Consider the following 56,302-nt stretch of genomic DNA (forward strand, 5'->3'; position numbering starts at 1 on the left):
CGCTTGAGGGCGCGGATCTGCAGTTCCATGCTCGCGCCGCCGTAAACGGCCAGCGCATGCAAGCCCAGCGGCTTGCCATAACGGTGCACCGCTTCGGCCACCTGCATGGCCAGTTCGCGGGTGGGGACCAGAATGAGGACCGACGGGGCCCCGTTGGCAGCCTTGTGGCCGGCGCCAATGCGGGTAAGTAACGGGAGCGCAAAGGCGGCCGTCTTGCCGGTGCCTGTGGCCGCCTGCGCGAGCACATCGCGGCCGACCAGCAGGGGCGGAATTGCTGCCCGCTGCACGGGCGTAGGTTCTTCGTAGCCAAGCGCCGAAAGCGCCTCGGCAATGCGCGAGTCAACACCCAGTGCGGCGAAGCCATTGTTGCCAGCTTCTGTACTATCCTGCAAATCGTGCTCGGTGCCCGCGCGGATCAGCGCGGCAGACGAGCGCGCGTCCGTTTTGGTCATGGTTTTCTCCTGTAGCCCTTTAATATATCACAGTCGGTCCCAGATGGCGAACTTATCCACATGACCTCCTCAAACCTCCCCTTCGAGGTGCGCCACAGCCCCATTCAGGGGGCCGGCGGCTTCGCCACCCGTCCCATCCCGGCCGGGGTGCGCCTCATTGAATACGCCGGGGAGCGCCTCACCCCCTCCCAGGCCGAGGCCCGCTATCCCGATATTCCCGGGGAGCGGCACCATACCTATCTGTTCGCGATCGACGACGAAGTGGTCATTGATGCTGCCGTAAACGGCAACGAGGCGCGGTTTCTCAACCACTCCTGCGCCCCCAACTGCGACGCCGTCATTGAAGACGGCCGCATCTGGATCGAGTCCATACAAGACATCGAGGTAGGCGAAGAGCTGGTCTACGATTACGCCTACATACTGGAGGAACGGCACACCCCGGCGGCCAAGAAGCGCTTTCCCTGCTTTTGCGGCGCCATTACCTGCCGCGGCACCATTCTGGCCAAAAAGCGCTGACCGGGCGGGGCGGCGACGCCGTGTAGCGTGTGGTACGTTGCATCCGTCGTGTTACGGACCCCTACGGAGATGGATCGCCCATGCGTATGAAACTCGCCGCCGCCGTGCTGGCGGCCGGCACGGTTATGGCCTGCGCCCGCGCCAATCAGGAAGCGGCCGTGGCCACCGCCACCCCCATTGCCGCCTCCCCCGCGGCCCCCGGCGCCCCCGCCGCCCCGGCCCAGCGCCGGCAGCCGGTGAGCCCCATGAAGATGGACACCGTGCGCCAGCAGGCCATTGCCACGCTCATGGCCACGCTCAAAGGCCGCGAAAACGAGCCGGCGGGCGTGGTCTTCAAGAACGTGAAGCTCCACAAGGATATGCCGGTGAAGGAGTTCCTCACCATGATGGACGAGCAGTACGGGCGCGGCCTCGGCTTTACCTGCGTCAACTGCCACATGGACAACGGCGACTACGCGAGCGACGAACGCAAGAACAAGGTCATCGCCCGGCAGATGGAGCGCATGCAGCGCGATATCGACAGCAAGTACATCGCCAAGGTCAAGGAACTCGACGACCCGCGCCCCAAGACCACCTGCGTGATGTGCCACCGCGGCACGCCGCACATGCCCAACACCATGGACGTGCCCACGGCACCGGTGCCGCAGCGCAAACGCGGCTAAGCGGCCCCCAACGGCGCCCGCATGACGGCATCCCGTTGCACATCGGCGCCCAGCGTGAACGTCTGGGCGCCGACGCGTTCAAATCCCTGTTTTTCGTAAAAACGGATGGCCTTCGGATTGCGCTCCCACACGCCCAGCCACAACGCATCCCCGCCCCACTCCAGCGCGACCTCCCGCACCGCCGCCATGAGCGGCGCCGCCACGCCGCGGCCGTGCCACGCGCCGTCCACGTAAAACCGCTCCAACTCCACCGGGTGCCCAGCGGTCACCTGCTCGTTGCCGCTGCCACGGAACACGCTGGCGTACGCCACCAGCACGCCCTCGTGCTCCACCAGCAGACATACCCGGGCCGGGTCAGCCAACTCGCCCCGCTGCTTGCTCTCCGAAAACGCGTAGTCGAGATACAGCGCCATATCGGCCGGATCATTGTCCGCCGCGAACGTGTCGTGAAAGACACGCCGTGCGAACACGCTCAGCGTGGCGGCATCAACAGCAGACGCGATACGAATCGCTGGGAGTGTCGTGGACATCCGCTGAATCTACCTCACGAGTGGAAGAGCGCGGTCGACAGGCGCGGTGCGCAATCACATATTGCGGCATGTTCGGCATTTCCCGCCTGTCATTTCATGTCCTTGAGTTGTTGCAGCGCGACACACTGTCCAAATCGGGCCGCCTCCGGTGACCAAGGCCTGGGTGGCCGTCTCGCTGGTAGCCGACTTGCTGCACTACTTGGCTCAGCGTGGGTGTGATATCGACGCCTTGTTACGCGAGGCCGGCATCGTCCGCGCCGATCTTGCCGATCCGGAGGGACGGATACCCAGCGAACGAAAGGCCCGACTCAATGCGGCGGCCATCCGAGCCACGGGTGATCCCGACCTCGGCTTGCATATGGCGGAGAGTGTGCGCGCCGGTTCGCTCGGCCTCCTGTCCTTCGTCCTGATGACCAGCGAAGACGTCGCGGAGTTGCTCACGCTTGGCGCTCGGTATTTCGGGCTGCTCATGGCCGGCGGCCGGTACGCCGTGCATCGGGAGGCCAACGCGTTCGTGCTGTCGTTTGAACAGGAACCGGGGATTTTGTGCCCGCAATTCGACGAGCCCCGATATATCGTGGAAAGCGCCCTACTCAGTGCCGTCCGGCAGGTCGATTTCATGACGGCACGTGTGGTGCCTCCGCGATTGGTCACGTTCCGTCATCCGGAGCCGGCGACCGGATCAGCGGAGCACCGTCGGTGCTTCGGAGCGCCGATCGTCTTCAATGCGCCCGCCAACGCGGTGCATTACTCGGCATCGAGCGGTTCGATTCCGGTCCGCGGGGCCCACGCTCAACTGAATGCGACATTTCGCCAGCAGGCCGACGCACTGCATGCATTGCTGCAGCAATCAGGCGGGGTTGCCGAACGGGCGCGTCGAGTCGTGGCAGTACACTTTCGCGGCGCAATCCCTCGCGTACAAATCGTGGCCGCTGAATTGGGTATGAGTGCCCGATCGCTCCAGCGTGCGCTTGCCGCCGAGCAGGTCACGTTCTCGTCACTGGTGGACGACGTACGCCGGGAACTTGCCGTCGGCCTGCTTCGGCAGCGCGGAACCCGTGTCACGGAGGTGGCCTTTCTCCTTGGCTTTCAGGAGTCCTCGTCATTTACGCGCGCTGTTCGACGGTGGACGGGACGACCGCCCAGTGCCCTGCGTGAATCAGGAGCGACATCACAGTAGTGCACGCCGCGAGCTTGTTGGCCTGTGCACTTGCGATATCACCACGGCCGTGCCACGACACAGGTGTGGGCGTGCCCGTGCCGTCCGTCAAACTTCATGGCCACGACTTCAAAGCCGGCGTCGTGCAGCATCTCGACGATGGCCTCATCGCTGTAGATCCGAAATCCGTGGGAAGACACCGGTAGACGCTCCATGTGGGACTGGGGACGGTACGCGAGGACCAGCGAACCGGTTGACCTTAAAACGCGCCGGATTTCCGTCAACACGCCTACCGGCGACTCCCAGAAATACAGCGTATTGACGGTCAGCACCTTATCGAAGGTCGCATCACTCCACGGGAGGGTCGACGCGTCACCGGCCACAAGGGCCAGCCGGCCCGCACGCAGCTCCGGGACATGCGAAGCCCGGGCGGCAGCCAACATTGTCTCGGAGCGCTCCATACCGGTCACGCGGCCGGCACTCACGCGCTGCAGCAGCATCGGCAGCGTTTTGCCGCCACCAAATCCGATCTCGAGCACATGCTCGTGCGACTCGAGGGCCAGCAACGCAATACTCTGCTCATTCATATCCGCGTTGACCGAATTCATCACGGTGCCCATGACCCGCCCCCAGAGGCCCCGGGGTTCAGCCAGCTGGGCCGCGGCATGCCGAGCCATCGCATCCCGCCAGTGGCCAATCATGCCAGTCTCTCGGCGTGCGAAGTCGTGGGAGTGTGCGATACGCGTAGGCGCATGAGCGCGATGCCCCACACAATCAACCACAGCGGCAACAGGGCATTGTTCGCATCAGCCATCAGCGATACCGCCGGCGTCACATTGCGCCACATCGCCACCAGCCCCACCACACCAGCCAGCACTCCAAACCCACTTACCCACCGTGGAAGCTGCCGGTCCAGCCACGCGACCCCACTGAACAACACGAACGCCAGGTTTAACATCAGCTCCCCGAAAAACTCGCCCACATACCGCCCGAGCATGGTGTTGAGCCCATCGAATAGCGCCGTCAGTACCACTTGCTGATCGGATGACGCCGTAGCCCACGTACGCGCCAACTCCCACTGAATACTGGGCCACCGCACCAGTCCCGCCGTCATGAACAGCGCCGACAACAGCGCCGCCGCCGAAGCCAGTCGCACCACGCTGCGGTGCCTCGGCATGGCGTGTACCGCCGAGAGCCCAGCTGCTGCCGGCACCAGCAGCAGTGGAATGGCCGCATATAGCGCCCAGATGGCGCGCCCTTCGCTGCCCAGCGCCAACAGGCGCGGCAGCACTTCGGCGGCCGATCGGTCGAGAATGTCCGGGTAGTCAAACCGGCCGGCCAACAGGGCAAAGACCACGATGAATCCCACCGCTGCACTGAACAGCGACAGGCCGGCCATTCGGCCGCCCGACTGTTCGGGCGATAACCGACCGTTTCCCGTATCCGAGGTTCCATGGCTCATGCGACCGCCCCTCCCACGGACACCGGCGTGGTGACGCTTTCATAGACGCGCAACGCGGAAAACACGCCAAGCAGCTCGCCGAGTCCAACCAGCAGGGTGAGCAACACGCCCTGCACACCACTGGGCATCCCCACAAACCGGAAGTCCGCGTCCTGGAGACAGCGAGCCAGAAACAGAAGGTTCCGTGGCTGCCCACTGGAACGGGCGAGACCGGTATTCGCCAATCCGTACCAGGTTCGCAGGAACCGTTCAAACTGTCCGGGAGACCGGATCAGGGTGACAAAGCGGACCCACGTATTGGAGGAATTGGTAAAGGCGTGCGCCTGCCCCGGGGTCACTTCCACTGCATCACCGGCCAGCAAGGTGAGTGATCGCCCCTCCACCGTCATTTGCAGCGCGCCTTCCAGCACCTCAAACCGTTCGACCAGATGCGTGTGCCGATGCAGCGGCGGGCCCTCCGTGTGCGGCGGCAAGTCAAACTGCACCTCCAGCAGCGATCCGTCCGCGTCACGCTCCCGCCGCAACACCACCATGCGCTCGCCGGTCACGCGGTTCTCGAGTGCGGTGCATTCGGATTGCGGGCTCACCGTTTCCCCCCGAGCCGCACATCCAGGCCTACGGTAGGATTGACGCGTAGTTCGCCATCGAACGTGTTCAGCATGCCCACTCCCAGACGACCGGCCACCGGCCCGCCCAAACGGCCACGGACCCCGGCATCCGTGAAAATTCCACTCTTGAAGCGCTTATCGAGGCTCACCGCCACGCTGGGCGACACGTACAACGCCGTGCGTTCGGCCGAGGTGTAGAACGTGGTACCAAACCGCAAAAAGTTGGTGTTCTTCCCCTTCGTTTCGTTATCGGCCTTGAGAATGGTGGGGTAGAAGCCAGCGTGCACACCAATCTTGCCAAAGCGCAGCTCGATACCCGAGGACGGGTTCCGGAACACCGTGAGGTACACCTGTGGGCCATTGCCTTGCTGGGCTTCGGCGGAATGCGGAGCCAACAACACGAGTACGAGGGCAGCGGGAATCAGGGAGCGCAACATGGGGAGTCCTGTGTGGGTGAACCGCAGCGCCCGATGCAGCTGCGGGTTACTCACAAGGCTATGGTTCGGCGGGGTGGCGTACCCTGACCGGTCGCGCCAAGGCGTTGACCTATTGCGCCAGCTTTTTCGCCGGCGTTGCGCGTTGAGCGAAGCCGCCGCTCTTGACCGGGCATTCGACCCTCGCCCGACAGCATGCCCGAGAGACGTCGCAGGAACAAAATGAACAACTCATCATGTCAATCGATCACTTCTGCTGCCCCACAGCGTGGCACAGACTCTATCTTTTAGTGTTCCCGTGCTGTAACGGACGTCACCGCAGGTAACGCATGGCTGAGATCCTTGAGACGCTGCAACTGCGTCTGGAAGGGAAATATCGGGTAGAGCGAGAATTGGGACGCGGCGGCATGGCCACCGTGTACTACGCGCACGACCTCGTGCACGACCGCGAAGTGGCCATCAAGGTGCTGAATCCCGAGCTGTCGGCCACCATTGGGGCGGAACGGTTCAACCGGGAAATTACCCTCGCTTCGCGGCTCAACCACCCGCATATCCTCGGCTTTTACGAGTCCGGTCAGGCCGACAACCTGCTGTACTACGTGATGCCCTTTGTGCGCGGCGAAGCGCTGCGCGACAAAATTGATCGCGAAGGACAGCTCGGTGTTGCCGATGCCGTGCGCATCATCAAGGAAGTCGCCAGCGCCCTCGGCCACGCGCACGAGCAGAACGTGGTGCACCGCGACGTGAAGCCGGAAAACATCCTGCTCCTCGAAAACGGGCACGCGCTGGTGGCCGACTTCGGTATTGCGCGGGCCGCCACCGAAGGCGACGCACAAAAGCTCACGCAGACGGGCATGGCCATTGGCACGCCTGTGTACATGAGCCCCGAGCAGTCCACCGGCGAAAAGGTGGGGCCCGCCGCCGATATCTACAGCCTGGGCTGCGTGCTGTACGAAATGCTGAGTGGCGAACCGCCGTTCACCGGCAAGAACGCCATGGCCATCATGGCGCGACACGCCATGGAAACGGTGCCGGCCATTCGCATCGTGCGCTCGTCGGTGTCGGAAGAAATTGAAGAAGCGATCTTCGCCGCGCTGGAGAAGTCACCGGTGGATCGCCCCAAGACGTGCGACGAGTTCATCGAAATTCTCGGCACGCCCATGGGTGAAACCACCATGCGCCGCGCCTCGCGCATGACCACCACGCGGCGCATTCCCACTCCCATTCCGCTGCCGCCAACACCCTGGTACAAGAAGACCGGCGTGATGGTGGGGGCTGTCGCAGTGCTTGCCCTGGGCGGCGCTGCGGCGTGGAAGTTCAGCGCCGGATCGGCACCCACACAGCTGGGCGCCGAGGCGCGCAGCATTGCCGTGCTCTACTTCGACAACGATACCAAGGACGCATCGCTCGGCTTCCTCGCCGACGGTATCACCGAAGCCGTGATTTCGTCGTTGAGCGGCATTGAGAAGCTCGACGTCGTGTCGCGCAGTGGCTCCGAACAGTTCCGCGGCAGCACCGCACCGACCGACAGCATTGCCACCACACTTGATGTTGGCGTACTGGTCAAGGGCAATCTCGAAAAGGACGGCGACAAGATTCGCGTGAACGTACGCCTGATTGATCGCAGCAACGCGGAGCTGGGACGCGGCAAGGTGGGGCCGTTTGTCGCCACCTCACTCTCGCTGCGCGACAGTGTGGCGGCGCAGGTGGCGGAACTCATTCGCGACCGCCTGGGCACCGAGATCAAGTTGCGGGAACAGCGCGATGCTACGCGCAACGAAGCCGCCTGGCTGGCGGTGCAGCGCGCCGAAGCCGGACGCAAACGGTTTGAGGCGGCGTTCGGGTCGGGTGATGTGGCCAAGGCCGCCGAGGAACAGCGCGCCATTGATTCACTGCTCATTGACGCGGCGCGCTTGGACCCGCGCTGGGCCACGCCGCTCAATCTGCGCGCCACTGTGGCGTACTACGTGGCGCGACGGAACACCGACTTTGATGTCAAACGGCAGGCCGTGGATTCCGGGCTGGTGTGGGCCAATGAATCGCTCACTCGCTCGGTGGACAACCCCGACGGCCTCGAGATGCGTGGCAATCTCACGTACTTCCGCGCCATCAGTGGGCTCGAAACCGACGGCAGCAAGATCACGGCCGGCATTGACGCGGCGCGCCAGGATCTCGAAAAGGCCACGCAGGTGAACCCGTCACAGGCGGGCGCGTGGAGCACGCTGTCGCACCTGTATACGCGCATCCCCGGCGCCTCCACCGAAGTCATCAACGCCGCCGACAAGGCACTGTCGGCCGATGCATTTCTGGCCAACGCCGCGGTGGTGTACGACCGCGTCTTCACCACCGCGTACGATCAGGAAGCGTTTGACCTCAAGGCTGCGCCGTACTGCGAAAAGATGGCTAAGCGCTTCAAGGGCACCCTGAACGCGTATCGCTGTCAGCTCATGATGATGACCATCCCCAAGCCCAAAAATCCCGACGTCGCGCGGGCCTGGGCGCTGGCCGACAGTGCGGTGACCGCCGCCCCGCAGGTGCAGCAGCCGGTGCAGCGGCTGGTGATGAACATGTACGTGGCCGCTGTGCTGGTGAAAGCCGGCCTCAAGGACAGCGCCAAGGCCGTCGCCGACCGGTCGCGCGGTGATGGGCAGACCGACCCCAAGCGCGAAACGATGCTGCGCGGCGGTTACGTGTACGCGTTGCTGGGCGATACCACTGCCGCCGCCGCCGCCCTCAAGGAGTATCTCGCGGCCAACGAAGACCGCCGCGACTCCTTCCGCGCCGACGCCGGCTGGTGGTTCAGGCCGGTGCAGAACAGCCCGAAATTCCGAGCCATTATTGGCGGGTCATAACCCGCCCACTCGGCGCCCCGCCCACCCGGCGGCCGCGGAAGGCTGACGCCGTCACAGCGCTGTTACTCAAATGAGAAAGCGTTCACTAGGACTGTCACAATGTGAGTGACAGCTTGGAGATTCAGCGTGCCGTATCACGCATTGGCCGACTGCCCGGTTGGCACGTGATCGACGACGAATTTCTGGAGGCAATCCCATGCGCCGTTTTGCATTGTTGTTGTGTGTGTCCGCGCTGGCGCTCGCCAGCGCCTGCTCCGACCGGAGTACGTCGCCAACCGCCGACGCCACCGCTCGTCGCTCCCTGACGCCGGTCCCGGTGTGCCTCACCGCCACCGAAATCGACGCCCTCATTGATGCCGCCTTCGTGGATGGCTCCCCCGACGAGCAGTCCGCGCTCGGCAAGTGGGACAACATCAAGAAGCAGCGCGCCGCCGGTGATCGCGAGGAGGTCATTCAGGAGAAGACCATCGACCTGGTGGACTTCATGCTGACCAAGAAGCAGCAGGGCAAGCTGCTGGCCGAGGCCAATCCGACCACGCTGGCCGCGTTTGCCGACCTGATCAACGCGCTCTTCTGCTACGCCAACCTCGGGCAGTACTACTTCCCGGGCGGCGATGCCTGGTTCATCTACCCCACCGACGACGCGCAAACGGTTGAACGGGAAGATGGGCAGGCGGCCATGCGGCTGCCGGCCAACGCCGTGTTCACCCCCACGCTGGTGACCATCACCCCCACCAGCACGGTGCTCAACACCAAGCTGGACAAGTACCCGCAGAACTTCGAATTCTCGAAGTATCCGGCCAATGAGCCGTTCGCGAAGTTCGTCATCACCGAAGTGTGTGCCGAGACCCCCTCTCCGGAGATTTTCGAAGAGCTGGTGCTGGGGCACAACAAGGCCGACGGCAGCTTCGAACTGCTCCCGGAAGTGCCGTCGCTGCTCACCCGCTGCGCCACTACGCAGGCCAGTGTCCCGGCCAGCATCACCGATCGGCTGCTCAATCTCGTGTTGCCGCGCAAGCTGCACGCGGCGGTCATGTTTGGCGGCGGTGGCGTAGCCGGTTCGGTGCTGGAGCTCAGCCCCATTGGCCCGGTGGATCCACGCGTCAACGTGAGCGCCAACGCCAGCAGCACCACGGCGCCCATTGGCTCGCTGGTGTCGCCGTCGCCCATGGTGACCCTTACCACGCCCAACGGCGTGCCGCTCGATGGCATTCGCGTGGACTTCACCACGCTCGCTGACAGCTATGCCCTGGGCGCCACGGTCTCGCCGAGCAATCGCCTGACCATGGACGCCACCATCAGCAACGATTCGGCGGGTACGGCCAGCGCGACCTGGCGGCTGGGTACGGCGTTGGGCACGTACGGCCTGAGCGCCACGCCGCAGATTGGAGGCACGGTGGCGGTGCCGGGCGTGGAATTCATCCCGGCGCTGCGCACCTTCGAAGCCACGTCCACCCCGCCCGCACAGCTGGTGGTAACACAGGGACCGGCCACCGGCGCGTCGTTTGTCGCGGGCGTTCTGCACACCCCGGCTACGATCGTGGAAGCGCGTGACGCCAGCGGCCGGTTGGTCGAAGGCTTCACCGGCACGATTACCATGACGGCGGCCAGTGGCGCGGCGGCGCAGGCCGTGGGCGGTACGACCGCGAAGACGGCCACCAGTGGCGTGGCCACCTTCGACGATCTGTCCATCACGAAGACCGGCACCTTCACCATGGCGCCCGCCGGCTCGTTCGACGCAACGTCGCTGGCAGCCAGCGGCGCCTATGCGGTTACCATCACGCCGGCCGCGGCCACGACCATTACTGCCGTGAATACGGTCCCGGCCACCAGTGCCGTAAACACCGTGCTCACGCCCGTGGTGGAAGTGCGCGACCAGTACGGCAACCTGCGTCCGGGCACCCCGGTGTACTTCACTCCCACCCCCGACGAGAACAACGTCACCCCGTCGGCGGCCACCACGCTGTCGCCGTCGGGGCAGGCGTCCACGCAGTGGACGGTGCTCTTCGGCACCAACACGCTGTTCGCCGCGCTCGATCCCAGCGCACAGGAAGGACGCTTTGTGGAGTTCACCACCAATGTGGCCACCTCCACGTCGGTGAGCCTCTCCTGCTCCGAGAAGGGCAACCGTGAGCCCATCAACAACTTCGCCGTGCGCCTCACCAAAGCGCCGGCGCAGGGAAACACGGTGCGCCCCATCAAGGCCGTGCAGTTCTACTTCTCGGTGAACGGCAACGCCAAGGCGCCCACCAACTACCCGGTAACGGTGGCGGCCACCTATACCACAGCAGCGGGTGTTGTGGCCACGGTGACCACGCAGGAAGTGCTGGCGTTGCGGGGCAGTGCCTCCGAAGATCTGGCCGGCCGCTTCACCTTCCTCACGCCGTTCACCCCCCGGTCGAATACGCCGGTCATCTTCAAGTTCACCGGCCCCGCGATCAGCAACGAGATCCGGTTCAACGTGGGACCGTGTCAGCCGGGCGACCGGAACTGCCGCTCCAGGTGCGAGGCCAAGACCATCAGCAGCACCGGCTTCAATCTGTTCGCCAACCCCATCGTGCGGGAAAGCATGAAGTTCGACCTGTTCAGCAACTGATGACCAGGGCCACGGTGACGGCGGAGCTACTCCGCCGTCACCGTGATGCCGCGCACGGCATTGTTGCCGTAGCCCAGGCTGTTCCACACAATGCGCTCCGGCTGCACGGCACCACTCGCATCAGACGCACGAGTGCGCAGCACAACAGTGCCCGCCGGGAGCATTAACGGCAGCTCGAAGGGCGTCCATGCGTACGGTGACGCCGGCGCCCCCAGTGTGGCCTCGTGCCAGGCATCGCCTACGGCGATCTCCACCCGCGTAATCGCGCCAGCGCCCGACCACGCCCAACCGCGCAGCGTAGTGTTACACGCCGTCACCGCGTCCGGCGCCGGTGAAACAATCATGGACTTCACCAGCGCGCGCGATACGGGTGTGTGCACACCATCCACATCGTACACGTAGCGCTGCGTCTGGAAGTAGCCGGTGAACGGGGTGGTCCGCAGCTCCAGGGCCGTGAGCCACTTCACGTTGGCCATGCCGTACCAGTTGGGCACAATGAGCCGCAACGGGGCGCCATGGTCGGGGGTGAGCAGCGCACCGTCCATGTGCGTGGCCACCAGCGTATCGGGGTGCAGTGCCACCGCCAGCGGCAGCGCGCGCGCAAAGCGCACGTCTCCTTCGGCATCATCACGAGGCCCCGCGTCGGCGCCAATGGCCACCACCTCCAGCGCGTCGGCGTGCACGCCGACACCCGCCAGCAAAGTGGCCAGCGCTACGCCCGTCCAGCGCGTGGTGCTGACGGCGCCGAATTTCCACGGCTCACCGGTGGGAACCGGGTCCATGCCCAGCCGCCAGTTGCCGGCGCACTCCATGGTCACCAGCACCGTATGCTGGGGCATGGCCGCCAGATCGCTCAGCGAAAACACCACCGGTGACTGCACGGCGCCCAGCACCGACAGCTGCCACCCTGCGTGCGACAGCGGCGTCTCAAAATTGCTGCGCACATACACGCTCGCCGCCGGCGTCACCGCGTGCTGCAGCTGCGGCACCGGGGTTTCCGCGCAGAGCGGATGCGCGCGCACCACATCGAGCGGAGCAGTGAGCGGCACGAACGCGGAGACTGGAGCGGGCATGTGGGTCACAACGGAGGGGAAAAAAGCCAGTCAGCGCGACTCGGGCCGCACAAAGGCACTGGAGATCACGTCGAAGGGAGCCGATCCACGCGCTTTGGCAAAGCCCAGGGAATCGAGGCGCTGCATAAACGCGCGCTCAAACAGCTGGTCGGCCCCCGGACTGACCGATTCACTGCTCGGGAGTGCCGCGATCTGTACGTGCATACGCACACCGGGGACCTGAGCGCTGACCGCCCGCGTGAGATTCTCCAGTGCCATGAGCGTGGACGGCTGGTGCAGATAGAACAGCAGCCCGGTTGAGCGACCGCTGATCGCCTTGCGACTGGACGGCGAGATCACCCGCAGTTCACTGTGCGTCCACAAGTTCATCACCACCCAGAGGCGTACGGTGACATCGCGGAGCCCGCGGGCCGCCAGAGCGTGTCCCAGTTGCTGATAGTCCGAAAACGTGAGCCCCTGGAGCACGTTCTCCACCACCCCGCCATCGGCGTGCAGGTGCCCGTCCACCACCACCGGTGGGAAGATCCCTGGAATGGCCGTGGCCGCGCGGAGCAGGGAACGGGCCCGCACCAGCCCCACCGCGGTGGTATCCAATTCATCGCCCAGCGACCAGAGCCGGCCAATGCCGAGATCGAAGTCGGTGGTGGCAAACAAAATTTGTCGATCCTCCTTGAACGCCGACCGCAGTTCCGAGCGAAACTGCCCGTCGATTACCATGGCCAGCGTGCGATCGTAACGCGCGGTGTTGACCAGTCCACCGGTACGGCGCAGCCAGAACCACCAGTCAAACGTGGGCGCAAAGGTGGTAGCGCGTGCGTACAGTGCCGAGATGCTGTCGAGGGCCGCCGGCGTGCCCAGCAACGCATACGGCGCCTGCAATGCCCCCGTACTGATCCCGGTGACCAGATCGAAGCGTGGCATGGGCGAATCGGTCCGCGTACGCCACCCACGCAGAAAGCCGGCGCCGAAGGCCCCGTTCTGTCCGCCGCCCGAGAGCATCAGCACATCCAGCGTGCGATCTCCCCGCTGTTCGGCGCGCCGCACGAGTCGCGCAATGATCGTGTCCCGCGTGATACGGTCGTGCCGTGCAATGGCGGCGGCATCTTCCTGCAATGTTGCCAGCGATGCCGGTGGACGCGAAACAGCGGCACACCCGGCCGCAAACAGCCCCAGCGTCCCAACCAGCCATGCCATCCCGAGACGTTTTGTCATCCGCATGGGCGGAATATATCAACGAGGCGGCAATCCCCGAACTCGCCTCGACCGAGGTGACTCAACTGGCGCGCTTCACCTTGCGCTGCTTGGCGCGTCGTCCCACCGCCACGGCATCGTCCGCCCACAGGCGCAACGCGTCCTGTTCTTCAATCACTTCGGCGGGGACCTCGTAATACTGCATGACTTCGCCGCCTTCGCCGAACGGCCGGAAGGGTCCCATCCCCTTGGCTTCGTAATGGTGGCGCGTCCGCTCATCCACCTTGAAGTACAGCACGTCATTGCCAATGAGCGCAAAGAACGTGGTGCCGCAATAGATGCCCACCCCGCCAAACATGTCGCGCGCACGAATGTCCGGGAGCGCCCGGGTGAGGTGCTCCAGCACGAACGCGCGGTAGGTGGCCGTAACCGTCATGGATGCATTGTCGGTACCAGCCCCGGCCGCGTCAATACAGGAATTCCCGGCCAGCTGCCTGGTGGGCCCGCAGCGATCCACCAGACACGTGGGGAGCTCATCCGCCCAGGGCCGTGCGCTGCAGGGTGCCGGTCAGCGTCGTTCCGGCCAGGTTGAGAAACAGCTCCCCGTCCGTGACAGACAGCTCGAAGCTCAGACGACGGTCCAGCTGCTCCACGATCGCGTCCGTCAGCTCCCGCTCAAACACGTAGCATTCAATCTGATCCACCTTGTGGATGCGTTCGCCGGCAATCTGCCGCAGCCACACCGTGGGATCCTTGTGCGTGTACACCACCACCCTGGGGGCCGCCTTGCTGGCCTTGTGCAACCGGGCCGCGTCGGGCAAGCCGATTTCTATCCACGTCGTAATGGTACCGGTCAGATCACGCACACTGACCGTGGGATCATCCGGGTCCGAAACGCCTTTCGAGAACCCGATGCCTTCGCGGTATTCCAGGCAATAGGCCAGGAGCCGGGTCACGAAGTACTCCGGCGATTCCGACGGGTGCATGGCCATGCGGAACTCCAACTGCTCGTACACACCACGATCCACGTGCGCGAGCGACACGTTCATGGTGTACATCGTGGAGGTCAGCGCCATGTGCGCTCCGTCACCACGTTCGCGCGCGTGGTCCAAAGGTTGCTCCGTGTGAGGGTACACCCTTTTGTGGAGTCACCTGTGGACATTGTGACATGGCTCATCGTTGGACTCGTCGCCGGTGTGCTCGCCTCACTCGTCGTGGGAGGCGTGGGATTGGTGGGAAACATCGTCGTCGGCATCGTGGGCGCCTTCGTGGGCGGATGGATCTTCCGCCAGCTGGGCGTCAGTGCGCCCCTCCCGGGATTGGGCGGGGTGATCTTCACGGCCTTTATCGGCGCCATGGTGACGCTCCTGTTGCTGCATTTCGTCAGCGGCAGACGAAAAACCGTGGCCTGAGCACGCTCAAGCCACGGTTCGCTGGCGACGCACCCCGCACTTAGCGGCAGTGCGTCAGCCAGCCGTGCCGATCTTCGAGCTGTCCCTTGGCAATGCCAAGGTATTCCGTCTGCAACTGCTTGGTGATGGGGCCCACGCGCCCGGCGCCAATCGTGATGCGGTCGATGCTACGCACCGGTGTCAACTCGGCCGCCGTGCCCGTAAAGAACACTTCGTCGGCCATGTAGAGCATCTCGCGCGGAATGTGCAGTTCGCGCACCGGAATGCCGGCGTCGGCCGCCAGCTGCATAATGGTGTGGCGCGTAATGCCGCCGAGAATGCTGCCATCGAGCGGCGTCGTGATGATGGTGCCCTTGGACACCATGAACACGTTCTGCCCGGAGCCCTCGCTCACCACGCCGCTGGGGCTCAGCGCAATGCCTTCGGCGTAGCCGTTGGCGATCGCTTCCATCTTGATGAGCTGACCGCTGAGGTAGTTGCCGGCGATCTTGGCCATGGCCGGAATGGTATTGGGCTGCACGCGCTGCCAGCTGGAAATGCACGCGTCCACACCGGCGTCGAGCGCTTCGTCGCCCAGATACGCCCCCCAGGGCCAGCAGGGGAGATACGTCTCCACCGGCGCGCCAATGGGCACCATGCCCGCCGTGCCGTAGCCGCGCACGACCATGGGGCGTAAATAGCACGACTCGACCCCGTTGCGGGCCACCACTTCGCGCGACGCCTCGAAGAGCTCGTCCAGCGTGTAGGGCACATCCATGCGATAAATCTTGCACGAATGCAGCAGCCGCTCGAGATGCTCGCGCAGTCGGAAGATGGCCGGTCCCTTGGGGGTGCTGTAGGCACGGATGCCTTCAAAGGCCGACGATCCGAACTGCACGGAATGGCTGAGCACGTGGATCGTGGCGTCGGCCCACGGAATGAAATGGCCATCGCGCCAGATCCACTGCGTCTCGGTAATGCGGCTCATGTGCGGAAGTGCTGAAGGAGCGGAGAACGATCGGCAAGCGATCAGAGCAGGGACTTCACGGCGCCGCCGTCCACCAGCACGGCCTGCCCCGTCATGAATCCTGCCCGCGTAGAACACAGGAAAGCTATCACGGCGGCCAGCTCCTCGGGGCGTCCCACCCGCCCCAGCGGCGACTCCGCCGCCCAGCCGGCAAAGATCGACTCGGGGGAGGCCCCGGTACGCACGGAATTGGCGGCCGCCAGGTTATCCAGCCGTTCCGTGGCCGTGAATCCCGGCAGGACCGAGTTGACGGTCACCCCATCACGCCCCACTTCATCGGCCAGCGTGCGCAGATACCCAGTGACCGCCGCCCGCAGGGCATTGCTGAGCACCAGCCCGCCTTGCGGGCGCTTCACGGCCAACGAGGTGATGGCAATTACCCGCCCCCACTTTTTCGCCTGCATGGCCGGCACAAACGCGCGCGTGAGCTCCACCACACTACGTAGCAGCAGATCGGTGGCCGCCTGCCAGGAACTCCATTCGTGGCCCATGGGGGTGCCGGTTGGCGGCCCCCCGGTGTTGCACACGAGGATGTCCAACCCCTTCGGATACGCCGCCTGCACATGCTGCACCACGTGAGCGATCCCCTCGGAGGTGGCCAGATCGGCCTCCAGCGCCGTGACGGTCACGCCATGCGCTTCCAGCTTGGTCTTGGCGCTGCGAATGGCCTCGTCGCTGCGCGCGCAGATCACCAGCTCGACTCCCTCCATCGCCAGCTCCTCGGCGGCGGCGAACGCGATGCCACGGCTCGCACCACACACCAACGCCACCTTGCCCTTCAGACCAAGATCCATCAGCCCTGCCCTCCGTTGCGCATCGGCGTGCCGGAGCGCAGGTAGTCGTCAGACTTGTCAATCCAGTCCTGACGCGGCGGGTTGAAGATGTCCACGTCGAGCGTGTCTTCCAGCGCTTCGGCCCGGTGACGCACCATGCTGGGAATCACCAGCACCTCTCCGGCCCGCACATCGACATAGGTGTCACCCGGATTGTCGGCGTGCTCACCAATCCAGAAGCGCAGCGCCCCCGACAGGATGTACGTGATCTGCTCGTTGATGTGATCGTGCGCCGGCACCAGCGCGCCCTGCTTGAGATACACATGGGCCAACATCTGCTTTTCCGTGTACACCAGCCGGCGACCGATGAGCGGCGTGAGCTCCTCAACGGCCATGTCATCCCAGGCAATCTTGCGAACGTCAGTCGGATTCTCGGTCATGTGCAGCGAGGCAGGGAGGGTGGGAACAGCAGGAGTCAGACGGAGCGGTGAAACGGTGGGCCATGCGGATGGTACGGTGGCAACGGCAATACCCGACGCGACTGGGGCAGTGTACGCCGTGGCCGCTGCCGCGCGCGCCGCGGCCGTCTGCGCCTGCCGCGCGGCCAGTGCCGCCTGACGCGCCGCGGCCAGCTTGTTCTCTTTCCGCAGGTCCCAGAGCATCCAGCCGCAGAAAGCCACTCCGGCGCCGAAGGTCAGCAGCGTGTCGTACGGCAGCATCGGCGCCGCGTCCCCGTTGTCAGCGCTCGGCCACGAAGACTGCCTGCTGCACAAACCGGGGGGTCGTGATTTCCTGCACCAGCAGCCGAGCCAGCGCCGCACGCGACACCTGACTGCCGGCGCCCACGGAAACCGTGGTATCCATTTGCGCGCGCTCGGAGTCCGCCCCCTCGGTAAGCTTGGCCGGCTTGACCACGGTCCAACCACTCAGATGACTGGCGCGTACGTAGCGCTCCTGTTCGTCGCGGTCTTCCATCATGCCATCGTGCGCCGAGCGCCGGGCAAACATGGTGCGGATCTTCATGGTGAATCCCACGTTGCCGGAGGACTCTCCCGCCATGGCACTGGTGACCACCACAAGGCGCGACTGCTCAAGCGTCTTCATGGTACTCACAATCAGCTTGGTCGCGGCGGCGATATACGGCACCCGCGCATCGTCTTTGTGCCCCAGCATGACCACCGCCGCATCGGCCCCCCGCAGCACTTCGCGCACCGCGGTTGGATCGGCCAGCGATCCCACAATGACGGTGGCGTGTTCGGGGACCTGTTCCGACGGCTTGGCCCGATAATGCAGCCGCAGGGTGTGCCCTGCCGCGGTCGCCGCGTCAATGAACTGCTGGCCCAGCCGGCTGGACGCGCCATAGACGGCAATAATCATGAGACAGCGCCCTCGCAGCGGCGGGTCCCGTTGTTGTGTGCTAGAATGGAAAAAAGCGCCATGCTACAACTTGCACTCGCACCCAACGGTCCGCCATGACGGTTACGCCACCTCCCGTCCCCTCCGATATCGAGATTGCCCAGCAGGCGATCATGCGTCCCATTCGTGACGTTGCCGCCGATCTGGGGTTGGGGGAAGACGACATCGACCTGTACGGGAAGTACAAAGCCAAACTGCCGCTGTCCCTCGCTTCAGCGCCCCCCAAGGGGCGCCTGGTGCTGGTCACGGCCATCAACCCCACGCCAGCCGGTGAAGGGAAAAGCACCGTCAGCGTTGGCTTGTCGCAGGCGTTCCGCCGACTGGGACACAATGCCGTGCTCTGCATGCGAGAACCCAGCCTGGGTCCGGTGTTTGGGGTCAAGGGCGGCGCCGCTGGTGGCGGCTACTCGCAGGTGCTGCCCATGGACGACATCAACCTGCACTTCACCGGTGACTTTCATGCCATTGCCAGCGCCCATGCGCTGCTGAGTGCCATGATCGACAATCACCTGTATCACGGCAACGCGCTGGGGCTCAACCCCAAGGGCATCACGTGGCCACGCACCATTGATATGAACGATCGGGCGCTGCGCAGCGCCATCATTGGAATGGGCACCGGCAACGGCACCATGCGGGAAGAGCGGTGGGTCATCATTCCAGCCAGCGAAATCATGGCCATTGTGGCGCTGGCCTCCGATGCGGAGGATCTGGAACTGCGTCTGGGCAACATCGTGGTGGGCACGACGCTCGGCAAAGAGAAGAAGCCGGTGCGAGCGCGTGATCTGGGGGCCACGGGAGCCATGACGCTGTTGCTCAAGGACGCCATTCGCCCCAACCTGGTGCAAACGCTCGAAGGCGGTCCGGCCATTCTGCACGCCGGTCCGTTTGGCAACATCGCGCACGGCTGCAACTCACTCGTTGCCACCCGCGTGGGACTCGCGCTCGCCGACCTCGTGGTCACCGAAGCCGGCTTTGGCAGCGATCTGGGCGCCGAAAAGTTTTTCGATATCAAGTGCCGCGCCGGTGGGCTCAATCCGGAAGCGGCCGTACTGGTGGCCACCGTGCGCTCCCTCAAGATGCAGGGCGGCGTTGCCAAGGCGGAGCTGGATCGCGAAGACCTTGGCGCCCTCGAGCGCGGACTCCCCCACGTGGCGCATCACGTGCGCAACGTGCAGCAGTTTGGTGTGCCGGTGGTGGTGGCCATCAACCGCCGCACCAGCGATACCGACGCGGAGCTGCGTCTGGTGGCCGACTACGTGGCTACGCTGGGGGTGCCGGTGGCCATGTGCAACGTGTGGGCCGAAGGCGGGGCGGGCGGGGAAGCGCTGGCGCACGAGGTGCTGGGCTTGCTCAACGCCAAGACGTCGGCCTTCGCTCCGCTGTACGCCACGGAACAGCCCATCCGCGACAAGATTCGCACCGTGGCGCGCCGCGTCTATGGCGCCGATGGTGTGGACTTCTCGAGTGCCGCCGAGAAGAGCATTGACTGGCTGGAAGCCAACGGCATGGCACACACGCCGGTGTGCATGGCCAAGACCCAGTACTCGCTTACCGATGACGCGTCGCGACTGAACGTGCCCACCGGGTTTCGCATGACGGTCAACGAAGTGTACGGCTCGGCAGGCGCCGGGTTCGTGGTGGCCAAGTGTGGCGACATCATGACCATGCCCGGGCTGTCAAAGAAGCCGGCAGCGGAAGGCATGCGCCTGCGGGCCGACGGCACCATTGAAGGGCTGTCCTGATGTCAGCTGGTGCTGGCGGTGCGCGTCATGACGCCGGAGATGAACAGATACAACTCAGTCCAGGCGCGTTTCACGTCGGCGTTCCACTGATCGCCAAGGCCCTGCTCGAGCGCCCAGAGCAGGGCCGCTCCTACCGTTTCGTAGTGCGCCACCACCACACCGTACCCCACATGGCGCCGGGATAATGCCTGCAGCTCTTCAATGATCTGCGGCGGGTAGTCCAGCATCTGCACGAGTGTATCGATCGTCTGGAGAAACTTCTCGTGCTGCACATACATAGGCTTCCCGTCAAAGAGCAGCTTGGCTGACGGGTCAATCTCAAAGAGACGTGTGTAGAACAACTGAGCGGCGAGCGCGCGCATGGGCACGAGCGTTGCCCACGATTCGCGGATGATGCGTTCAGCGCTGAGATTCATGGGACACTAGGGGAATGGAGTCTACGCCAATTCGATGGGGGCGAGCGCACCACGCGTCATATTCTGCAGCTGCGCCCTGAGGGCGGGAAGTTCACTGCGCGGCAATTTCACCGCGAAGGTGGCTTCCACGTCAAAGGTCTGATGCTCCACCTCGGCCTGCAGCGTGAGAAGGAGCTGCTGCACGGCGCCAATGTGCGCGTAACTCACGCGAAAGGTGGCGATGACGCTATCGACCCGCAGCTCGGTGGGAAGGAGGAGCAGCGCTTCCTGCACCGCTCCGCCGTAAGCTTTCACAAGGCCACCCGTTCCCAACTTGGTGCCGCCGTAGTAGCGCGTCACCACTGCCACAATCTCCCCAATACCGCAGTGCTGCAGTACGGTGAGCATGGGACGGCCGGCCGTGCCGTGCGGTTCGCCATCGTCGCTCATCCCAATGCGATCGGTGCTTCCCGGCGGGCCCACCACGTACGCCCAGCAATTGTGCGTGGCGTCGGGGAATTCGACGTTTATCGACCTGATGAACGTCTGCGCGTCTTCGGGCGATGACGCGCGCGCTACCGTGCACAGAAACCGGCTCCGGTCGATGACCTGCTCGACACGGTGCACACCCTTCGGTACCGGGTAGCGCGCGTCACTCACGCCCGCTCACTCACTTGTACGGGCTATCGGACCGGCGTGCGCTGCCACCACTGCCGCCACTGCGCCCGCCGCCGCTGTTGCCGGCGCCACCACTCCCGCCACTGTTGCCGCCACCGCCCCCCGGACGGCGCGGGCCGCGACGCGCACCGCCGCTCACCTTGGCTCCTTCGGGCGGACGCTCAGGGCCGCGGGCAGCCGGCCCACTGGACGAACGCGCCGCTGGACGCGCCGGCTTGCTGGTCTTGCGCTCCGCCTCGGCCTGTTGCGCCGCCGTGCGGCGCGCCACCTTGGCCGCAGCCCGCGCGCGATCTTCCGCCTTTTTCTTGCGGATCTCGGCAATGCGCTCGGCGATCGGGACTTCCAGTTTGGCCTGCGGCTTCGCGGTGTAGTCGAAGTCGGGGACCGTCACGCGCGGCAACTGCTTCTTGATCGCGCGTTCGATGAGCTTGAGCTCCCCTTCTTCTTCCGGGCTCACAAAGGTGAACGCTTCACCGGTGGCTTCGGCGCGAGCAGTACGCCCCACGCGGTGAATGTAGTCTTCGGCTGCCACCGGCACGTCGAAGTTCACCACATGACCCAGCGCTTCCACGTCAATGCCGCGGGCGGCGATGTCGGTGGCAACCAGCACCTGATAGGCGCCGTCCTTGAAGCCGGCGAGTGCCTGCGTACGCTGGCTCTGCGACCGGTTGCCGTGAATACGCTCGGCCTTGATACCGGCCGCGACCAGCTGCGACGCCAAACGATTGGCGCGGTGCTTGGTGCGGGTGAACACCAGCGCCTGCGGCATGTCGCCACGCTTGAGCAGCGTAACGAGGAGCGCACTCTTGAGGTCCTGCGCCACCGGATACACCGCCTGCGTAATGCCTTTGGCAGGTGCGGCGGTGCGCTGCAGGTTGAGCGTGACCGGCTTGCTGAGCATCTCCTGCGCCAGCGCCGCAATTGGCGGCGGCATGGTGGCGCTGAAGAACAGCGTCTGCCGTTTGTTGTTGGGCAGGTGACGCAGAATCTTCTTGATCTCGGGGAGGAAGCCCATGTCGAGCATACGATCGGCTTCGTCGAGCACGAGATACTCGAGGGCCTCGAGTTTGGCGTACGGCTGCCGGAAATGATCGAGCAGACGCCCCGGCGTGGCAATGATTACATCGGCGCCGCTGCGGAACGCGTGTTCCTGTGGCCCCATACCTACGCCACCAAACACCGCGGCACCCGTGAGGGGCGTGTGAATGGTGACGTCTTTCAGACTGTCATGAATTTGCGCGGCCAGTTCGCGCGTGGGCGTGAGCACCAGCGCACGCGTCTTGCCGCGCGGCTTGCTCATGAGATGATGCAGGATGGGGAGCAGGAACGCGTAGGTCTTGCCGCTGCCGGTCATGGCGCAGGCCAGGAGGTCGCGCCCTTCGAGCGCCGGCGGAATGCTTTCGCCCTGAATGGGCGTGGGCCGGGCAAAGCCGAGTTCCTTGAGACCCTGCAGAAGACTCGGGTGAAGCTGAAGCGTGGAAAACGTCGGTGTAGCAGTCACGTATGGTTTCTGGATTATGTGTATCCTTGAAACCTCGCCACTTGCTCGCTAAAGCGGTACCTGTGTAGGCAGGCAACAAACAGCCCGTCGGAGCGCACGAAGGCCGGAGCACGCGGAGAACAGCATGCTGTTTCCTCCGTACGCTCCGGCCTCCGTGACCTCCGACGAGCTGTTTCTCACCCCGTCGCCGCGATTTCCTCGCCCGGATTGATGAACTGGTCGCTCTCCAGCTGGTATTGCCGGCTGTAGAGGTCACGGTACCGGCCGCCCAGTGCGAGCAGTTCGGCATGCGTTCCCCGCTCCACGATTTCCCCGTGCTCCAACACCAGAATCTGATTGGCACTGGTGATGGTGGAGAGCCGGTGCGCAATCACGAAGGTCGTGCGCCCTGCGCGCAGGCGGCGCAACCCTTCCTGAATGAGATGTTCGCTCTCGCTGTCGAGGCTGGAGGTGGCTTCGTCGAGAATGAGCACGCGCGGATTGGCCAGAATGGCGCGCGCAATGGCCACGCGTTGCCGCTGACCACCAGAGAGCTTGACCCCACGTTCGCCCACAATGGTGTTGTACTGCTCGGGGAAGCCCTGAATGAACTCGTGCGCGTTGGCAATCTTGGCCACCTCGATGATTTCTTCGTCGGTGGCGCCGGGCTTGGTGAAGGCAATGTTCTCCTTCACCGTGCCGTCAAAGAGAAAGTTGTCCTGCATGACCACGCCCAGATGCCGGCGATAGTCGCGCAGCTTGAGGTCGCTCACCGGAATGCCATCCACCTTGATGTGCCCATGCTGCGGCTGCGCAAAGGCCATGATGAGCGAGATCATGGTGCTCTTGCCGCTGCCGCTGGATCCGACGAGGGCGGTGGTGGTTCCGGCTGGCGCCTCGAAGCTGATGTGCTTGAGCACCGGCACGTTCTCTTCGTACTCGAAGCTCACGTCGTCGAATTGCACACGCCCCACCACCTGCGGCACCGACTGCTTGCTGGCGTCTTCCTGGTCTTCGGTGGCCATGTCGCGCAGCTCGCGAATGCGATCGAGTCCCGCAAACGCTTCGGTGATTTGCGTGCCGATGCTGGCCACCGAAATGAGCGGCGCCGTCACCATGCCAATGAAAATCAGGAACGTGAGCAGCTCACCAATGGTGGTCGTGCCGCGCATGACATCCCCGCCACCCACGTACATCACGATCACCCCGATCACACCCACGACGGCGAGCCCCAACGTGCCGGTGAGGGACGTGCCGGTGATGGTTTTGGCGATGTTCTGGAAGAGACGCTGCACGCCTTTGCCAAACACCTCCTTCTCACGCTCTTCGGCGGTGTAAACCTTGATGAGTCGAATGCCGCCAAGTGTTTCGGTCAGGCGACCGGTGACTTCGGCGTTGATGACGCTGCGCTCGCGGAAAATGGGACGTAGCCGCTTGAAGGCCACACTCATGCCCGCGCCGAACACGGCAATGGGCAATACCGTCGCGAGTGTCAACTTCCAGTTGAGGTGCAGCAGCACGCCCATGGCGGCCAGCGCACTGAGAATGCCGCCCGTGAGCTGAATGAGTCCGGTGCCAATGAGATTGCGAATGCCTTCGGGGTCACTCATGACCCGCGACACCAGCACCCCGCTCTTGGTGCTGTCGAAGTAGCGCACCGGCAGACGAATGAGATGCCCCTGCACCTCTTCGCGCAGGCGGGCAATGGCCTGCTGGGCGGCGACGCTCACCACCTGCGACAGCGCGTAACCGGTGAGGGTCTGGATGATCGTGGCGCCCAGTCCGGCCAGCGCCACCAGCCCCAGCATGCGCATGTCCTTGTTGGGAAGTACCTCGTCGAGCACGAACTTCGAGGAGTACGGCAGCACGAAGCTGGACGCACGGCTGATGAGCATGAGGACCAGCCCAATGCCCACAGACTTTTTGTGCTGCAGGATGAGCGCGCGGGCTTCGCCCCAGGCGCGCTTGCTGTCGTACTTGGGCTTCTTTGGTGCAGCTGTTGGAGGAACCATCCTTCTAACTTAGCCGCGGCGCGCGCATGTGCTGTCCCGCGCCCCACGGGATCCCCTCCCACGGCGACCGGCTATGGCGTGGGGCGCACCCAGACCAGGCCACTGTGCGCCCGGAATCGCAGCGCCGTGGTGGGGTCCTGGTCGGCGAGGAAGTCGAGCACCCGTTCTTCCCCGCTCCCCACACGGTAGGACACCGTGACGGCGGTTTCCTGCCCCGCATCCATCGTTTCCACCTTGGTGATGGGGAAGCGCCCCTCCTCCATGGCATCAAGCGTCAGCACCACGGTATCCGGCAGCAGTTCCAGCGTCTGGTGGTCGTACTTCCAGAAGTTGGTGGTCCAGACGCCCATGACCCCCGGCGGGAGCGGGGCGTGTCCGCGGGAGGGACGGTTGGCAATCGCGACTATGACCACCAGGATCATGGCCACCGCGACAATCCACCAACGCGTCTCCGCGACGGTGTTGGCGGACGCACTGCCCCCCTTGGCGGCGGGCGCACTGGCCCGCCGAGCCGCCGCAGGGGCTTTGGCCGCCGCTTTGGCCACCGGTTTCGCGTTGGGCTTGGCCGCCCGCGCCGCCACTGGCCGCGGACGCGGGAGGGGGATTTTGGCGGGCTCGAGTACCTGATCCACCCATTCGTCCGTCGTCTTGGTGGACGGCGTGGGCTCCAGAACCAGATCCACCCATGCCTCCGGCGCCGGCGTGGGCAGTTCCTCAACGACCGGGTCCACGGGAGCGGCGGCGAACGATTCGGGCGCAGCCGGCAGCAGCTCGGCAGACGGGGGCAGCACCGTCTCCAGCACTTCCGGCACAACCGGCGGCAGGGCAGCAGCCACATCGGTCTTGCGGCGGCGTGGCTTGGCCACCGTGTCCGAGGCGTCGCTGGTCTTCTTGCGACGGTCACCACGCTTGGCCGTTTTCGCGGGGGCCTCCAGCGGGAGCGTCGCCGCCGTGCTCTCAACGGGCTCCGCGGCGGACTCCGCCACCGGCGCTTCCGAGATGGGCGCGTCGGCATCAGGAACCGCGGGGGTGCGCTTGGCACGCGAACGCCGAGGTTTCTTCGGGGCCGGGGTTGTGGCAGTTCCCTCCACCGGGGGCGTCGGCTCAGTCGCGGCCTCTGCATTCTCCACCAGAGGCGTCGGCTCAGTCGGCGCTATTGGCGCCGCCGCGCTCTCCAGCGGTTCCTCGTCGGGCATGTACAGAAAGGCCTCACCGAACGCCGACGCAAAGTCGTCGCGGACAAGCGGAGTCACCTCCGTGGCCAATGCCTCATTGGCGTCAGTCGCGGGGTGGTCCGTGATTATCTGCTGCGCACGTGGCCTGGAAGGCCGCTTTTGCCGACGCGGTGTACTGCCCATCTGTCTGCCTGACATACCCTTGGTGGAGGCCGGTGGGGTGGGCCCGCATGCGCACCCCCTCATTCACCCAAAGGGACGATTAAGCGCGCGCCGGGGAAACGCGTCGCGCTTGAGGGGCGCCCACCGCCTAGCACCGGCCAGGAGCCGGCGCTGGTCGGCGTTTTCTGAATTTTTCTTTTTTAGCGCCACCACAAAAGCAGAAATGAGTCATTACAAAATCACTTAGCAATTTTTGCTTGGTGGACGGCTGATTACATCGCGCGGTTTACCAGGGCCTCAATGCGCTTGAGATGCTCCGGCGAAGGGAGCGCGCCGCGCATCCCCTGCGTGTTGTCGTTCACGTACTTCACCTGCGCCGTGCCGGGAATGACGCAGGTCACCGCCGGGTTGGCGACGATGTACTTGAGGAACAGCTGCGCCCAGGTGGCCGCGTCGAACTCCTTGGCCCACTCCGGCACCGGGGTCTGCAGCACGTTCTGAAAGACCCGCGTCCGCCCGAACGGGAGGTTCACCAGCACGCCAATCCCCTTCTCCCGGGCCAGCGGCAGAATGCGTTCGGCGGCGTTGCGGTTGTCGGCGGCGTAGTCGATCTGGATGAAATCGAGCGTCTCGCTCTGCATGAGCTGCTCGAGCTGCGGATACTGCTGATCGCTGCTCGTGGTGACGCCCACATATCGGATACGCTTGGCGGCTTTCATCTCCCGCAGCACCGGCAGCAGCGTGGCGGGCCCCTGCAGATTCCACACCTGCATAAGATCAATGCGGTCGGTCTTGAGACGCCGGAACGATTCCTCCATCTGCGCCACCCCGGGCGCCGCGTCGGTGCCGCGCACCGACACCTTGGTGGCCAGGAAGAGCTGCTCGCGAATCCCCAATTCGCTCACCAGCTCCCCTGTCACACTTTCGGCCTGTCCGTAGCCGGGCGCCGTGTCGATCACCTTCCCGCCGAGGCGCGGAAATTCCCGCAGGGTGTCACGGAGCGGGGCTTTGTCTTCGGGGGTGACAACGTCGTAGCGCCGTGCGGTGCCAATCCCGATCACCGGCAGCAGTTCCCCACTGGACGGGATGCGTCGCGTGATGAGTGCGCCCTGGCGGTCGGCCGCGGGCAGCACCGGGGTCAGCACACCGTGCTGCAGCGCCATCAGGTCGCGCGGCGCCATCAGCGCGGTCAGCGCGGCGGCGGCGCCCAGTGTGAGCGCATCGCGGCGGGACATGAACGCCGCAAAATCGGGACGATATGTGTCTGACATGGGCGAAAAGGGCGAACGGTTGAGAAGGCTGCTGCGTTCTTCAGAGAGCAGGTCGCGGCATACAGCGGGGACACCCGTCGTCTCCCTGCCGGGCTGATTGGTCTCCGGCTGGTCCCACCGGTATCTTTCCGGTGATACCCGCCCTCCCTAAGGATTGCATGTACATACCGTCAAAAGAAACGCTGGCCAAGGTCGAAGTGCTGTCCGACCTCGAGAGTGACGTGGAGCAGTTGATGGCGTCGCACGAGTCGAAGCGCATCCTTTGGTTCCCGTCTGAACTGCTCGCCCCAGCCCCCGACACCGATCCGGACGAACATGTGAAAATGCTGCGCGAACGTGCGCGCGGCATCAGCATGCCGGCCCGCGTTGCGCTGGCGCTCAACACGCTCACCGAAGAAGGGCTGCCGCACTTCCACCGCCTGCTGGCCACCTACCTGGGTGGCGACACCTTCTGGGCCAAGTGGAACAACCTCTGGACGGCCGAAGAAGACCGGCACGGCGCCGTGCTGCACGACTACGCGCACGACAGCCGCATTCTCGACAACCCGGTGCTCGAGCGCATGCAGTTCGAGTATCTCAAGGCCGGCTTCGAGCCCGATTGGGACAAGGATCCGTACCGCGTGTTCGTCTACACGTCGCTGCAGGAGCGCGCCACGCAGGTGAGCCACGCCAACACCGGCAAGCTGGCCGGCGAGTATGAGCCGCTCATTGGCGAAGTGCTCTCCAACGTGGCCAAGGAAGAAGCGCGCCACTACGTGTTCTACCGCGAGATCTTCAAGCGCGTGCTGGAGCGTGATCCCAACACCGCCATGTTCTCCGCGTCCATGGTCATGCCCAGCATCGATATGCCGGGCGTCAGCATGCCGCATTTCCGCGAGATGGGCGACGTGATCCGCCGCGCCGGCATTTACGGCCCGCGCGATTACATCAAGATCGTCGACGATCTCATCAAGTTCTGGGCGCTCGACAAGGTCGAAGGGCTCAACGAGATGGGCAAGAAGGCACAGGAAAAGATCATGGGCATCACCGCGCGCCTCGAGCGCATCGCCGATGCCATGGAAACGCGCAGCAAGGCCAAGACCTTCCAGTTCAACGTCGCGTTTGCCCGTGAATTCGCGATGGACTGAGGACGTTGTTGACTGAGAACTGAAAACTCAGACTGACAACTGACAACTCGAACTGAGAACTGAGAACTCCCCGGCGGCTCGCGAGATATATCGCGTAGGCGGCCGGGGAGTTGTCAGTTGTCAGTCAAAGTTTTCAGTCCTCAGTTGAAGTTCTCAGTCCTCAGTTAAAGTTTTCAGTCTTCAGTTGAAGTTCTCAGTAATCAGTTTTCTCCCTCACCCGCTATTGCGCAGCCCGGCCGCGATGCCGTTAATCGTCAGATGAATGCCGCGGCGGACATGTTCATCCACGTTGCCCCCTGCCGCCAGCAAATCGCGATGCCGCTTGAGCAGGGCAATCTGCAGGTGATTGAGCGGGTCCATATAGGGAAAGCGGTTGGCAATGGAGCGCGCCAGCAGCGGATTATCCGCCAACAACTGCTCCTCACCGGTAATGAGCCGCAACGCCTCACGCGTGCGCTGCCACTCGGCTTCAATGGCGCCGAAAATCTGCCCTCGCAACGCATCGTCGCTCACCAGCTCTGAATAGCGCGACGCCACCCGCAGGTCACTCTTGGCCAGCACCATATCCACATTCGACAACAACGTGCGGAAGAACGGCCAGCGCGTGGCCATACGCTGCAGCACCGGAAGACCATCAGGTGTTTCCTGCAGCCATTGCGCGACTGCAGTGCCAAACCCATACCAACCCGGGAGCATGCAGCGACACTGCGCCCACGCAAACACCCAGGGAATGGCGCGCAAGTCCTCAATACGGTCCGACGGTTTGCGCGACGCGGGGCGGCTGCCAATGTTGAGCGTGGCAATTTCCGCCAGCGGTGTGCTCTCGCGAAAATATTGCGTGAACCCCGGCGTTTCGTACACGAGGGCGCGATAGGCGCGAAAGGCGAGCGCCGACAATCGGTCCATGACCGGGTGAAAGGTGACCGCCTTGTCCGCCTGATTCTCGTGATCGGTGAGCGTGGCTTCCAACGTGGCCGCCACCAGCAGCTCCAGATTGCGGCGCCCGACATCGGGCGTGGCATACTTGGACGCAATCACCTCGCCTTGTTCGGTGAGACGGATCTGGCCACTCACGGCCCCCGACGGCTGCGCCAGAATGGCGTCGTAGCTGGGGCCACCACCACGCCCCACACTGCCGCCGCGCCCGTGAAAGAAGCGCAGCTTTACGCCGGCACTGGTAAACACGGTCATCAAGGCCAGTTCGGCCTGGTACAGCTCCCAGCCACTGGTGAGAAAGCCGCCGTCCTTGTTGCTGTCCGAATAGCCCAGCATCACTTCCTGCACATCACCTCGCGACTGCACCAGCGCACGATAGATGGGCAGCGCAAACGCCGCGCTCATGGTTGTGCCGGCGCGCTGCAGGTCGCTGATCGTCTCGAACAGGGGAATGATATCGAGCCCCAGCGAGGGCGCTGCCCCTCCGGTGGCCAGCCCCGCCTCCTTGAGCATGAGCGCCACTTCCAGCAAGTCCGACACGCCGTCGCACTTGGAAATGATGTAGTGCGGCAAGGCCGAGTGTCCGTAACGCTCCCGCATGGCGCGTGCTGCAAACACGATGTCCAGTTCGCGCTGCACATCTTCGCTGTACACCAAATGCGGGGAATACACCGGACGGGTGCCCGCGAGCTCGGCGGCCAGCAGTGCCACCCGCGCCTCTTCGGTCAAGGCGAGATAGTTGGCGCACACGCCGGCCTGCGCCAGCAGCTCGGCGACTACCTGCTCGTGCACATCCGCGTTCTGGCGCAGGTCGAGTGGCGCGAGATGGAAGCCGAACACCTCCACGGCCGTAAGCAGCCGCTGCAGACGTCCACTGGCCAGCAGCGGCAACTGGGTACGCACCAAGGCGTCCCGCACCACCTGTAGATCGGCGCGTAGCTCGACCGCCTCAGCGTACGGAACCCCTTCTCCCAACGCCGCCCGCGTGGGTGGCGGCAGCTCGAGTCGGCGCATGGTGGCCACCAGACGCGCGTACACGCCGCTCAACGCGCGACGATACGGCTCATCGAGACGCTGCACCGACTTGTCCGGGGAATTCGCGGCCAGCGCGTCCAGCTCCGGCGTAATGCTGTGCAACGTACGCGAGATACTGAGCATACCACCCAGCGCGTGCACTTCTTCCAGATAAAAGTCGAACGCGGCGGCCGCCTGCAATCGCAACGTGTCGCGCAGAATATCAGCGGTAACGAACGGATTGCCGTCACGGTCGCCGCCAATCCAACTGCCCACACGCAGGAAGGTCCCCAGCGGAAAATCCGCCCCGGGAAAGCGCTCGTGCAACAGCGCTGCCGTGTTGGCATAGAGACGTGGCACCTCCGTGAAGAACGTGCTGCGGTAGTACCCAATCCCGTTCTTCACCTCATCAATCACTCGCAGCCGCTCGCCACGCACCAGCCGCGTGTGCCATAACGTGAGCACCTGACGCTGCAGCGCAATGTCACTTTCCGCCTGCTCTTCCGCCGTCAGGACCATACGATCCCGGCGTTCCAACAGGTCGGCCACCTGCTGCATGGCCACCTGTGTACTCTGCCGCTGCACCTCGGTAGGGTGCGCCGTGAGCACCGGTGCAATGAGCGCCTCGGCGAAGAACTGCTGCAGCCGCTCGCGTGCGACGGCGTCGTTGCCAATGGCCGCACGCACGGCATCGAGCGCAAAGGCCAGTGTCCCCTCGCGCGGCGGTGACCCCATGGCTTCGTGCGAGCGCCGCCGCCGTGCCCGATGCGTGTCTTCCGCAATGTTGGCCAGCTGCAGAAAATAGGCGAAGGCCCGCACCACACTGAGCATGGTGGCCGGTGGCAGCGTATCGAGCAGCGCGTGCAGCCGCGCGCGGTCTTCCGCCCGCCCCTCACGCGCAAAGCGCACGGCGGCCTGACGCGTCTGCTCCACCAGGTCGAACGTGGCCTCCCCCTCCTGATCGCGCACCGCATCGCCAAGCAAACGGCCCAGCAGGCGGATGTCATCGCGGAGCGGAAGATCCTTGTCGTCGCGGTTCGTGGTCATGCCACAACGCTACCGCTTCAACCCCCGTACCACCACGTCCGGGAAATCGCCAAAGATGCCGTCAACACCCAGACTGGCCAGCTCCCGCACTTCGGCCAGCGGATCCCCACCGTAGCGCTTGGGGAGGAATACCGCTTCCGACCGCAGCGTCCACGCGTGTACCTGCAACCCCGCCGCGTGTGCGTCGCGCACCAGCGTGGTTGGTACCGCCGCCGAGTCACCGCCCACCAGCATACGGGTGTTGGCGCCAATGCCGTTGGCAAACGTGGCAATGTCTCGCAGCTTGTCGGCGGTCATAGGCCCACCACTGAGCAGGTAGATCAACGGCACCTTCGTTTGCGGCCGCAGGGCGCGCAGGTTCCCGTCTTCAAAGCTTTGGATGAACACCGGGGCATTGGCCCGGTCGAGCCCCCGGGCGCGCAACGACGCCAGCAGCGCTGGCTCCAGCGGCAGCCCGATGGCGCGGTGATAGGTGGGATGCTTGGTCTCCGGATAGACGCCCACCACCCGACCGCGCGCCCGTCCCAGCGAATCGGCCAGCGCCAGCACCTCGTCAAAGGTGGGAATGGCAAACTGGCCGTCGTACGTGTGCGAGCGGAACGGCAGCCGTTCCTTGGCCCGCAGCGTGCGCAGTTCGGCCAGCGTGAAGTCTTCGGTGAACCAGCCGCGCATTGTGTCGCCATCCACCACTTTCGTGGTGCGACGGGCAGGAAATTTGTCGGCCACGTCGGTGGTGCCCCCAATCTCATTCTCATGGCGCGCCACCAGCACGCCATCCTTCGTGCTCACGAGATCGGGCTCAATGAAATCCGCGCCCATCTCCACGGCCAGCGTATAGGCAGCCAAGGTGTGTTCGGGGCGGTGTCCGCTGGCCCCGCGGTGGGCAATGACCAGGGGGCGAACCGTGGGCATGACGGCAACGTCTGTAACGCGACCGGGACCGGCGCCGGCACAGGCCGCGAGGAGCAGAGCTGCGCCCATGGCACCGGCGCGCGAAAGAAGGGAATGTCGTGGCATGGCAAACAGTACCACCTTCCCGTCACAACCGGATCACGGCACCGCTACAGTTTTCGCCCTGGAACCCTCGTCGCCAGTTGACGCCAACGAGTCCGAACGGCAGGATAGGGACATGACCCCCACGGCTCCCGAGGCCCTGCTCGCGGCTATCCGCGGGCGCGATCAGCTGGCCATTATGCGACAGCTGGATGAAGATCCGGCGCGCGCGTCTATGCGCGCCCCTGGCGGCGAATCCCTGGTGCTGCACGCTTGTTATCTGGGAGCGACCGATGTCGCCTCCCTCCTGCTGCGCGGCCGCAAACTCGACGCCTGCGAAGCCGCCGCCCTTGGCGACGTGACCGCCCTGCGTGCCGCCATTGAAGAGGACGACGACGCTCGTGTGCGGCGTAGCAGTGACGGATGGTCACCGCTGCACCTCGCCGCCTTCTTTGGGCAGGACGACGCCGTGGCCCTGCTCATCGATCACGGGGCGCCGCTCGATGCCCACTCCACCAATGCCACCCGCAACACGCCGTTGCACGCGGCGCTGGCCGGGGCCACCAAACCCAGCATCGTAAAGCGGCTCATTTTCGCCGGCGCCAATGTGGCGTCACGGGGCGCGCAGAACATTACCCCGCTCCATCTGGCGGCGTCCCGCGGGGATGGTACGCTCTGCGAACTGCTGGTGGCGCGCGGTGCCGACCCCCATGCGGTCATGGAAGACGGCACCACGCCTGCTCAACTGGCCACCGCGCGTGGCTTTGCCGATTTAGGCGAGAAGCTCGCCGCCCTGCCCCACGGCGAACCCACCTGAGGGGGCGCGAGCCAGCTCCTCGTCACGCACCAGCGCCGGCGCGAGCAGCTTGTACATCACCGGCGTGACCAGGCGCGCGATAAGCGTACTGCTCACCAGACCGCCAATGATGACCCAGGCCAGCGGGGAGTACAGGCCGGAGCCCTGAAACGCCAGCGGCAGCATGCCACCAATGGCGGTCATGGTGGTGAGTACAATGGGCAGGAACCGTACCTCGCCTGCCCGTTGAATGGCTTCGTCGAGCCCCACCCCCTCTCGGCGGAGCTGGTCGGTGAAATCCACCAGCAGAATGCTCGTTTTGATCTCAATACCGACCAGCGCCACAAAGCCGATCATGGCGGTAAAGCTCAGCGTGTAGCCGCTGAACAGGAGCGCCACAATGCCGCCCACCACACCCAGCGGAATGACGCTGGCCACAACCAGCGTGGTGCGGAAGTCGCGGAATTCCAGCACCAGAATGGCGAGGATGGCAAACACGGCGACCACCACGGCGCCACCAATCCCTCCGAAGCTTTCTTCGCGGCTCTCAATCTCCCCCGCTGGCACCAGCGCATAACCCACTGGCAGCGTGATGTTGCCCAACCGTTCAATCACCTGGCGGGTCACCGCGTCGGTGTTGTACCCCGAGCGCACATAGCTGGTCACCGTCACCGCGCGCGTACGATCGTTGTGATCGATGGTGGTGGGCGAGCTCACGAAGCGCAGCGTGGCAATCTGCGACAACGGCACCATGGCCCCGTTCACACTGCTCACGAAGATGCGCTCCAGCGCTTCGGGGGCCGGGCGACCATTGTGAGCAAGTCGCACCGTGAGGGGATACTCGTCGCCGTTGTCGGCGCGAATGCTGCCCGCCTGCAGCCCCGCGATGCCCAAGCGCAGCGTGCGCTCCACTTCAGCACTCGGCACCCCCAGCAGCCCCGCCTTCTGCTTGTCCACCACCAGCCGCAGATCCGAACGGCGCAGCCGCACCGGATTGTTCACATACTGCGTTCCCTCGGTGCTCTTGAGCACGGCCTCATACTGCGCCGCAATGCGTTGCAGCGTATCGAGATTGGATCCCTCAATGCGCATGGCAATGGGGGCATCAATGGGCGGACCATTCTCGAACTCCTTGAGTTCAATGCGGGCACCCGGATAGAGCGACAGCTTCTCGCGCAGCGAATCGAGCATCACCGGCGTGGCGTCGTTGTCATACTGGTTCAGCAGCACGAACATCTGAGCGCGATTGGGCGCCTCTGCCCGCTGAAACACGTTGTAGTACACGTCGGGGTTGTCCTTGCCCACGTTGGCAAAGATCCCGCGGGTATTGGGATGCCCGCCAATCACGGCCTCCGCATACTGTACCGCGCGGTCTGTCTCACGCAGGGACGTGCCCTCAGGCGTGGTGATGTCCACGTGATACTGTGGCGTTCCGGCTTTGGGGAACAAACTGAATCCCACCGCCGGCACCAGGGCAAACGCCCCCACCACCAGCCCGAACGACGCCACCAGCGTGGCGCGCGGATACGCCATGGCCCGCTTGAGCAGCGGCGCATACGTGCGATGAATGCCGCCATCCAGCCACCGCAGCACGGCATTCCCTTCGGCGCCCTCTTCAGACGGCATGAGCCGACTGGCCAGCCACGGAATAATCGTGAGCGAGACAAACAGTGAAGCCAGCACCGCATACACCACGGCCAGCGGCAGCGACCGGATGTACTTGCCCGCGAGTCCTGGCAGGAACAACAGCGGGAGGAAGGCGAAAATGAGGGTGCCGGTAGCGCCGAGCACCGCCACACCAATCTGCTTCGTGGCCTCGATGGCGGCCTGGGTGCGCGAGTATCCCTCCCGCAGAAAGCGGGCGATGTTCTCCACCACGACAATGGAGTCGTCCACCAGCAGCCCCAGAGCAATGACGAACCCCACAATGGAGAGCTGATTGATGGAGTAGCCAGTGGCGTACAGCAGGATGACGGCAATGGCCAGTGAGGTGGGAATGGAGATCATCACGATGATGGACGCCCGCGTGCCCAATGGCAGCAGCGTGATGAGCACGAGGCCAATGGCAATGGCAAAATCCCAGCCAAGTCGCGACAGGCGTTCGTCCACGTTCGCCGATTGATCGAATCCGCGCGACAAAGTGATGCCGGCGGGCAACGTACGCTCGAGCGCATCAAGCGCCTCCCACACGTTGGCCTTCACGGCCGACACGTTGTTTCCCTTCTGCACGGACACGGTCACCCACATGGCGCGCTGACCATTCCACCGACCCATGTGCACGACATCGCCGTCTGCCCACTGCACGGTGGCCACATCCTGCACGCGGACGGTGGCCCCATTGGCGCCGGCCACAACTGTGCGCTCCACATCAGCGGCACTCCGGTAGCGACCGGTGGTCGCAATGTTGTAGCGACGGGTGCCCACATCGACAGAACCGCCGGGAATCTGCGTATTGTCGCTCCCCAGGGCGTTCAGCAGCTGCGCGGGCGTGAGCCCCAGTTGCGACAGCCGCCCCAGATCCAGCGTGATCTGCATCTCCCGCGGAGGTGCGGCCCAGCGTTCGGCCTTCTTCACGCCGGGCACGCGCTCCAGGGCATCCTCAATGCGCTTGGCCACATCATCCACCTGCTGCCACGGTGCAGACGGTGCCACGAGCGCCAACTGAAACACGCTGAGATCGGAATTTTCATTCCGCTTCACCTCCAGGCGCTGCAGCGATGCCGGCAGGGTGGCGCGCAATGCATTGACCTCGCGGATCACCTGATCGTATTTGCGTTCCACGTCGACCGTGGCCTCGAACTCCACCTTGATAACCGACAGGCCATCCGAGCTGGTGCTCTCCAGCTTCTTCACATCCTCCAGCGTCTTGAGCTGCTTCTCAATTGGCTCCGTGACCAGCTGCTCCATGTCTTCCGGACTGGCGCCGGGATACACGGCCACCGTCGTGAAAACGGGAACGGGAAAGTCGGGGTCTTCCGCTCGCGCAATGCTCATCCAGCTTACGGCACCCAGTGCCGCAAACATGAGGAAGATGAGCACGGTGAACTGCCACCGCCTGACGGAGAATTCGGTGAGCGCACTGAGCAGCTTCACGGAACCATTCCTCCCGTGCGGAGTGCCAGCGCGGGGCTCCGGGTGACACTGCGCGCCGGTGTCATGCTGTCGAGGGTCGCCGACGTGATCACGCGCACGGGAGCGCCCGGCGTAACGTAGGCGGCGCCACGGGTAATCACGCGGGCGTTGGCCGGCAGTCCGCTGATCGCCGCACGATCGCCCTCCAACCGCGTGACCTGCACTCGCTGCGGATGCGCCGTGAGAGAAGCACCAGGCGCGCTATCGCTCGACACGGTGTACACCGTGGCCGAGTCGCGGTCCGCTTCGAGGAGCGCATCCACCGGCAACAGCGACGACAACAGAACGCCGCGCACGGCGATCGTGAGCTGGCCAACCAGACCGCTGGGGAGCGCCTCCGCCTTCAACACCGCCACTTCCACCGGATAGGTACCCGTGCGAGGGTCAGCACTGCGCCCGACCAGCACCACCTTGCCGCTGAACTGGCGGTCCGGCAGTGCGTTGAAGTGCACCGTTGCGTTGTCGCCGACGCGCACCCGCAGTGCATCACGGTCGGGGAGCCCGGCGCGCAGCACGCGACCTCGACGTGAGCCGCCCAGCATGAACACCGGAGTCCCCGGACCAACGGTGGTGCCGGGGGTGATCAGGCGCTGCAGCACCGTCCCCGTCTCGGGAGCCGTGATAATGGCGTACTCGCGATTCATGCGGGCGCTCGAAAGGTCGGCACGAGCCGCATCAAGGGCCGACTGGGCGTCCTGCGCTTGGGCAAGCGTGGCGACGCTGTCGGCGGCCAACCGTTGGACGCGCGCCTGATCACGCTGCGCCTTGTCGGCCGCCACCTGCGCTTTGGCCACGGCGGCGTCAATCTCGCGCAGGTCGAGCATGGCGAGCACCTGGCCGCGTTGTACGGTCGCGCCTTCGTCCACCAGTACACGTGTGACCACGCCACCCATCTTGAAGCCCAGCGGAATTTCGTCGCGCGAGCCGAATCGCCCTGTTGCCACAACGCTGGCCGTGGAATCGCTGTCGGTGAGGGTGGCCACCGTGACGGGGACGGGGGCCATCCGCAATTCGGGGGGCGTGTCGGGTTCACTGCCGCAGGCAGTCAACAGGCCGAGCGCACCGGCGCTTACAAGAATGGTGGGACGCTGCAGAAGGTGACGTGGCATGGTGAAGGTCATGGCGAAGGGTCCTCGGCGCATTGGCGTGATGATGGGCATGGGGCCGTCAGGTGCTGGCATCAGTTGGGTTGCTCAGTTGGGAAGCGCACGAAGGGCTGCTGCGCGCTCGAGATCCACGACGCGAGTGGCCACGGTGAATTGCGTGATCACCTGATTGAGTGCGGCATTGGTGTAGGCCGACCGCGCACTCAGAAATTCGATCTGCGTGGCGAGTCCTTCGGCGTAACGCCGCTGCACGAGTGTGAAGGCACGTTGAGCGGCGGCGAGCCGGTCGTTGGCGGTGGCGAGCGAACTCTGGGCGGCGTTCACAGCGTCGAGGGCATTCTGTACCTCCACACGGACCGCCCGTTCGGTTTCGCGTTTGCGATACTCGGCTTCGCTGCGCGAGGCCTGTGCCTGTTCGCGGCGAGCCGCATCCTGAGTGCCGTTGAAGACGTTCCATCCCAGCACCACCGACGCGAGTGCCACATCGTTGTTGCGATTGAAGCGATAGCGATCGCCCTGCACGCCGTAGCTGGCAGCCAGCGCGACGTTGGGGAGGAAGGCGGCTCCGGCCACGCGTTCCTGTGCGCGCGCGAGGTCAATGAGTGCACCGGTCTGGGCGACGGCTTCGCGCCGCTGCATTGCATGTGCAATGAGGACGTCGCGATCCTGGAGGGCGACGGCCAGCAGAGTGCTGTCGTTGGCGAGCTGTACCGCGGCATCATCCGGAGCGTTTCGCAGCAGGTTGAAGCCGCGGCGCGCGGCGTCGCGCTGCCGCGTGGTTTCGGCAATCTGCTGCAGCAGTTCGCTGCGCTCGGCGCGGGCACGCAGCAGCACGTCGGGGGTGGCCTGTCCATTGGCGATGAGGCGTTCACTGACGCGCACATTCTCATCGAGCACCGGGAGCGTGGCCTCGAGCGTCTCGACGGCGCGTACCGTGGTGGCGTAGCCCAGCCACGCCTGCTGAATGTCGGCGGCGAGCTGTCGCATGGCCGCAGCGCGCCCGCTCCCAACGAGATCACGTTGCGCGCGCGACGCCGCGCGGGCGCCGAAGAGTGCGTCGTTGTACAGCGGGACGCTCATCTCGAGCTTGGTTTCCTGCCGGAAGGGCAACGTGGCGGCCACGTTAGTGGGAAACCGTTCCTGTCCAATGAGCTGATTGAGTGCGGAGTACGCGGGGTTGATGAAGTCGCCGATGTTCACGACGCCGCTGAACTCCGAGTAGCGGGCGTTGACCCCTACGGTTGGGAGAAAGCGGCCGTTGGCTTCGCGCACGGTGGCGTTGGCCCGTCGCATGGCGGCGTTCTGCTGAGCAATGGCGAGATTCGCGCTGAGCGCCTCGGTGACGTAGCCATCGAGCAGGGCTCGAGCCGATGTGGCTGGCGATGCCGGCGATTGGCCCTGGGCCTGCACCGTGTCCGGTACGAGGGCGAGGACGCCGAGGCTGATGAGTCCGGCGATGGCGAGGGCGATGGTCGCCTTGGAGCGCAAGCAGAACATCGATTTCATGGTGAACATCGCTTTCTGGAATAACACTGTTAAGTGAATGGGCCAAAAGAGGGGCGCCGAAGCGCCCAGAATCTTTTGACCTAACGGTGATAGGTCAGCGTGGGTTTCGCAAGCTGCCGCGGATCATGGAATCGCACATGGTGCGCACGGCCTGCCGAGGATCGCGCAGGGTGATGTGCGGGTCGTTGCAATGGGTGAACCAGAGGGCCACGATCCCGTGAATGCCCCCCCAGAACATCTGCGCCAGCTCCACGGCGTCGGTGAGTTCCGGGCGGTAGAGCTGTTTATCAATCCCTTCCTGGACCGTGTCAAAGAGGAACTGATAGGCGTCTTCGTCGGGCATGGGCACTTCATTACCAGCCGCATCAAGGAGCTGCTGCTGGTATGATGTCATGAACATGAAACGATACTGGCTCGGATTATCGAGCGCGAAGTCGGCATAGGCCAATCCCAGCCGACGCAGCCGCTCGATCGGATCCTCGATGCGGCCGATCTTGAACATCGCCTGTCCCAGCGCCGAGAAGTCGGCGAGGCACAGCTCCACGAGCAAGGCGTCCTTGTCGCGGAAGTGGTGGTAGATGGCCGTGGGGGTATAGCCGATTTTCGCAGCGATGGCCCGCATGGTGGTGGCTTCCACGCCCTCGGCCACAAACAGCTCACGCGCCGCGTCCAGGATGGCCTGGCGCGTCTCGGCCTTTTGCCGTTCCCGGCGGGCCAGCGAAGCGGAGCGAATAGCAGAGGTGGTCATACTGGGACAATACGCCGTTCACCTAACAGCGTCAAGTGGCTGACGAACCAGCACGTTGCCCACGCCAACTACCGGCGCCGCCCCTCGATCTGCACGAACTGGCCTCCGGAGAGGCCGCCATCCGTGGTGTGCACGAAATACGCCCGCACCGGATCGCCGGGCGCGTACTGGTCGCGGATCATGTTCAACCCCCGGCAATGGAACGCATTGCAGGTGTACCCCCGCAGGTCTCGCGGAAGCGCACAGCCATCGCTCACCTGGAATACGCAGCCGTGGGTCATGGTGCGCGGGCGCCGGTACGTCCGATAGAGCGCCAGGATGGCCTCGTCGTCGTGCGTCGGGAAGCGCTGCAGGTAGCCGACCATGGTGTCGCTCCGAACGAAGGCGTGCTCGCCGCCACTTTTGCAGCACACCCCGCGACAGGCGGCGCAAGCGGCCCCCAGCAGCGCCTGCTCCGCCTCCTGCTGCGCCAGCGTCGCATCATCCAGAACCGGCACCACCGGCACCGTTGTTGGCGGCACGGGGGACGGCGCAACCTCACCGGCAGCTAGGCGCTCACGCGCGTCGGCAAGACAGGTGCGCACGTGCTCTTCGAACGCCAGCCATCGTCGATCCGGGAGCCGCGAGGAGCGATCGGTGTTTTTCGGCAGTAGCGCCACCCGCCATGACGCGCGCTCATCCTGTGGGATCCCCCGGCGGGCGGCGGCGCGGTCACGCCGTTGCTCCACGCCCTCGGTGCGCTGGGCCCAGTCCTCGCGTTCCTGCCGCAGGGGGCGCTGCACGAGCCACTCTTCGCGGCACCGCGCATCGGCACACACCCCGCCGGCCAGTTGTGTTGGGTTCAGGGGGCGGGTGCACACCCGGCACTTCTGGAACGCCGGAATGGCCGCCAGACGGTGAGTGCAGCCAGGCGCACCGCACAGCAGCGCCGGCACATGCGGCAGCGGCTGACGAGGGGCGCCACACATGACACAGGCGGCAGCGGCAGGAGCGACGGGCAGGCTCACTCACCCTTCTCCAACCGCGAGTGCCGCGCGCCCAACCAGAACGCCACCACCAGCCACACCGCACTCATGGGCGCCGCGAGCAGCGCAATGCTGCTCACCGCCATGCCGGCTGCCGAAAGCCCGGCGTACGACCACGCCCCAATCTGGTCGCCGCCACGGTACACGAAGGTGTCGATGAAGTTCTTGGCCTTGTACTTGTCTTCCGGCGGCACCACGGTGAACAACACCTCGCGCGCCGGCTTGCCAAAGGCATACTCCCCCGCGCGGCGCAGCACCTGAAACACCACGAAAATGGCGAGCGTACCCCACGTCCCCAGCGCGGTGAATCCCACCAGACTGAGCACCGGCATAATCGCCAGCGTGGCGCCCACTCCCACCCACTTGATCACGCGACCCGTCACGAAGAGCTGCGCCAGAATGGTGAGGCTCTGCACCACCGTATCCACACTGGCCAGAAACGCCGTGCGCGCCTCACGATCGGCGTAACGTGCTCCCACAATCTCCGCCTGCTGGAAATACAGGATCGTGGAGCCAATGGTGAACAGCAGCATGTAGGCGCAAATGCCCAGCAGATACGGACTGGTCAGCACATGGGTAATTCCCGCCAGTGACGACCCCCCCACACTGCGCTTGGCTTCATCGCGCTGCCGCGTCTCCACCCGGAAGCTGGGAGGAAAGCGCTTCACCGATTGCACGGCGCACTCCAGCAGCGCCACGCTCATGACCATGAGCACCGGCGTGCCCACCACCTGGGCCAGCCGCGACGTGAGAAACGCGCCTACCAGTGCGCCGAGGGTGCCACCCACACTGATGAACCCGAAGAGCCGCTTGCTCTGCTCCGGGCGGAACGTATCCGCCATGAACCCCCAGAACACCGAGGGGATGAAGAGCGAATAGATGCTGGTGAGGATCCAGAACGCCGGCCCGAGAAACGGCTCCCACGACGCCGGTCCATACTTGATGATGGCGGCAAACGTGAGCAGCAACGCAATGAAGACGCGATACACGATCGGGATGAACCGACGCACCGGCAATCGCGCCACAATGCCCGAGTACACCGGGTTCATGAGCAGCGTGGTCACCAGCGTACCGGTAAACAGCCACGGCAGCTTGTCGGTCCCCGCGGCCACACCGGCCGCGTCGCGCACCGCCCGCAGAATGAAGTAGCTGGCCAGCGCGAAGAAGAAATACATCGCCGCCAGCAGCGTCCCGCGTTCTTCTCCCTCTTCCACGGTGCCCAGCCGCGACATCAGTTGCCGCAATAGTGGTGGCGTACGGCGTGCCCCTTCGCTCACGATCCCTTGCCCTGCTGTGCATGCCAGGCGGCCAACACCTCACGCTCCCGTTCCGGCGATACTCCCGCTCGGAGTCGCGCCTGCTCTTCAGCCGGGCGCGCATGATACCAGGTGAGCGCATCGCGCACCGTGGTGGCCAGCGGCCGGAAGGTCAGTCCTGCGGCCAACGCCTTCTCAATCACGCTGGTGCAAAACGCCACCGTACTTGCGCCCGTGTAGCTCCATACCGGCATGTCGCCCCACGACCGCAACTTGTTGGCGGTCAGAAACGGCTGCGGTACCCAGGTGAAGTGCGCATCGTTGGCAAAGCACGCCTTGATGCCGTACAACAGCTCGCCAATGCCACAGGTGGTGCGTGGCCCCACGGCGTTGAACGCCCCACCGGTACCCTGCTCACCCAGACGCACCATCCACTCGGTCAGGTCCCGCACATCAATCCACTGCGCCGGATCATCCAGCGTACCCGGCGCCAGAATTTCGCCGCCACGCTCGATGCGCACGGGCCAGTATGTAAAGCGGTCCGTCAGATCACCGGGCCCCACAATCAACCCGGGGCGCACGATGGTCGCCTGGTCGCCAAACGCGGCTTCCAGCAGCTGCTCGCAGCGCGACTTCTTGGCGCCGTAGCTCGCCGCCGCCGCGTCCGGCCCGTTGATCGGCGCCTGGTCCATGCGCGGATGCGTCTCATCCGGAAACGACCGCGTGTAATCCTTGTACACGCCGGTACTCGAGACATACACGTACTGCGACACGTTTCCCTTCAGCGCCGCGGCCGCATTGACGATCCACTCGGGGTTGGTGGTGGGCAAATCGTACACCACGTCCCACCGGCGTCCCTTGAGGGCATCGTGCCCGGTGGGCGTGTTGCGATCGCCAATCAGCTGCTCAGCGTTGGGAAAAAGCCCCGGCTTCGTCTTGCCGCGATTGAACAATGTCACGCGATGCCCGCGGGCCAACGCGTGCGTGACCAGATGCGGCCCGATATACCCGGTGCCGCCAAGAACGAGGATGCTCTTGGGAGCGCCGTCCCGTGGAGTGGTCACTTAACGCCCCGCCTTGGCATGCCACGCGGCCAGCACGGTCTTCTCCTTCTCCGGCGCAATGCCGGCGCGCGCCTTCTCCTGCTCGGCCGCGGGACGCGTCTTGTACCAGTCCAGCGTGCTCTTCGCCGTATCGGCGAGCGGACGGAAGGTCAGCCCTGCGGCATACGCCTTCTGACAGTTGACCTGCATGAACCCCAACGTCGGCCCCATGGCCGGTTGCCACACCGGCATCTCGCTCCACGCCCGCACCTGCTGCTCACGGAGGAAGTCCGCGGGCACCCAGGTAAAGCGGGCATCACTCGTCGTGACCGACTTGATGCCATACAGCATTTCGCCAATGGTGGTGGGCGTCTTGGGGCCCGTCGCGTTGAACGTGCCCAACGTGTGGTTCTCCCCGCAGCGCACAATCCACTCGGCAAGATCGTGCACGTCGACGTACTGCACGGCATCGGTGGGCGCACCCGGCGCGAGAATCTCGCCGCCCTTGTCGATGCGCACGGGCCAATAGCTGAACCGATCGCTCAGATCACCAGGTCCCACAATGAGACCGGGACGCACGATGGTCACCTTGTCTTCGCCAAACTGCGCCTTGGCTTCGATTTCGCTGCGCACCTTGTTGGGCCCGTAGTAGCGGGCATCGCGATCGAACGGCTTGTCGATATCGGTGGGCGCATGCAGCGGCCCGCCTTCGTCCATGCCAGGCTTGGAATAATCGCTGAACACCGAAATGGTGCTCACGAACAGGTACTGCCCCACACGCCCCTTGAGCGCTTCACCCGCGCCGCGCACCCACATCGGGTTCGTGGTGGGATTATCAATCACGACATCCCACGTGCCCTTCTTCAGCGCGTCGTGTCCGCCCACTTCGTTGCGATCACCCAGCAACCGGGGCACGTCCGGGAACAGTGTACTGTTGGTCTTGCCGCGATTGAACAGTGTGAGCTTGTGCTTGCGCGCCAACGCATACTCAACCTGCTGCGGTCCGATGAAGCCGGTGCCACCCAGAATGAGAATACGCAGCGGCTTGGGCTGCACCGCTCCGGCCTCCGGACGGTACGCCCCCGGGCGCACCCCTTCCGACGTGAAGGCCTCGGCAACACCGGGCAGCCCCACACCCACAGCGCCGCCGAGAACGGCCGTGGTTTTGAGAAAGGTGCGACGATCGAGAGTCATGGCGTGATCTTCCGGTCGAGTTGGTCGATGGTCCTGGTGGAAGCCGGACGGATTTGGCGCACACGAGCCGACACCACTTCGGCGCGGGTCAATACGCGCAGTACGTTTTCACCCATCAGGCCACGGAGTTCCGTATCGGTCCAGCCGCGCTTCACGAGTTCGGCCAGCAGGTCCGGATACTTTGAGACATCCTCAAGGCCCTGCACGGTTTCCGTAATGCCATCAAAATCACCGCCAATGCCCACGTGGCTCGCCCCGGCGACGCGCTTGATGTGATCGAGGTGATCCGCAACGTCGGCAATCGTGGCGATGGGCGTAGGATGACTCTGCCGCCAGGCCGCCGCGGCCTTGAACTGCGCATCATTGTCGTTGGGATACCGCTTCGCCACGCTGTCGCGCAGGGCGGTGAGCGCGGCGGAATGATCGGCCACCTTCTGCGACACGAACCCCGGCACGAACGTCACCATCACCACCCCGCCATTCTTCGGCAACCGCGCCAGAATGGAGTCGGGCACGTTGCGCGGCACGTTCGTGACGGCGCGCGCACTGGAGTGCGAGAAGATCACCGGCGCTTCGGTGATATTGAGCGCGTCGCTCATGACCGCCGGCGAGACGTGCGAGAGATCGACCAGCATGCCGAGCCGGTTCATTTCGCGTACCACTTCTTCACCAAACTTGGTGAGGCCGTTGTGCCTTGGCAGGTCACCCGCGGCATCGGCCCAGTCGAGCGTGACGTTGTGCGTGAGCGTCATGTAGCGCGCGCCCAGATCATAGAAGGCACGCAGCGCGCCGAGCGAGTTCTCGATGGCGTGTCCACCTTCCATGCCCAGCAGCGAGCCAATCTTGCCGGCCGCGTACGCCTTGCGCACGTCACCGGCCGTGAACGCCGGCTGGAAGACGTCCGGATACTTCGCAATCACGCGCTTCGCGATGTCGATCTGCTCCAGCTGCACGCGCGCGTAGCCGCTGTCGCGAATATCGCCCGGGATATACACCGACCAGAATTGTCCGCCCACCTGTCCGCGACGCAACCGCGCAATGTCGGTCATGCCGCGTGTCGCACGGCGCAGATTGTAAGCCTCGACATCACGCGGCGTTTCCTTCTCTTCGCGCAGCGCCCACGGCAGATCGTTGTGGCCATCCACCAGCGGCGAGAGCCGCAGCAAACGCCGCACGTAGGCGAGACGCACCTCGAGGGAGGCATCGCGCAGCGATTGCGCGGGACGGGCGGTGGCCGCTTTGCGTGCCGGCTGCTGTGCGGCCGTTGGCGTTGTGAATACGAGGACGGCGATCGCGGCAGCCGACAGGACCCGTAACAGAGCCGTTGCGGGTTTTGCGTTTGAGTTGGTGGGTTGTGAGGTGAACCGTGAACTCATCAACTCAACCCCACAACCCGGAACTGATCGGTTCAAGGCGTCCATCAGCACCCCAACTTTTCCAGGTAATACGGCAGCATCTTGCGCCACCACGGCCAATCGTGGTTCACGTCGTGCCCCCACAGATCGAAGATGTGACCGATGCCCTTCCGGTCGAGCAGATCATGAAATTCCCGGGTGTACTCCGGGCGTTCGTACGCGCCCTGCCCACTCACGATGGCAATGCGCGAATGATGTCGCAGCTGATCGAGTGTCCACCCTTCAACGTTCCCCACGTACCACATGGGGTTGTTGAAGTAGCAGTTGTCGTCGGAGTAGCCCTTGAAGTAGCTGTGCGACAAGTCAAAGAACCCGCTCATGCCAATCACACCGCCAAACAGATCGGGGCGGCGGAAAAACGCGTTCGCGGCATGAAAGCAGCCGAAGCTCGCCCCCGTGGTGAGGGCGCGCGCGCCGCCGTCGCCGCAGATGTGCCGGATGAAGGGCACCACCTCGTCTTCCACGTAGCGTGAGTACAGCGCCTGCCGCCGCGCACTTTCCTGCACCGGCAGGCCGCGGTCCATCCACGCCAGCCGGTTGATGCTGTCAATGGAGAAGACGCGAATGCGTCCCTGCTGCAGCAGCGGCTCGACGGCCTTGATGAGCCAGAACCGTTCGTTCTCCAGGAAGTCGGCCGCAGCCGTAGGGAAGAGCAGGACGGGCTGGCCACGCCAGCCATAGCTCACGATAGGCATCTCGAGGCCGAGTGCCGGGCTGCGCCAGCGATCAATACGCTTGGGCAGGGACGGATCAACAAACTGTGGGGACATCCCCATAAGCTGGCCCGTCGCGGGGACGGTGGCCAGTGCAGGGAGCCAGTCCCGCATACAGAACCGTTGCCCAGCAGTGACGGGACCGTCGCCGGATGCCCGCCAACCCATGACGGGAGCGGGTGAGCCTTCCCTCCAGATGTGGCAGTAACCGGTTCCTCATTTCTTTCTGGAGGCTGCATGCTCGCCCGCACATTCGACGAGTTCTCCAATCCGTACGTCAATCCGCCGGAGGGAACGGCGCCGGTGGTGCTGGACGCGGACGTGTTCCCGCACCATGCCGATGGGATTCCGCCGGGGACGATGGCGAGTGGGGGCTACGAGATGCGCTTTGCCTGGACCCGCCAGGACCTGCACGCCGTGCAAGCACTGCGGTATCAGGTGTTTCATGAAGAGCTCGGGGAGGGGCAGTCCACACCGGGAGCGCCAGCGCGCGATGTGGACGAGCGGGATCCCTGGTTCCACCATCTCATGATCGTGGAGCAGCGCACGGGCGACGTCGTGGGCACGTATCGCCTGCAGTCGGCGGTCATGGCCGCCACCCGGTTCGGGTTCTACAGTGCGTCCCTTTTTGAACTCGGCGCCATTCCCGCCTCCATCCTCGGCGAGGCGGTGGAAGCCGGCCGCGCCTGCGTCGCCTCGGCGCATCGCAGCGGCAAAGTGCTCCGCCTCCTCTGGAAGGGTATTGCCCGCTATCTCCAGTGGAACTCCAAGCGCTTTCTCTTTGGCTGCTGTTCGTTGGCCGGGCTTGAACGTGAGCGCGCGACCGACATGTGGCAGGCCATGCATGCCCGGCAGGTGATGCACGATCGCATCCTGGTGAGGCCGCGCCCCGCCGGCCGGGCCCTCGCCGACGACGGGCGTACCCGCCCACTCATTACCGCTGACGCGCTCACCTATCGACTGCCGCCACTGTTCGAAGGCTATCTGGCGCTCGGCGCCCGGGTGTGTGGTGCGCCGGCCTTTGATTATGAATTCGGGACCACGGACTTTCTGGTCATGCTCGACACGATGACCATGGATCCGCGCACGCATCGATCGCTGTTCGGATGACGAATCCGGTGCCGAACCAGTCCTCGGTGGTACGGTGGCGCCCAGCCCTACGTCAGGGCGTGCGCCGCGGCGTGCGCCTGCTGTGCCGCGCGACGCTTCGCGTGATGGGCGTTCGGGTGAGGCTCAAGGGCGCCGTGCCGCGCGAGCCCGCGCTGTACCTCGCCAATCACCTGTCGTGGCTGGACATCGTGGCCATTCTCGCACGCTGCGACTGCACGTTTGTCGCCAAGCGGGAGGTGCGCCAGTGGCCACTCGTGGGATGGTTGGCGACCATCATGGGCGTGGTGTGGATTGACCGCACGCGCAAGCGTGATCTGTTGCGGGCCATTCCCCACCTCGAGGCCACCTTGCGAGCAGGCACCTCGGTGTTGCTCTTTCCAGAGGGCACCACCAGCACGGGCCGTCAATTGCTGCCGTTCAAGTCGGCACTGGTGGAAGGCGCGGTGCGCGCCGGCGTCGCGGTGGTCCCACTGGCCGTCACGGCAGCAGCACTCCCGCCCAGTGATGCGCTGTATTGGACCGGCGAGGAGACGTTGCTGCACAGCATCCCGCGGGTTGTCCAGCTGGTCGAACCTCGCGTAACGTTGCATGCGGCCCCGCCCGTCGCGTGGCAGGCGTCGCGCAAATGGCTGACCCAGCTGGCCCGTGAGGCGATCGCCCGCCGCACCGTGGGCGGCGCCATCACCGAGCGCCAAAGGATCGCGACGGGGAATCGTACCGCCGTTACCGCAGTCGCTTCGTAAAGCAGAATTTCCGGCCAATTGAAAGCTCCGACCGCGAGATGGTGCGGTAGCGGGCAATCTTCTCCGGATAGATCTCAATACTGGTGAGCGTGTAGCCCATGCGCAGAAAGAGCGCCTCGGCCAGCGAAATGGCGAACAGCTCGGTGTGGCCCCGTTCACGAGCCAGATGCTCGGCGGCGGTTATGAGACTCTGGCCCAGCCCCTGGCCCTGCTGGTCGGGGGCCACCGCCAGCGACACGATTTCCACCAGCGACGGGGTGTACTCGTCGAGCGCCACCTGCCCGCGAATGCGTCCGTCAGCCCCGCGAATGACCTGGTAATCCTGCAGGTGCGCGGTGACGAATGCCTCACTGCGCATGAGCGTCAGCCCATCGGGCGCGTAGATGTTGTTGAGCGTCACAATGGCCGGGATATCACTCTCCTCGGCGTGATGCACCACCAAATCACCCACCACAAACGCTGGCGGGGTACGGGTTGGTACCGGCTCTTCACGGTCCAACACGGGCGCGCCCACCGGGCCAGTCATAAGGGCGGCGCTCACCGAGAGGCGTAAACCCGTGACGTCCCGGCCTTATCAAAGAGCAGCACGTCGTAGGCGTCTTTCTGCCCGCCCTGCTCCATGCCGGGGGAACCCATGGGCATCCCCGGTACCGCCAGTCCACGCGCCACCGGCTTGTCCTTCAGCAGCTTCACAATGAGGTCCGCCGGGACATGCCCCTCGATGGTGTAGGTCCCCACCCGCGCGGTGTGACATGAACCCAGGCGGGCCGGAACCCCAAAGGAGGCCTTCACGCTCTCCATGTCGGCGGTATCCCGTACCGTGACCGTGAAGCCTGCTTTCCGCACATGACTGACCCACTGCTCGCAGCAGCCGCAGTTGGGGTCTTTATAGACCGTCATGGCGCGGACCGGCGCCTGAGCGTGAACGGTAGGCGCCAGCACGAGGCCGCTTACGGCCAGAGTGGCGGCATGGAGAAAGGCGCGACGGGACGGCAGCGTCGGGCCCGGCTCGGCGTCGAACGGATAGGTCGGCATGGCCGAAGTATAGCCATTTCGCGCGCGCTTCGTTCCGGTGGTGCGGCGTTTCACCGGGGCGTTGGCCAAAGATTTCTCACGGGGCGGTGCTGCTTCCGCTGCCCGAATACCGCTCAAGTCGTCCGCCCAGTTTCCGATACTCGGGACATGAGGGTTTGGACCACAGCCGTCCCGCCAAGCGCGGGAGCCACTGTGGCATGCTGGCGATGCCGCTTGCAGAAACCGCGTGTACAGGAGCGTTGGCTCCTTCTGCCGTCAGCCATCATGGCCATTTCATCGACCGTGTTAGGTCGTAGCCGTCGCGATGCCGATCGTCTCCTTGGCATTGTGCTTCTTCTGCATTTCCCGGTCGCCCTTGTCCTCGGCTGGGTATACGCCGCGTGGACCCCGGCATTGCTCGTTGGCGCCCCGTTGGCGCTGGCCAGCTTCTGGCTGTCCCGAACGCGAGCTGGCGTTGGGGCCACCCGCTTTCTGATCGGCCTCGCCTTCATGGCGTTTTCGGCGCTGTTCATTCATCAGGCCAAGGGCCTGATCGAAATGCACTTCCATATTTTTGCCTCGCTGGCTCTGCTCATGGCGTACCGCGACTGGCGGGTGCCCACGGCGGCGGCGGGGTTCATTGCGGTCCACCACGTGGCCTTCCACATCCTGCAAGGCATGGGGGTGGGGGTGTACGTGCTGAATCACAATGTGGGGGGGCACCTCATTGTGCTGGTGCACGCGCTTTTCGTGGTCTTTGAAACGGCAGTGCTGGTGGTGTTGTCAATGCGCTTGGAACAGGAAGCCAAGACCACGCAGGCGGTCTTCGAATCGCTGGAAGCGGTAGGTGAGGGGCGGTTGAATGTCGTTCCGGAGGGCGACGGTATTGCCGCCGCGCTCCGTCGGGTGATCGGCGCCGTCGAAGCGCTCGATGCGAATGCCTCCGAACTGGGTCGTGCCGTAGCCGAAAAGCGGGCCATGCGCGTGAGCGGTACCGAACTCGTGGGGGCATTTGCATCCGTTTCGGACCGCATGATGTTGGCGGCGCAGACCGTCGAGGAGCTTCGCTTGCGGAACGATGCGGCGCAGAAAGCCACCGCGGACTTCCTGGGCTCCCTCACGCCGGTCGTTCAGGCGATGCGCGATGGCGATCTGACGCAGTCGGTGGGCACTGGCTTTGGTGCGGAATATGACCGCACCGCTGAAGACATGAACAGCGCACTATCGCAACTGCGAGACGCCATTAGTGAGCTTAGCGCCTCTTCACAGCAGATTGATGGTGCTTCGACGGAGATTGCCAACGGGTCGGATTCGCTGGCCCAGAGCACCTCGGAACAGGCCGCGACGCTGGAAGAGATTACCGCGAGTGTGACGGAGCTGGCCAACTTGGGAACGGCAACGACCACCAATCTGGCGGAAGCGCGGAGCACCACCTCGGTGGCGTCCCAGTCGGCGCAGGTCGGGGTGAAGAACGTGGAGCGCCTGATCGTGGCCATGGATGAGACGCGCGACGCGGCTCGCGAGACGGCCAAGATTGTCCGGACCATTGATGAGATCGCTTTCCAGACCAACCTCCTGGCGCTCAACGCGTCGGTGGAAGCGGCCCGGGCGGGGGACGCCGGCCGTGGCTTCGCCGTCGTGGCTGACGAAGTGCGGGCGCTGGCGATGCGCTGCGCCGAGGCGGCCCGCACGACGGCCCAGCTCATTGAGAAGGCCGTGCAGCGGGTGGAAGGGGGCGTGTCGATCTCGCAGGAGGTTGGCGTGCAGCTGACGGATGTTTCCCAGCGTATCGGGTCGGTGCATGCCGTGATGGAGCAGATTGGCCAGGCGGCGGCCAGCCAGCAGGAAGGGGTCTCGCAGATCCGTGAGGCCATTGCGCAGCTGAACGGCACGGTGCAACAGGCTGCGGCCAACGCCGAGGAGTCGGCCAGCGCAGCGCAGGAGCTCACCGCGCAGGCGCGAGCGCAGCGGGCGCAGGCTGAGCGGTTCCGAACAGAAGAGGAAGTGGCGCCGAACGCCCGGCCGGTAATGCGGGCGGCATAGCGCGGCAGGGCAGTACAACCAGTGGGAAGCAGAAAGCAGGCCGTCAGGGGGAAGGGAGCAGAGGGCCGTGGCAAATGCCGCGGCCCTTTCTTCGTCCTGCCCGCCTCCCCCCTGCTCCCTGCTTCCTTGTCGGTGCACCCCCGTTTTCGCCGGTAGAATCACCCGAGCCCAACCGCTTCCCCCCCAACGACTTGGACCATCCGGTCCAAAGCACACCGATTTATCGGGTTTTCCCCGACGTATTCCCGTCACCCTCCTGACGGAGTGAAGCCGTGCAAAGGCCTACACTCAGCCTTGCACAGCTCTATCCCACACTCCCAAGAGGGAATTCGATGACCCCCGCTTCCAGCGTGGCTTCTGCCGGAGCGCCTCCACGCGTCGCCGGTGCCGCGCTCGATCGCTTCTCATATGATGACGCGATCGTTCGCAAATTCCTGTTCGCCACGCTCATCTGGGGCGTGGTCGGCATGGTCGCCGGTCTGCTGATCGCCTTGCAGCTGGCCAACCCGATCTTCAATCTCGGCCTGGAATGGACGTCCTTTGGACGTCTGCGGCCGTTGCACACCAACGCCGTCATCTTTGCCTTCGCCGGCAATGCGTTCTTCTGCGGCGCCTATTACTCCACCCAGCGGCTGCTCAAGGCCCGGATGTTCTCCGATGGCCTGAGCAATTTTCATTTCTGGGGATGGCAGGCCATCATCGTCTCGGCAGCGCTCACGCTCCCCTTTGGCTTTACGCAGGCCAAGGAGTACGCGGAGCTCGAGTGGCCCATCGACATCGCCATTGCCGTGGTCTGGGTGGCCTTCGCGGTGAACTTCTTCGGCACGCTGATCAAGCGCCGTGAGCGACACATCTACGTGGCGCTGTGGTTCTACATCGCGTCCATCGTGACCGTGGCCATTCTGCACATCTTCAACAACCTCTCCGTGCCGGCGGGGCTGTTCAAGAGCTACAGCATCTACGCGGGGGTACAGGACGCGTTCATGCAGTGGTGGTACGGGCACAACGCCGTCGCGTTCTTCCTCACGACGCCGTTCCTCGGGCTGATGTACTACTTCATGCCCAAGGCCGCCGAAGGGCCGGTGTTCAGCTACAAGCTGTCCATTCTGCACTTCTGGTCACTGGTGTTCATGTACATCTGGGCCGGCCCGCACCATTTGCACTACACGGCGCTCCCCGAGTGGGCGAGCACGGTGGGCATGCTCTTCTCGGTCATGCTCTGGGCCCCCAGCTGGGGTGGCATGATCAACGGCCTGCTCACGTTGCGCGGGGCGTGGCACAAGGTGGCGCAGGACCCGATCCTCAAATTCTTCGTGGTCGCCGTGACCGCCTACGGCATGTCCACCTTTGAAGGCCCGATGCTCTCCATCAAGAGCGTCAACGCCCTCGCGCACTACACCGACTGGATCATTGCGCACGTGCACACCGGCGCGCTCGGGTGGAACGGTTTCATGACCTTCGGCATGATCTACTGGCTGCTGCCGCGTCTCTTCCAGGCGCCGGTGTACAGCAAGCGGGCCATGGAAGTGCACTTCTGGATTTCGTCGGTGGGTATCGTGTTGTACGTCGTGGCCATCTACAGCGCCGGCGTGACGCAGGGGCTCATGTGGCGCGCGTTCGACGAAACGGGGCGCCTGGCGTATCCCGACTTCGTCGAGACCGTGCTCAAGCTGATGCCGATGTACTGGATGCGTGTGGCCGGCGGGACGATGTACATCATCGGCATGTTCATCTTCGGCTGGAACATCTTCAAGACGTGGGCCAATCGCCCGGCGCAGTACGAAGTGCCGGTCATCGAAGCGGCCCCGCTGGCAAAGAAGTACGTCGAAACGCATCCGGTCATCCCGGCGGCAGGCCTCTGGGCGCGCTTCAATCAGGTGCAGTGGCACCGCGCGTGGGAACGCGCGCCGATGCTCTTCACCGCGCTCACCGTGCTCGCCGTGGTCGTGGCCTCGCTCTTCGAGATTCTCCCCACGTTCCTCATCAAGTCGAACGTCCCCACCATTGCCAGCGTCAAGCCGTATACGCCGCTGGAGCTGGCCGGACGCGACCTGTACATCGCCGAAGGGTGCTTCAACTGCCACTCGCAGATGGTGCGGCCGTTCCGCTACGAAACGGAGCGCTTTGGCGAGTACAGCAAGCCGGGCGAGTCGGTGTACGAGCATCCGTTCCTCTGGGGCTCGCGCCGCATTGGTCCCGACCTGGCCCGCGAGGGAGGCAAGTACCCCGACCTGTGGCATGTGCGCCATTTCGAGAATCCACGCGCCGTGACGGCCAAGTCCATCATGCCGGCGTACGCGCACTTCCTCAGCAAGACGCTCGACTTTGATGGCATCCAGTCCCGGGTGGACGCGATGGCCATGGTGGGCGTGCCGTACGGCGACGCCGTGAACAAGGCGCCGGCCATGGCTCGCGAGCAGGCGCGGCAGATTGCCGCCGCCATCAAGGAGCAGGGTGGACCCGGCGATCTCGAAGACAAGCAGATCGTGGCCATGGTGGCCTACATGCAGCGGCTTGGCCGCGACATCAAGGTCACCGCGACGGCGTCCGCCGCCACCACGGGAGGCTCGCGCTGATGAAACTCTCCGACGTCATGTCCTACGCCCAGCTGTCCTTCTACACGGAAGTCGCACTTGTGCTGTTCCTTGGCGTGTTCATCGCCATTTCCATTCGCACATTCATGCCCTCGCGGCGCGGGGAGCTGGAAGCAGCGTCCCGCATTCCCCTCGAAGACGATGTGGTGATCACCCCCCGCACCGCGGAGCGCTGACCCATGGCTGCGCCAGAGAAGAAAGACGGCCTGCAGGACAAACTGCTCGACCACACCTACGACGGCATTCAGGAGTACGACAACCCGATGCCGCGCTGGTGGCTGCTCACCTTCGCGGCCACGATCATCTTTTCGGTGATCTACGTGTTCAACATCGGGCCGGTTGGCAATGGCAACGGACGCATTGCCGACTACGAAGCGGACATGGCGGCGTATGCCAAGGCGCATCCGGCGCCCACCGGTGGCGACATGAGTGGCGATCAGCTGCTCGCGCTCGCCAAGAATGAAGAAGCGGTGGAGGAAGGGAAGGAGACCTACACCGCCTACTGTGCCTCCTGTCACGCACCGGATGGCGGCGGCCTCATTGGCCCCAACCTGGCCGACGCGTACTGGATTCACGGGGGCACCATTACCGACATCTACAAAACCGTCACCAACGGTGTGCTCGAGAAAGGCATGCCGCCCTGGGGCAAAACCCTCAAGCCGGATCAGCTTGCTGAAGTGGTGGCGTACGTAAGCACGCTCAAGGGTACCACCCCGGCCTCACCCAAAGCGCCACAAGGAAATCTGGTCACACCGTGAGCACCACCACTGCACCGCCAGGCGTGGGGAGACGCGTTCTCCCCACCCTGAACGAAGATGGCACCCGCCGCTGGATCCGCCCCAAGCCGTCGCACGGCAAGTGGTGGCAGCGGCGGCAGGTCGTGGCCTATGTGCTGATGGCCATCTTCTTTGCCGCCCCGCACATCCGCCTCTTTGGCAAGCCCGTGTTCCTCATGGACCTGCCTCGGCGTGAGTTCACGCTCATGGGCTACACGTTCCTGCCCACCGACACACTGCTGTTCATGTTCACGCTGGCCAGCGGGGTGATAGGGATCTTTCTCATCACGGCGCTGTGGGGACGCGCCTGGTGCGGCTGGGCCTGTCCGCAGACGGTCTATCTCGAGTTCCTCTTCCGTCCCATTGGCCGCTGGTTCGACGGCGGCTACACGCAATCGCGGACGCTCGACAAGCAGGGCGCCTGGTTCACCCCGCGCCGCCTCGGGAAGTACATCACGTTCTTCCTCTTGGCGCTGTTCGTGTCGCACACGCTGCTCGCGTTTTTCGTGGGTACCGACCAGCTGTACAGCTGGATGGTGAACTCCCCGGCGGCGCATCCGTCGGCGTTCTTCTTCGTTGTGGTCTTCACGGGCATCGTGTGGTTCAACTTCACGTATTTCCGCGAACAGACCTGCCTCATTGTCTGCCCCTACGGGCGCTGGCAGTCGGCGCTCATCGATCGCCAGTCGGTGATTGTGGCGTATGACTACAACCGCGGCGAGCCGCGCGAGCACGCTACCAAAACGCGGGACCCAAACGCCGGCGACTGCATCGATTGCGGGGCCTGCGTGCAGACGTGCCCCACCGGCATTGATATCCGCAACGGGCTGCAGATGGAATGCGTGCACTGCACGCAATGCATCGATGCCTGTGACGACATCATGGTGAAGGTGGGCAAGCCCACTGGGCTCATTCGCTATTCGTCGCAAGATGAAATCGCCGGCAAGCCCAAGCATCTCCTGCGACTCCGCACCATCCTGTATCCGGCAGTCCTGACCATTCTGCTGGGCGGTCTCGGGACGGCCATGTATCTCAAGGAGCCGGCCGATCTCACGGTGCTGCGCGGTCTCGACGCCCCCTTTGCGACTGAGGCAGACGGACGGATCTCCAACCAGATTCGCGTGAAGGTCACCAATCGCCGCGGCACCGACATGGCGTACAGCATTGTGCTGGATGGCCTTGCCACCGACGGCGTAACGTCGCAGGAAATCACGGTCGTGGCCCCGGAGAATCCGCTGCGCGTGAAGTCGGGCGACACCCGTACCACCAGTGTTTTTGTGCTGTTGCCAGCGCGCGCCTTTACCAAAGGCGAGCGCTTCATCTCGATTACGGTGTCCGACGAACGCGGCTACAAGGAGTCGGTCAAATACCGGCTGCTGGGGCCCACCGGCGACACCCCGCGGAGTGTACCATGAAGAAGGGGATGGGATGGCCCATCGGTGTCGCCATGATTCTCGCGAGTACCGTCGTGGCCAATGTGGTGGTGATGAAGATCGCCAATAACGATCCATCGTTCTCGGTGGAGCCGGACTACTACCGCAAGGCGGTGCACTTCGACTCCACCATGGCCCAGCAGCAGCGCAACCTGAGCCTCGGGTGGGGCATCGATACGCAGATCGATTCCATTGGCGACGGCACGCACACGCGTCTCTCCATCCGGTTGCGTGATGCCTCGTCGTATCCGCTGCCGGGGGCGCGCGTGGCGGTCATGGCGCGCTTCAACGCCCGTGCGAACGACACACTCACCGCCGTGCTCACCGAAGAGGCGCCCGGTACGTACGTCACCACGCTGCCCATTGCCCGTCCCGGTGAGTGGGAAGTGCGCGTGGATGCCACGCACGGCAGTCAGCGCTTTTCCGCCAGCTCGCGGGTCACCGCGGTGCGTTCCGACGTCGCACGACACACCCCGCGATG

The 56,302-nt window shown here is 64.6% G+C and carries 52 protein-coding genes (3 of these 52 only partly in view); 18 read left to right on the top strand and 34 right to left on the bottom strand.

From position 1 onward, the window contains the following. Positions 1-452, bottom strand: partial view of a DEAD/DEAH box helicase gene (locus tag GEMMAAP_RS18185; RefSeq protein ID WP_082821473.1) — the start only. Its footprint begins 1,396 nt before the window's first position; the window shows 452 of its 1,848 coding nt (coding positions 1-452); the start codon lies at positions 450-452; the stop codon falls past the left edge of the window. Between the two features lie 60 nt (positions 453-512). On the opposite strand from GEMMAAP_RS18185, the gene GEMMAAP_RS18190 reads away from it, so the two are divergent. Together GEMMAAP_RS18190 and GEMMAAP_RS20790 are read left to right on the top strand one after the other, a co-directional pair. After that, positions 513-968, top strand: a complete 456-nt coding sequence (locus GEMMAAP_RS18190) for an SET domain-containing protein (protein WP_026850872.1) — start codon at positions 513-515, stop codon at positions 966-968. 80 nt (positions 969-1,048) lie between these two features. Next, the gene (locus tag GEMMAAP_RS20790; RefSeq protein WP_043581754.1) at positions 1,049-1,630 is read left to right on the top strand and encodes a c-type cytochrome; all 582 of its coding nucleotides are present in this window, start codon (positions 1,049-1,051) and stop codon (positions 1,628-1,630) included. On the opposite strand, the gene GEMMAAP_RS18200 is transcribed toward GEMMAAP_RS20790, so the two are convergent. Further along, positions 1,627-2,160, bottom strand: coding sequence for a GNAT family N-acetyltransferase (locus GEMMAAP_RS18200; RefSeq protein ID WP_043581755.1), 534 nt, complete (start codon positions 2,158-2,160; stop codon positions 1,627-1,629). The genes GEMMAAP_RS20790 and GEMMAAP_RS18200 overlap by 4 nt on opposite strands. Positions 2,161-2,308: 148 nt before the next feature. Here GEMMAAP_RS18200 and GEMMAAP_RS18205 point away from each other — a divergent pair, with 148 nt between their 5' ends. Beyond that, on the top strand, positions 2,309-3,340 hold the full coding sequence (locus tag GEMMAAP_RS18205) for an AraC family transcriptional regulator (protein WP_053334563.1): 1,032 nt from the start codon (positions 2,309-2,311) through the stop codon (positions 3,338-3,340). Positions 3,341-3,378: 38 nt separating this feature from the next. Here the strand turns inward: GEMMAAP_RS18205 and GEMMAAP_RS18210 are convergent, their stop codons facing one another. The 4 genes from GEMMAAP_RS18210 to GEMMAAP_RS18225 are packed head-to-tail and all read right to left on the bottom strand — an operon-like array spanning position 3,379 to position 5,826. Beyond that, positions 3,379-4,020 (bottom strand): class I SAM-dependent methyltransferase, encoded by a 642-nt coding sequence (locus GEMMAAP_RS18210; RefSeq protein ID WP_026850874.1) that lies wholly within the window; start codon positions 4,018-4,020, stop codon positions 3,379-3,381. Beyond that, positions 4,017-4,718, bottom strand: coding sequence for a DUF4386 family protein (locus tag GEMMAAP_RS18215; protein WP_053334564.1), 702 nt, complete (start codon positions 4,716-4,718; stop codon positions 4,017-4,019). The genes GEMMAAP_RS18210 and GEMMAAP_RS18215 overlap by 4 nt, the downstream gene beginning before the upstream one ends. Before the next feature lie 59 nt (positions 4,719-4,777). After that, positions 4,778-5,368, bottom strand: a complete 591-nt coding sequence (locus tag GEMMAAP_RS18220) for a cupin domain-containing protein (RefSeq protein WP_053334565.1) — start codon at positions 5,366-5,368, stop codon at positions 4,778-4,780. Continuing rightward, a complete protein-coding gene (locus GEMMAAP_RS18225) occupies positions 5,365-5,826 on the bottom strand; it encodes a hypothetical protein (RefSeq protein ID WP_043581756.1) in 462 nt (153 codons plus the stop codon). The genes GEMMAAP_RS18220 and GEMMAAP_RS18225 overlap by 4 nt, the downstream gene beginning before the upstream one ends. 326 nt (positions 5,827-6,152) lie before the next feature. Between GEMMAAP_RS18225 and GEMMAAP_RS18230 the strand changes: the two genes are divergently transcribed. Together GEMMAAP_RS18230 and GEMMAAP_RS18235 are read left to right on the top strand one after the other, a co-directional pair. Further along, positions 6,153-8,675, top strand: a complete 2,523-nt coding sequence (locus tag GEMMAAP_RS18230) for a protein kinase domain-containing protein (protein ID WP_053334566.1) — start codon at positions 6,153-6,155, stop codon at positions 8,673-8,675. A 196-nt stretch (positions 8,676-8,871) separates the two neighbouring features. Next, positions 8,872-11,271: a hypothetical protein gene (locus tag GEMMAAP_RS18235; RefSeq protein ID WP_026850876.1), complete on the top strand. Its 2,400-nt coding sequence runs from the start codon at positions 8,872-8,874 to the stop codon at positions 11,269-11,271. A gap of 26 nt (positions 11,272-11,297) precedes the next feature. On the opposite strand, the gene GEMMAAP_RS18240 is transcribed toward GEMMAAP_RS18235, so the two are convergent. The 4 genes from GEMMAAP_RS18240 to GEMMAAP_RS18255 form a co-directional block, all read right to left on the bottom strand. Further along, a complete protein-coding gene (locus GEMMAAP_RS18240) occupies positions 11,298-12,344 on the bottom strand; it encodes a sulfite oxidase (protein WP_053334567.1) in 1,047 nt (348 codons plus the stop codon). A 30-nt stretch (positions 12,345-12,374) separates the two neighbouring features. Further along, on the bottom strand, positions 12,375-13,562 hold the full coding sequence (locus GEMMAAP_RS18245; protein ID WP_082821475.1) for a patatin-like phospholipase family protein: 1,188 nt from the start codon (positions 13,560-13,562) through the stop codon (positions 12,375-12,377). 55 nt (positions 13,563-13,617) lie between these two features. After that, positions 13,618-13,971: a TfoX/Sxy family protein gene (locus GEMMAAP_RS18250; RefSeq protein WP_043581798.1), complete on the bottom strand. Its 354-nt coding sequence runs from the start codon at positions 13,969-13,971 to the stop codon at positions 13,618-13,620. A 97-nt stretch (positions 13,972-14,068) separates the two neighbouring features. Beyond that, positions 14,069-14,611, bottom strand: coding sequence for a YaeQ family protein (locus GEMMAAP_RS18255; protein WP_026850879.1), 543 nt, complete (start codon positions 14,609-14,611; stop codon positions 14,069-14,071). 78 nt (positions 14,612-14,689) lie between these two features. Between GEMMAAP_RS18255 and GEMMAAP_RS18260 the strand changes: the two genes are divergently transcribed. Next, on the top strand, positions 14,690-14,947 hold the full coding sequence (locus GEMMAAP_RS18260) for a GlsB/YeaQ/YmgE family stress response membrane protein (protein ID WP_043581757.1): 258 nt from the start codon (positions 14,690-14,692) through the stop codon (positions 14,945-14,947). Positions 14,948-14,987: 40 nt separating this feature from the next. Here the strand turns inward: GEMMAAP_RS18260 and GEMMAAP_RS18265 are convergent, their stop codons facing one another. Genes GEMMAAP_RS18265 through GEMMAAP_RS18280 form a run of 4 tightly spaced genes read right to left on the bottom strand, consistent with a single transcriptional unit; the run spans position 14,988 to position 18,103 of the window. Then, on the bottom strand, positions 14,988-15,914 hold the full coding sequence (locus GEMMAAP_RS18265; protein WP_026850881.1) for a branched-chain amino acid transaminase: 927 nt from the start codon (positions 15,912-15,914) through the stop codon (positions 14,988-14,990). A gap of 41 nt (positions 15,915-15,955) precedes the next feature. Then, positions 15,956-16,747 (bottom strand): SDR family oxidoreductase, encoded by a 792-nt coding sequence (locus tag GEMMAAP_RS18270; RefSeq protein WP_026850882.1) that lies wholly within the window; start codon positions 16,745-16,747, stop codon positions 15,956-15,958. Continuing rightward, complete coding sequence (locus GEMMAAP_RS21005) at positions 16,747-17,445, bottom strand: cupin domain-containing protein (RefSeq protein ID WP_238588160.1); 699 nt, start codon at positions 17,443-17,445, stop codon at positions 16,747-16,749. Before GEMMAAP_RS21005 ends, GEMMAAP_RS18270 begins: the two co-directional genes overlap by 1 nt. A gap of 19 nt (positions 17,446-17,464) precedes the next feature. Then, complete coding sequence (locus tag GEMMAAP_RS18280; protein ID WP_026850883.1) at positions 17,465-18,103, bottom strand: NAD(P)-dependent oxidoreductase; 639 nt, start codon at positions 18,101-18,103, stop codon at positions 17,465-17,467. A gap of 95 nt (positions 18,104-18,198) precedes the next feature. Here GEMMAAP_RS18280 and GEMMAAP_RS18285 point away from each other — a divergent pair, with 95 nt between their 5' ends. After that, positions 18,199-19,884 carry a formate--tetrahydrofolate ligase gene (locus tag GEMMAAP_RS18285; protein ID WP_026850884.1) on the top strand — a complete coding sequence of 562 codons (1,686 nt, stop codon included), beginning with the start codon at positions 18,199-18,201 and terminating at the stop codon, positions 19,882-19,884. A gap of 2 nt (positions 19,885-19,886) precedes the next feature. On the opposite strand, the gene GEMMAAP_RS18290 is transcribed toward GEMMAAP_RS18285, so the two are convergent. From GEMMAAP_RS18290 to GEMMAAP_RS18315, 6 genes are all read right to left on the bottom strand, one after another. After that, positions 19,887-20,300, bottom strand: coding sequence for a globin domain-containing protein (locus GEMMAAP_RS18290; protein WP_026850885.1), 414 nt, complete (start codon positions 20,298-20,300; stop codon positions 19,887-19,889). Between the two features lie 21 nt (positions 20,301-20,321). Beyond that, positions 20,322-20,939, bottom strand: coding sequence for a YigZ family protein (locus GEMMAAP_RS18295; protein WP_026850886.1), 618 nt, complete (start codon positions 20,937-20,939; stop codon positions 20,322-20,324). Positions 20,940-20,949: 10 nt separating this feature from the next. Further along, complete coding sequence (locus GEMMAAP_RS18300) at positions 20,950-22,458, bottom strand: DEAD/DEAH box helicase (RefSeq protein WP_053334569.1); 1,509 nt, start codon at positions 22,456-22,458, stop codon at positions 20,950-20,952. A gap of 176 nt (positions 22,459-22,634) precedes the next feature. Next, the gene (locus tag GEMMAAP_RS18305) at positions 22,635-24,449 is read right to left on the bottom strand and encodes an ABC transporter ATP-binding protein (RefSeq protein ID WP_026850887.1); all 1,815 of its coding nucleotides are present in this window, start codon (positions 24,447-24,449) and stop codon (positions 22,635-22,637) included. 71 nt (positions 24,450-24,520) lie between these two features. Then, positions 24,521-25,702, bottom strand: a complete 1,182-nt coding sequence (locus tag GEMMAAP_RS20795) for a hypothetical protein (protein ID WP_026850888.1) — start codon at positions 25,700-25,702, stop codon at positions 24,521-24,523. 356 nt (positions 25,703-26,058) lie between these two features. After that, positions 26,059-27,057: an aldo/keto reductase gene (locus GEMMAAP_RS18315; protein WP_145979232.1), complete on the bottom strand. Its 999-nt coding sequence runs from the start codon at positions 27,055-27,057 to the stop codon at positions 26,059-26,061. A gap of 158 nt (positions 27,058-27,215) precedes the next feature. Here GEMMAAP_RS18315 and GEMMAAP_RS18320 point away from each other — a divergent pair, with 158 nt between their 5' ends. Then, positions 27,216-28,184, top strand: coding sequence for an acyl-ACP desaturase (locus GEMMAAP_RS18320; RefSeq protein WP_026850890.1), 969 nt, complete (start codon positions 27,216-27,218; stop codon positions 28,182-28,184). Between the two features lie 213 nt (positions 28,185-28,397). Here the strand turns inward: GEMMAAP_RS18320 and ppc are convergent, their stop codons facing one another. Both ppc and GEMMAAP_RS18330 read right to left on the bottom strand, forming a co-directional pair. Next, the gene (gene ppc / locus GEMMAAP_RS18325) at positions 28,398-31,181 is read right to left on the bottom strand and encodes a phosphoenolpyruvate carboxylase (protein WP_026850891.1); all 2,784 of its coding nucleotides are present in this window, start codon (positions 31,179-31,181) and stop codon (positions 28,398-28,400) included. 9 nt (positions 31,182-31,190) lie between these two features. Continuing rightward, a complete protein-coding gene (locus GEMMAAP_RS18330; protein WP_053334633.1) occupies positions 31,191-32,198 on the bottom strand; it encodes a glycerophosphodiester phosphodiesterase in 1,008 nt (335 codons plus the stop codon). Positions 32,199-32,310: 112 nt separating this feature from the next. Between GEMMAAP_RS18330 and GEMMAAP_RS18335 the strand changes: the two genes are divergently transcribed. Further along, positions 32,311-32,991, top strand: a complete 681-nt coding sequence (locus GEMMAAP_RS18335) for an ankyrin repeat domain-containing protein (protein WP_053334570.1) — start codon at positions 32,311-32,313, stop codon at positions 32,989-32,991. Here GEMMAAP_RS18335 and GEMMAAP_RS18340 read toward each other — a convergent pair. The 10 genes from GEMMAAP_RS18340 to GEMMAAP_RS18385 all read right to left on the bottom strand — a co-directional run bounded on the left by GEMMAAP_RS18340 (position 32,947) and on the right by GEMMAAP_RS18385 (position 46,165). Continuing rightward, positions 32,947-36,063, bottom strand: a complete 3,117-nt coding sequence (locus GEMMAAP_RS18340) for an efflux RND transporter permease subunit (protein WP_082821476.1) — start codon at positions 36,061-36,063, stop codon at positions 32,947-32,949. The two genes, GEMMAAP_RS18335 and GEMMAAP_RS18340, sit on opposite strands and share 45 nt — an antisense overlap. Then, positions 36,060-37,211, bottom strand: coding sequence for an efflux RND transporter periplasmic adaptor subunit (locus GEMMAAP_RS18345; protein ID WP_158514923.1), 1,152 nt, complete (start codon positions 37,209-37,211; stop codon positions 36,060-36,062). Before GEMMAAP_RS18345 ends, GEMMAAP_RS18340 begins: the two co-directional genes overlap by 4 nt. Positions 37,212-37,295: 84 nt before the next feature. Further along, positions 37,296-38,714, bottom strand: a complete 1,419-nt coding sequence (locus tag GEMMAAP_RS18350) for a TolC family protein (protein WP_158514924.1) — start codon at positions 38,712-38,714, stop codon at positions 37,296-37,298. Between the two features lie 94 nt (positions 38,715-38,808). Further along, positions 38,809-39,462 carry a TetR/AcrR family transcriptional regulator gene (locus GEMMAAP_RS18355; protein WP_053334571.1) on the bottom strand — a complete coding sequence of 218 codons (654 nt, stop codon included), beginning with the start codon at positions 39,460-39,462 and terminating at the stop codon, positions 38,809-38,811. 68 nt (positions 39,463-39,530) lie between these two features. After that, positions 39,531-40,469: a hypothetical protein gene (locus tag GEMMAAP_RS18360; RefSeq protein ID WP_145979233.1), complete on the bottom strand. Its 939-nt coding sequence runs from the start codon at positions 40,467-40,469 to the stop codon at positions 39,531-39,533. After that, positions 40,466-41,719 (bottom strand): NTP/NDP exchange transporter, encoded by a 1,254-nt coding sequence (locus GEMMAAP_RS18365; protein WP_043581760.1) that lies wholly within the window; start codon positions 41,717-41,719, stop codon positions 40,466-40,468. The genes GEMMAAP_RS18360 and GEMMAAP_RS18365 overlap by 4 nt, the downstream gene beginning before the upstream one ends. A 41-nt stretch (positions 41,720-41,760) precedes the next feature. Continuing rightward, complete coding sequence (locus GEMMAAP_RS18370; RefSeq protein ID WP_026850894.1) at positions 41,761-42,807, bottom strand: NAD-dependent epimerase/dehydratase family protein; 1,047 nt, start codon at positions 42,805-42,807, stop codon at positions 41,761-41,763. Next, the gene (locus GEMMAAP_RS18375) at positions 42,808-43,980 is read right to left on the bottom strand and encodes an NAD-dependent epimerase/dehydratase family protein (RefSeq protein ID WP_026850895.1); all 1,173 of its coding nucleotides are present in this window, start codon (positions 43,978-43,980) and stop codon (positions 42,808-42,810) included. Then, the gene (locus GEMMAAP_RS18380) at positions 43,977-45,356 is read right to left on the bottom strand and encodes a dipeptidase (protein ID WP_082821478.1); all 1,380 of its coding nucleotides are present in this window, start codon (positions 45,354-45,356) and stop codon (positions 43,977-43,979) included. Before GEMMAAP_RS18380 ends, GEMMAAP_RS18375 begins: the two co-directional genes overlap by 4 nt. 44 nt (positions 45,357-45,400) lie before the next feature. After that, on the bottom strand, positions 45,401-46,165 hold the full coding sequence (locus GEMMAAP_RS18385) for an esterase family protein (RefSeq protein WP_053334573.1): 765 nt from the start codon (positions 46,163-46,165) through the stop codon (positions 45,401-45,403). A gap of 180 nt (positions 46,166-46,345) precedes the next feature. On the opposite strand from GEMMAAP_RS18385, the gene GEMMAAP_RS18390 reads away from it, so the two are divergent. Both GEMMAAP_RS18390 and GEMMAAP_RS18395 read left to right on the top strand, forming a co-directional pair. Beyond that, complete coding sequence (locus GEMMAAP_RS18390; protein WP_053334574.1) at positions 46,346-47,218, top strand: GNAT family N-acetyltransferase; 873 nt, start codon at positions 46,346-46,348, stop codon at positions 47,216-47,218. A gap of 59 nt (positions 47,219-47,277) precedes the next feature. Further along, positions 47,278-47,961 (top strand): lysophospholipid acyltransferase family protein, encoded by a 684-nt coding sequence (locus GEMMAAP_RS18395; RefSeq protein ID WP_158514925.1) that lies wholly within the window; start codon positions 47,278-47,280, stop codon positions 47,959-47,961. Here GEMMAAP_RS18395 and GEMMAAP_RS18400 read toward each other — a convergent pair. Together GEMMAAP_RS18400 and GEMMAAP_RS18405 are read right to left on the bottom strand one after the other, a co-directional pair. Further along, complete coding sequence (locus GEMMAAP_RS18400; RefSeq protein WP_145979234.1) at positions 47,942-48,502, bottom strand: GNAT family N-acetyltransferase; 561 nt, start codon at positions 48,500-48,502, stop codon at positions 47,942-47,944. The genes GEMMAAP_RS18395 and GEMMAAP_RS18400 overlap by 20 nt on opposite strands. After that, positions 48,499-48,996, bottom strand: coding sequence for a DUF411 domain-containing protein (locus tag GEMMAAP_RS18405; protein ID WP_053334635.1), 498 nt, complete (start codon positions 48,994-48,996; stop codon positions 48,499-48,501). The genes GEMMAAP_RS18400 and GEMMAAP_RS18405 overlap by 4 nt, the downstream gene beginning before the upstream one ends. A gap of 264 nt (positions 48,997-49,260) precedes the next feature. On the opposite strand from GEMMAAP_RS18405, the gene GEMMAAP_RS18410 reads away from it, so the two are divergent. Then, positions 49,261-51,018 carry a methyl-accepting chemotaxis protein gene (locus GEMMAAP_RS18410; RefSeq protein ID WP_043581761.1) on the top strand — a complete coding sequence of 586 codons (1,758 nt, stop codon included), beginning with the start codon at positions 49,261-49,263 and terminating at the stop codon, positions 51,016-51,018. Positions 51,019-51,350: 332 nt separating this feature from the next. Further along, entirely contained in the window at positions 51,351-53,594 is a 2,244-nt protein-coding gene (gene ccoN, locus GEMMAAP_RS18415; protein WP_053334576.1) for a cytochrome-c oxidase, cbb3-type subunit I, read from the top strand. After that, on the top strand, positions 53,594-53,788 hold the full coding sequence (locus tag GEMMAAP_RS18420) for a cbb3-type cytochrome oxidase subunit 3 (RefSeq protein ID WP_026850900.1): 195 nt from the start codon (positions 53,594-53,596) through the stop codon (positions 53,786-53,788). Before ccoN ends, GEMMAAP_RS18420 begins: the two co-directional genes overlap by 1 nt. Positions 53,789-53,791: 3 nt before the next feature. Then, a complete protein-coding gene (locus tag GEMMAAP_RS18425; protein WP_043581762.1) occupies positions 53,792-54,370 on the top strand; it encodes a cbb3-type cytochrome c oxidase N-terminal domain-containing protein in 579 nt (192 codons plus the stop codon). Beyond that, entirely contained in the window at positions 54,367-55,803 is a 1,437-nt protein-coding gene (ccoG, locus tag GEMMAAP_RS18430; protein WP_053334577.1) for a cytochrome c oxidase accessory protein CcoG, read from the top strand. Before GEMMAAP_RS18425 ends, ccoG begins: the two co-directional genes overlap by 4 nt. After that, a protein-coding gene (locus tag GEMMAAP_RS18435; RefSeq protein ID WP_026850902.1) for a FixH family protein crosses the window boundary here: on the top strand, positions 55,800-56,302 show its 5' portion. 1 nt of this gene lie beyond the right edge of the window; the window shows 503 of its 504 coding nt (coding positions 1-503); it begins with the start codon at positions 55,800-55,802; its stop codon straddles the right edge of the window (only 2 of its three bases are visible, at positions 56,301-56,302). Before ccoG ends, GEMMAAP_RS18435 begins: the two co-directional genes overlap by 4 nt. Next, positions 56,300-56,302: the 5' end (the start) of a sulfite exporter TauE/SafE family protein gene (locus GEMMAAP_RS18440; protein ID WP_026850903.1), read on the top strand. 735 nt of this gene lie beyond the right edge of the window; 3 of the gene's 738 nt are visible here — the first part of the coding sequence; its start codon is at positions 56,300-56,302; the stop codon falls past the right edge of the window. The genes GEMMAAP_RS18435 and GEMMAAP_RS18440 overlap by 4 nt, the downstream gene beginning before the upstream one ends.

The organism is Gemmatimonas phototrophica, from assembly GCF_000695095.2.
GTDB lineage: Bacteria > Gemmatimonadota > Gemmatimonadetes > Gemmatimonadales > Gemmatimonadaceae > Gemmatimonas > Gemmatimonas phototrophica.

What these genes read in the sequence shown, in the direction of transcription:
- GEMMAAP_RS18425 (WP_043581762.1), top strand. Translation starts at nt 53,792, where the DNA reads ATGGCTGCGCCAGAGAAGAAAGACGGCCTGCAGGACAAACTGCTCGAC.
- GEMMAAP_RS18335 (WP_053334570.1), top strand. Translation starts at nt 32,311, where the DNA reads ATGACCCCCACGGCTCCCGAGGCCCTGCTCGCGGCTATCCGCGGGCGC.
- GEMMAAP_RS18225 (WP_043581756.1), bottom strand. Translation starts at nt 5,826, where the DNA reads ATGTTGCGCTCCCTGATTCCCGCTGCCCTCGTACTCGTGTTGTTGGCT.
- GEMMAAP_RS18250 (WP_043581798.1), bottom strand. Translation starts at nt 13,971, where the DNA reads ATGACGGTTACGGCCACCTACCGCGCGTTCGTGCTGGAGCACCTCACC.
- GEMMAAP_RS18265 (WP_026850881.1), bottom strand. Translation starts at nt 15,914, where the DNA reads ATGAGCCGCATTACCGAGACGCAGTGGATCTGGCGCGATGGCCATTTC.
- GEMMAAP_RS18350 (WP_158514924.1), bottom strand. Translation starts at nt 38,714, where the DNA reads ATGAAATCGATGTTCTGCTTGCGCTCCAAGGCGACCATCGCCCTCGCC.
- GEMMAAP_RS18320 (WP_026850890.1), top strand. Translation starts at nt 27,216, where the DNA reads ATGTACATACCGTCAAAAGAAACGCTGGCCAAGGTCGAAGTGCTGTCC.
- GEMMAAP_RS18245 (WP_082821475.1), bottom strand. Translation starts at nt 13,562, where the DNA reads ATGCGGATGACAAAACGTCTCGGGATGGCATGGCTGGTTGGGACGCTG.
- GEMMAAP_RS18305 (WP_026850887.1), bottom strand. Translation starts at nt 24,449, where the DNA reads ATGGTTCCTCCAACAGCTGCACCAAAGAAGCCCAAGTACGACAGCAAG.
- GEMMAAP_RS18200 (WP_043581755.1), bottom strand. Translation starts at nt 2,160, where the DNA reads ATGTCCACGACACTCCCAGCGATTCGTATCGCGTCTGCTGTTGATGCC.
- GEMMAAP_RS18380 (WP_082821478.1), bottom strand. Translation starts at nt 45,356, where the DNA reads ATGAGTTCACGGTTCACCTCACAACCCACCAACTCAAACGCAAAACCC.
- GEMMAAP_RS18210 (WP_026850874.1), bottom strand. Translation starts at nt 4,020, where the DNA reads ATGATTGGCCACTGGCGGGATGCGATGGCTCGGCATGCCGCGGCCCAG.
- GEMMAAP_RS20790 (WP_043581754.1), top strand. Translation starts at nt 1,049, where the DNA reads ATGCGTATGAAACTCGCCGCCGCCGTGCTGGCGGCCGGCACGGTTATG.
- GEMMAAP_RS18230 (WP_053334566.1), top strand. Translation starts at nt 6,153, where the DNA reads ATGGCTGAGATCCTTGAGACGCTGCAACTGCGTCTGGAAGGGAAATAT.
- GEMMAAP_RS18355 (WP_053334571.1), bottom strand. Translation starts at nt 39,462, where the DNA reads ATGACCACCTCTGCTATTCGCTCCGCTTCGCTGGCCCGCCGGGAACGG.
- GEMMAAP_RS18285 (WP_026850884.1), top strand. Translation starts at nt 18,199, where the DNA reads ATGACGGTTACGCCACCTCCCGTCCCCTCCGATATCGAGATTGCCCAG.
- GEMMAAP_RS18315 (WP_145979232.1), bottom strand. Translation starts at nt 27,057, where the DNA reads ATGTCAGACACATATCGTCCCGATTTTGCGGCGTTCATGTCCCGCCGC.
- GEMMAAP_RS18255 (WP_026850879.1), bottom strand. Translation starts at nt 14,611, where the DNA reads ATGGCGCTGACCTCCACGATGTACACCATGAACGTGTCGCTCGCGCAC.
- GEMMAAP_RS18240 (WP_053334567.1), bottom strand. Translation starts at nt 12,344, where the DNA reads ATGCCCGCTCCAGTCTCCGCGTTCGTGCCGCTCACTGCTCCGCTCGAT.
- ppc (WP_026850891.1), bottom strand. Translation starts at nt 31,181, where the DNA reads ATGACCACGAACCGCGACGACAAGGATCTTCCGCTCCGCGATGACATC.
- GEMMAAP_RS18385 (WP_053334573.1), bottom strand. Translation starts at nt 46,165, where the DNA reads ATGTCCCCACAGTTTGTTGATCCGTCCCTGCCCAAGCGTATTGATCGC.
- GEMMAAP_RS18410 (WP_043581761.1), top strand. Translation starts at nt 49,261, where the DNA reads ATGGCCATTTCATCGACCGTGTTAGGTCGTAGCCGTCGCGATGCCGAT.
- GEMMAAP_RS18235 (WP_026850876.1), top strand. Translation starts at nt 8,872, where the DNA reads ATGCGCCGTTTTGCATTGTTGTTGTGTGTGTCCGCGCTGGCGCTCGCC.
- GEMMAAP_RS18215 (WP_053334564.1), bottom strand. Translation starts at nt 4,718, where the DNA reads ATGGCCGGCCTGTCGCTGTTCAGTGCAGCGGTGGGATTCATCGTGGTC.
- ccoN (WP_053334576.1), top strand. Translation starts at nt 51,351, where the DNA reads ATGACCCCCGCTTCCAGCGTGGCTTCTGCCGGAGCGCCTCCACGCGTC.
- GEMMAAP_RS18290 (WP_026850885.1), bottom strand. Translation starts at nt 20,300, where the DNA reads ATGAATCTCAGCGCTGAACGCATCATCCGCGAATCGTGGGCAACGCTC.
- GEMMAAP_RS18345 (WP_158514923.1), bottom strand. Translation starts at nt 37,211, where the DNA reads ATGCCACGTCACCTTCTGCAGCGTCCCACCATTCTTGTAAGCGCCGGT.
- GEMMAAP_RS18330 (WP_053334633.1), bottom strand. Translation starts at nt 32,198, where the DNA reads ATGCCACGACATTCCCTTCTTTCGCGCGCCGGTGCCATGGGCGCAGCT.
- GEMMAAP_RS18190 (WP_026850872.1), top strand. Translation starts at nt 513, where the DNA reads ATGACCTCCTCAAACCTCCCCTTCGAGGTGCGCCACAGCCCCATTCAG.
- GEMMAAP_RS18375 (WP_026850895.1), bottom strand. Translation starts at nt 43,980, where the DNA reads ATGACTCTCGATCGTCGCACCTTTCTCAAAACCACGGCCGTTCTCGGC.
- GEMMAAP_RS18280 (WP_026850883.1), bottom strand. Translation starts at nt 18,103, where the DNA reads ATGATTATTGCCGTCTATGGCGCGTCCAGCCGGCTGGGCCAGCAGTTC.
- GEMMAAP_RS18405 (WP_053334635.1), bottom strand. Translation starts at nt 48,996, where the DNA reads ATGCCGACCTATCCGTTCGACGCCGAGCCGGGCCCGACGCTGCCGTCC.
- GEMMAAP_RS21005 (WP_238588160.1), bottom strand. Translation starts at nt 17,445, where the DNA reads ATGCTGCCGTACGACACGCTGCTGACCTTCGGCGCCGGAGTGGCTTTC.
- GEMMAAP_RS18365 (WP_043581760.1), bottom strand. Translation starts at nt 41,719, where the DNA reads ATGTCGCGGCTGGGCACCGTGGAAGAGGGAGAAGAACGCGGGACGCTG.
- GEMMAAP_RS18270 (WP_026850882.1), bottom strand. Translation starts at nt 16,747, where the DNA reads ATGGATCTTGGTCTGAAGGGCAAGGTGGCGTTGGTGTGTGGTGCGAGC.
- GEMMAAP_RS18390 (WP_053334574.1), top strand. Translation starts at nt 46,346, where the DNA reads ATGCTCGCCCGCACATTCGACGAGTTCTCCAATCCGTACGTCAATCCG.
- GEMMAAP_RS18420 (WP_026850900.1), top strand. Translation starts at nt 53,594, where the DNA reads ATGAAACTCTCCGACGTCATGTCCTACGCCCAGCTGTCCTTCTACACG.